General features: G+C 70.6%; 55 protein-coding genes (2 of these 55 running past the window's edge). 26 read left to right on the top strand and 29 right to left on the bottom strand.

From position 1 onward, the window contains the following. Together radA and disA are read left to right on the top strand one after the other, a co-directional pair. On the top strand, positions 1-911 hold the 3' portion of the coding sequence (radA, locus tag OHB13_RS20880; protein ID WP_266854640.1) for a DNA repair protein RadA. 487 nt of this gene lie to the left of the window's left edge; only the last 911 of its 1,398 coding nucleotides appear in the window; its start codon lies off the left edge, out of view; it ends in the stop codon at positions 909-911. A 56-nt stretch (positions 912-967) separates the two neighbouring features. After that, positions 968-2,119 (top strand): DNA integrity scanning diadenylate cyclase DisA, encoded by a 1,152-nt coding sequence (disA, locus tag OHB13_RS20875; protein WP_266854642.1) that lies wholly within the window; start codon positions 968-970, stop codon positions 2,117-2,119. Between the two features lie 122 nt (positions 2,120-2,241). Here the strand turns inward: disA and OHB13_RS20870 are convergent, their stop codons facing one another. Then, complete coding sequence (locus OHB13_RS20870; RefSeq protein ID WP_328380351.1) at positions 2,242-3,096, bottom strand: hypothetical protein; 855 nt, start codon at positions 3,094-3,096, stop codon at positions 2,242-2,244. Between the two features lie 183 nt (positions 3,097-3,279). Between OHB13_RS20870 and OHB13_RS20865 the strand changes: the two genes are divergently transcribed. From OHB13_RS20865 to cseC, 6 genes are all read left to right on the top strand, one after another. Then, the gene (locus OHB13_RS20865; protein WP_328378114.1) at positions 3,280-3,888 is read left to right on the top strand and encodes a phosphatase PAP2 family protein; all 609 of its coding nucleotides are present in this window, start codon (positions 3,280-3,282) and stop codon (positions 3,886-3,888) included. A gap of 94 nt (positions 3,889-3,982) precedes the next feature. After that, positions 3,983-4,921 (top strand): A/G-specific adenine glycosylase, encoded by a 939-nt coding sequence (locus tag OHB13_RS20860; protein ID WP_328378113.1) that lies wholly within the window; start codon positions 3,983-3,985, stop codon positions 4,919-4,921. A gap of 175 nt (positions 4,922-5,096) precedes the next feature. Continuing rightward, positions 5,097-5,648: a SigE family RNA polymerase sigma factor gene (locus OHB13_RS20855; protein ID WP_266854649.1), complete on the top strand. Its 552-nt coding sequence runs from the start codon at positions 5,097-5,099 to the stop codon at positions 5,646-5,648. After that, entirely contained in the window at positions 5,636-6,385 is a 750-nt protein-coding gene (locus OHB13_RS20850; protein WP_328378112.1) for a hypothetical protein, read from the top strand. The genes OHB13_RS20855 and OHB13_RS20850 overlap by 13 nt, the downstream gene beginning before the upstream one ends. Positions 6,386-6,397: 12 nt before the next feature. Beyond that, positions 6,398-7,096: a two-component system response regulator CseB gene (gene cseB, locus OHB13_RS20845; RefSeq protein WP_328378111.1), complete on the top strand. Its 699-nt coding sequence runs from the start codon at positions 6,398-6,400 to the stop codon at positions 7,094-7,096. Between the two features lie 112 nt (positions 7,097-7,208). Beyond that, positions 7,209-8,522, top strand: coding sequence for a two-component system sensor histidine kinase CseC (gene cseC, locus OHB13_RS20840; protein WP_266854654.1), 1,314 nt, complete (start codon positions 7,209-7,211; stop codon positions 8,520-8,522). Positions 8,523-8,621: 99 nt separating this feature from the next. On the opposite strand, the gene OHB13_RS20835 is transcribed toward cseC, so the two are convergent. Beyond that, a complete protein-coding gene (locus tag OHB13_RS20835; protein ID WP_328378110.1) occupies positions 8,622-10,172 on the bottom strand; it encodes an MDR family MFS transporter in 1,551 nt (516 codons plus the stop codon). A gap of 133 nt (positions 10,173-10,305) precedes the next feature. Between OHB13_RS20835 and OHB13_RS20830 the strand changes: the two genes are divergently transcribed. Beyond that, entirely contained in the window at positions 10,306-10,938 is a 633-nt protein-coding gene (locus OHB13_RS20830; RefSeq protein WP_328378109.1) for a TetR/AcrR family transcriptional regulator, read from the top strand. On the opposite strand, the gene OHB13_RS20825 is transcribed toward OHB13_RS20830, so the two are convergent. Then, on the bottom strand, positions 10,895-11,587 hold the full coding sequence (locus tag OHB13_RS20825) for a M23 family metallopeptidase (RefSeq protein ID WP_328378108.1): 693 nt from the start codon (positions 11,585-11,587) through the stop codon (positions 10,895-10,897). The two genes, OHB13_RS20830 and OHB13_RS20825, sit on opposite strands and share 44 nt — an antisense overlap. Positions 11,588-12,093: 506 nt before the next feature. Here OHB13_RS20825 and OHB13_RS20820 point away from each other — a divergent pair. Continuing rightward, a complete protein-coding gene (locus OHB13_RS20820) occupies positions 12,094-12,963 on the top strand; it encodes an alpha/beta fold hydrolase (RefSeq protein WP_328378107.1) in 870 nt (289 codons plus the stop codon). A gap of 123 nt (positions 12,964-13,086) precedes the next feature. Here OHB13_RS20820 and OHB13_RS20815 read toward each other — a convergent pair whose 3' ends face one another. Further along, complete coding sequence (locus OHB13_RS20815) at positions 13,087-15,612, bottom strand: ATP-dependent Clp protease ATP-binding subunit (RefSeq protein WP_164264107.1); 2,526 nt, start codon at positions 15,610-15,612, stop codon at positions 13,087-13,089. Positions 15,613-16,041: 429 nt separating this feature from the next. Between OHB13_RS20815 and OHB13_RS20810 the strand changes: the two genes are divergently transcribed. After that, positions 16,042-16,710, top strand: a complete 669-nt coding sequence (locus tag OHB13_RS20810; RefSeq protein ID WP_328378106.1) for an SCO3374 family protein — start codon at positions 16,042-16,044, stop codon at positions 16,708-16,710. Here the strand turns inward: OHB13_RS20810 and OHB13_RS20805 are convergent. From OHB13_RS20805 to OHB13_RS20760, 10 genes are all read right to left on the bottom strand, one after another. Then, positions 16,689-17,024: a histone-like nucleoid-structuring protein Lsr2 gene (locus OHB13_RS20805; RefSeq protein ID WP_266854665.1), complete on the bottom strand. Its 336-nt coding sequence runs from the start codon at positions 17,022-17,024 to the stop codon at positions 16,689-16,691. The genes OHB13_RS20810 and OHB13_RS20805 overlap by 22 nt on opposite strands. A 145-nt stretch (positions 17,025-17,169) precedes the next feature. After that, positions 17,170-17,691 (bottom strand): amino-acid N-acetyltransferase, encoded by a 522-nt coding sequence (locus OHB13_RS20800; RefSeq protein WP_164264100.1) that lies wholly within the window; start codon positions 17,689-17,691, stop codon positions 17,170-17,172. Between the two features lie 10 nt (positions 17,692-17,701). Then, positions 17,702-18,100, bottom strand: a complete 399-nt coding sequence (locus OHB13_RS20795; RefSeq protein WP_266854666.1) for a BlaI/MecI/CopY family transcriptional regulator — start codon at positions 18,098-18,100, stop codon at positions 17,702-17,704. Between the two features lie 107 nt (positions 18,101-18,207). Continuing rightward, positions 18,208-18,387 (bottom strand): hypothetical protein, encoded by a 180-nt coding sequence (locus tag OHB13_RS20790; RefSeq protein ID WP_266854668.1) that lies wholly within the window; start codon positions 18,385-18,387, stop codon positions 18,208-18,210. A 13-nt stretch (positions 18,388-18,400) separates the two neighbouring features. After that, positions 18,401-18,967, bottom strand: a complete 567-nt coding sequence (locus OHB13_RS20785; RefSeq protein WP_266860817.1) for a hypothetical protein — start codon at positions 18,965-18,967, stop codon at positions 18,401-18,403. 194 nt (positions 18,968-19,161) lie between these two features. Further along, positions 19,162-19,959, bottom strand: coding sequence for a type III pantothenate kinase (locus OHB13_RS20780; protein WP_164267894.1), 798 nt, complete (start codon positions 19,957-19,959; stop codon positions 19,162-19,164). 3 nt (positions 19,960-19,962) lie between these two features. Next, positions 19,963-20,985: a carboxylating nicotinate-nucleotide diphosphorylase gene (gene nadC / locus OHB13_RS20775; protein ID WP_328378105.1), complete on the bottom strand. Its 1,023-nt coding sequence runs from the start codon at positions 20,983-20,985 to the stop codon at positions 19,963-19,965. A gap of 2 nt (positions 20,986-20,987) precedes the next feature. Further along, the gene (locus tag OHB13_RS20770) at positions 20,988-22,883 is read right to left on the bottom strand and encodes an L-aspartate oxidase (RefSeq protein ID WP_328378104.1); all 1,896 of its coding nucleotides are present in this window, start codon (positions 22,881-22,883) and stop codon (positions 20,988-20,990) included. Beyond that, positions 22,880-23,866 (bottom strand): pantoate--beta-alanine ligase, encoded by a 987-nt coding sequence (panC, locus tag OHB13_RS20765; protein WP_328378103.1) that lies wholly within the window; start codon positions 23,864-23,866, stop codon positions 22,880-22,882. The genes OHB13_RS20770 and panC overlap by 4 nt, the downstream gene beginning before the upstream one ends. Then, on the bottom strand, positions 23,863-24,762 hold the full coding sequence (locus OHB13_RS20760; protein ID WP_266854676.1) for a Rossmann-like and DUF2520 domain-containing protein: 900 nt from the start codon (positions 24,760-24,762) through the stop codon (positions 23,863-23,865). Before OHB13_RS20760 ends, panC begins: the two co-directional genes overlap by 4 nt. Before the next feature lie 298 nt (positions 24,763-25,060). On the opposite strand from OHB13_RS20760, the gene OHB13_RS20755 reads away from it, so the two are divergent. Next, complete coding sequence (locus OHB13_RS20755; protein ID WP_328380350.1) at positions 25,061-26,158, top strand: threonine aldolase family protein; 1,098 nt, start codon at positions 25,061-25,063, stop codon at positions 26,156-26,158. Between the two features lie 48 nt (positions 26,159-26,206). Here the strand turns inward: OHB13_RS20755 and OHB13_RS20750 are convergent, their stop codons facing one another. Then, positions 26,207-26,503: a hypothetical protein gene (locus tag OHB13_RS20750; protein WP_328378102.1), complete on the bottom strand. Its 297-nt coding sequence runs from the start codon at positions 26,501-26,503 to the stop codon at positions 26,207-26,209. Between the two features lie 105 nt (positions 26,504-26,608). On the opposite strand from OHB13_RS20750, the gene OHB13_RS20745 reads away from it, so the two are divergent. After that, positions 26,609-27,721, top strand: coding sequence for a DUF5937 family protein (locus OHB13_RS20745; RefSeq protein WP_328380349.1), 1,113 nt, complete (start codon positions 26,609-26,611; stop codon positions 27,719-27,721). A gap of 92 nt (positions 27,722-27,813) precedes the next feature. On the opposite strand, the gene OHB13_RS20740 is transcribed toward OHB13_RS20745, so the two are convergent. Both OHB13_RS20740 and OHB13_RS20735 read right to left on the bottom strand, forming a co-directional pair. Then, a complete protein-coding gene (locus tag OHB13_RS20740; protein WP_266854679.1) occupies positions 27,814-28,491 on the bottom strand; it encodes a response regulator transcription factor in 678 nt (225 codons plus the stop codon). Between the two features lie 145 nt (positions 28,492-28,636). After that, positions 28,637-29,836: a sensor histidine kinase gene (locus OHB13_RS20735; protein WP_328378101.1), complete on the bottom strand. Its 1,200-nt coding sequence runs from the start codon at positions 29,834-29,836 to the stop codon at positions 28,637-28,639. A gap of 96 nt (positions 29,837-29,932) precedes the next feature. Here OHB13_RS20735 and OHB13_RS20730 point away from each other — a divergent pair, with 96 nt between their 5' ends. Further along, positions 29,933-30,889, top strand: a complete 957-nt coding sequence (locus OHB13_RS20730) for an SAM-dependent methyltransferase (protein ID WP_328378100.1) — start codon at positions 29,933-29,935, stop codon at positions 30,887-30,889. A 184-nt stretch (positions 30,890-31,073) separates the two neighbouring features. Continuing rightward, a complete protein-coding gene (locus tag OHB13_RS20725) occupies positions 31,074-32,216 on the top strand; it encodes an NADH-quinone oxidoreductase subunit D (RefSeq protein WP_266854684.1) in 1,143 nt (380 codons plus the stop codon). A gap of 94 nt (positions 32,217-32,310) precedes the next feature. On the opposite strand, the gene OHB13_RS20720 is transcribed toward OHB13_RS20725, so the two are convergent. The 4 genes from OHB13_RS20720 to OHB13_RS20705 form a co-directional block, all read right to left on the bottom strand. Beyond that, on the bottom strand, positions 32,311-33,429 hold the full coding sequence (locus OHB13_RS20720) for a hypothetical protein (protein ID WP_328378099.1): 1,119 nt from the start codon (positions 33,427-33,429) through the stop codon (positions 32,311-32,313). Positions 33,430-33,542: 113 nt separating this feature from the next. Further along, positions 33,543-34,523: an ABC transporter substrate-binding protein gene (locus OHB13_RS20715; RefSeq protein WP_328378098.1), complete on the bottom strand. Its 981-nt coding sequence runs from the start codon at positions 34,521-34,523 to the stop codon at positions 33,543-33,545. A gap of 150 nt (positions 34,524-34,673) precedes the next feature. Next, the gene (locus OHB13_RS20710) at positions 34,674-35,342 is read right to left on the bottom strand and encodes an ABC transporter permease (RefSeq protein WP_266854689.1); all 669 of its coding nucleotides are present in this window, start codon (positions 35,340-35,342) and stop codon (positions 34,674-34,676) included. A gap of 2 nt (positions 35,343-35,344) precedes the next feature. Further along, positions 35,345-36,046 carry an ABC transporter permease gene (locus OHB13_RS20705; RefSeq protein ID WP_328378097.1) on the bottom strand — a complete coding sequence of 234 codons (702 nt, stop codon included), beginning with the start codon at positions 36,044-36,046 and terminating at the stop codon, positions 35,345-35,347. A 171-nt stretch (positions 36,047-36,217) separates the two neighbouring features. Between OHB13_RS20705 and OHB13_RS20700 the strand changes: the two genes are divergently transcribed. Then, a complete protein-coding gene (locus OHB13_RS20700; RefSeq protein ID WP_328378096.1) occupies positions 36,218-37,363 on the top strand; it encodes an ABC transporter ATP-binding protein in 1,146 nt (381 codons plus the stop codon). Here the strand turns inward: OHB13_RS20700 and OHB13_RS20695 are convergent. Then, positions 37,350-38,462 carry an alpha/beta hydrolase gene (locus OHB13_RS20695; protein ID WP_266854693.1) on the bottom strand — a complete coding sequence of 371 codons (1,113 nt, stop codon included), beginning with the start codon at positions 38,460-38,462 and terminating at the stop codon, positions 37,350-37,352. The genes OHB13_RS20700 and OHB13_RS20695 overlap by 14 nt on opposite strands. 151 nt (positions 38,463-38,613) lie before the next feature. Here OHB13_RS20695 and OHB13_RS20690 point away from each other — a divergent pair, with 151 nt between their 5' ends. From OHB13_RS20690 to OHB13_RS20665, 6 genes are all read left to right on the top strand, one after another. Continuing rightward, positions 38,614-40,446, top strand: coding sequence for a phosphatidylglycerol lysyltransferase domain-containing protein (locus OHB13_RS20690; protein WP_328378095.1), 1,833 nt, complete (start codon positions 38,614-38,616; stop codon positions 40,444-40,446). 169 nt (positions 40,447-40,615) lie between these two features. Further along, on the top strand, positions 40,616-41,476 hold the full coding sequence (gene folP, locus OHB13_RS20685) for a dihydropteroate synthase (RefSeq protein WP_266854697.1): 861 nt from the start codon (positions 40,616-40,618) through the stop codon (positions 41,474-41,476). Further along, positions 41,473-41,943: a nuclear transport factor 2 family protein gene (locus tag OHB13_RS20680; protein ID WP_328378094.1), complete on the top strand. Its 471-nt coding sequence runs from the start codon at positions 41,473-41,475 to the stop codon at positions 41,941-41,943. Before folP ends, OHB13_RS20680 begins: the two co-directional genes overlap by 4 nt. A 189-nt stretch (positions 41,944-42,132) precedes the next feature. Beyond that, positions 42,133-42,492, top strand: coding sequence for a dihydroneopterin aldolase (gene folB / locus OHB13_RS20675; protein ID WP_266854700.1), 360 nt, complete (start codon positions 42,133-42,135; stop codon positions 42,490-42,492). Beyond that, entirely contained in the window at positions 42,489-43,100 is a 612-nt protein-coding gene (folK, locus tag OHB13_RS20670) for a 2-amino-4-hydroxy-6-hydroxymethyldihydropteridine diphosphokinase (RefSeq protein ID WP_266854702.1), read from the top strand. Before folB ends, folK begins: the two co-directional genes overlap by 4 nt. A gap of 100 nt (positions 43,101-43,200) precedes the next feature. Further along, positions 43,201-43,683, top strand: coding sequence for a DUF3180 domain-containing protein (locus tag OHB13_RS20665; protein ID WP_328378093.1), 483 nt, complete (start codon positions 43,201-43,203; stop codon positions 43,681-43,683). 78 nt (positions 43,684-43,761) lie between these two features. Here the strand turns inward: OHB13_RS20665 and folE are convergent, their stop codons facing one another. From folE to dacB, 6 genes are all read right to left on the bottom strand, one after another. After that, positions 43,762-44,367, bottom strand: coding sequence for a GTP cyclohydrolase I FolE (gene folE / locus OHB13_RS20660; protein ID WP_266854705.1), 606 nt, complete (start codon positions 44,365-44,367; stop codon positions 43,762-43,764). 107 nt (positions 44,368-44,474) lie between these two features. After that, a complete protein-coding gene (gene ftsH / locus OHB13_RS20655; RefSeq protein WP_328378092.1) occupies positions 44,475-46,517 on the bottom strand; it encodes an ATP-dependent zinc metalloprotease FtsH in 2,043 nt (680 codons plus the stop codon). A gap of 217 nt (positions 46,518-46,734) precedes the next feature. After that, the gene (gene hpt, locus OHB13_RS20650) at positions 46,735-47,274 is read right to left on the bottom strand and encodes a hypoxanthine phosphoribosyltransferase (protein WP_250305594.1); all 540 of its coding nucleotides are present in this window, start codon (positions 47,272-47,274) and stop codon (positions 46,735-46,737) included. A gap of 64 nt (positions 47,275-47,338) precedes the next feature. Continuing rightward, positions 47,339-48,463 (bottom strand): tRNA lysidine(34) synthetase TilS, encoded by a 1,125-nt coding sequence (tilS, locus tag OHB13_RS20645; RefSeq protein ID WP_266854709.1) that lies wholly within the window; start codon positions 48,461-48,463, stop codon positions 47,339-47,341. Positions 48,464-48,633: 170 nt separating this feature from the next. Continuing rightward, positions 48,634-49,767, bottom strand: coding sequence for a zinc-dependent metalloprotease (locus OHB13_RS20640; RefSeq protein WP_266854710.1), 1,134 nt, complete (start codon positions 49,765-49,767; stop codon positions 48,634-48,636). Positions 49,768-49,916: 149 nt separating this feature from the next. Next, complete coding sequence (gene dacB / locus OHB13_RS20635) at positions 49,917-51,467, bottom strand: D-alanyl-D-alanine carboxypeptidase/D-alanyl-D-alanine endopeptidase (RefSeq protein WP_328378091.1); 1,551 nt, start codon at positions 51,465-51,467, stop codon at positions 49,917-49,919. 108 nt (positions 51,468-51,575) lie between these two features. On the opposite strand from dacB, the gene OHB13_RS20630 reads away from it, so the two are divergent. After that, positions 51,576-52,070, top strand: a complete 495-nt coding sequence (locus tag OHB13_RS20630) for an inorganic diphosphatase (protein ID WP_164264904.1) — start codon at positions 51,576-51,578, stop codon at positions 52,068-52,070. 175 nt (positions 52,071-52,245) lie between these two features. Continuing rightward, the gene (locus OHB13_RS20625; protein WP_266854714.1) at positions 52,246-53,898 is read left to right on the top strand and encodes a threonine/serine ThrE exporter family protein; all 1,653 of its coding nucleotides are present in this window, start codon (positions 52,246-52,248) and stop codon (positions 53,896-53,898) included. A gap of 52 nt (positions 53,899-53,950) precedes the next feature. Here the strand turns inward: OHB13_RS20625 and OHB13_RS20620 are convergent, their stop codons facing one another. Then, positions 53,951-54,649 (bottom strand): DedA family protein, encoded by a 699-nt coding sequence (locus OHB13_RS20620; RefSeq protein ID WP_266854716.1) that lies wholly within the window; start codon positions 54,647-54,649, stop codon positions 53,951-53,953. Between the two features lie 158 nt (positions 54,650-54,807). Here OHB13_RS20620 and OHB13_RS20615 point away from each other — a divergent pair, with 158 nt between their 5' ends. Beyond that, positions 54,808-55,173, top strand: coding sequence for a YbjQ family protein (locus tag OHB13_RS20615; RefSeq protein WP_266854717.1), 366 nt, complete (start codon positions 54,808-54,810; stop codon positions 55,171-55,173). Between the two features lie 168 nt (positions 55,174-55,341). Next, positions 55,342-55,565, top strand: partial view of a glutamate decarboxylase gene (locus OHB13_RS20610; protein ID WP_266854719.1) — the start only. The gene runs 1,198 nt beyond the window's last position; the window shows 224 of its 1,422 coding nt (coding positions 1-224); its start codon is at positions 55,342-55,344; its stop codon lies off the right edge, out of view.

Below are 55,565 nucleotides of genomic sequence, written 5' to 3'. Positions count from 1 at the left end.
TCGACGCGGTGAAGCCGTCCCTGCTGGTCCTGGACTCCGTACAGACGGTGGCCTCATCCGAACTGGACGGTGCGCCGGGCGGTATGGCGCAGGTGCGCGAGGTGGCGGGCGCGCTGATCCGCGCATCCAAGGAGCGCGGGATGTCCACGCTGCTCGTCGGGCACGTCACGAAGGACGGCGCCATCGCCGGGCCCCGGCTCCTTGAGCACCTGGTGGACGTCGTGCTGTCCTTCGAGGGCGACCGGCACGCCCGGCTGCGGCTGGTCCGCGGCGTCAAGAACAGATACGGGGCCACCGACGAGGTCGGCTGCTTCGAGCTGCACGACGAGGGCATCACCGGGCTCGCCGACCCGAGCGGGCTGTTCCTGACGCGCCGTGACGAACCGGTGCCCGGGACCTGTCTGACGGTCACCCTGGAGGGCAAGCGCCCCCTGGTCGCCGAGGTCCAGGCGCTCACGGTCGACTCACAGATCCCCTCACCCCGGCGCACCACCTCCGGTCTTGAGACCTCCCGGGTCTCGATGATGCTCGCCGTCCTCGAACAGCGCGGCAGGATCAGCGCGCTCGGCAAGCGCGACATCTACACGGCGACGGTCGGCGGCGTGAAGCTCACCGAACCGGCCGCCGACCTGGCCGTCGCGCTCGCCCTGGCCTCCGCCGCCAGCGACGTCCCGCTCCCGAAGAACCTGGTGGCGATCGGCGAAGTGGGTCTCGCGGGCGAGGTCAGGAGGGTCACCGGCGTCCAGCGCAGGCTTGCCGAGGCCCACCGTCTCGGCTTCACCCACGCCCTCGTACCGACCGATCCGGGGAAGGTCCCCGCAGGGATGAAGGTCATCGAAGTGGCGGACATGGGGGACGCGCTGCGGGCCCTTCCGCGCCGTTCAAGGGCCCGCGCGCCCCAGGACGAGTGAGTGCGCCGGTAGACTTTGCCCTGGTCTCGCCTGTCCGTACGAGCCGGAGGAGTGCAGTGGCAGCCAATGACCGAGCAGCACCCGGGAGATCCGGCGGGAGCTCGTCCGGCAATGAAGCGCTGATGCGTGCCACGCTGAGCGCTGTCGCGCCCGGTACCGCTCTGCGCGACGGCCTGGAGCGGATCCTCCGCGGGAACACCGGCGGCCTGATCGTCCTGGGCATGGACAAGAGCGTCGAAGCGATGTGCACCGGCGGTTTCGTCATGGACGTGGAGTTCGCCGCGACCCGCCTGCGGGAGCTGTGCAAGCTCGACGGCGCGCTGATCCTCGACAAGGATCTGACCAAGATTCTCCGGGCCGGCGTCCAGCTCGTCCCGGACGCGTCGATCCCCACCGAGGAGACCGGCACCCGCCATCGCACGGCGGACCGGGTCTCCAAGCAGTGCGGCTTCCCCGTCGTCTCCGTATCGCAGTCGATGCACCTGATCGCGCTGTACGTGGACGGGGAGCGCCGGGTCCTGGAGGAGTCGGCGGCGATCCTGTCCCGCGCCAACCAGGCCCTGGCCACGCTGGAGCGGTACAAGCTCCGGCTGGACGAGGTGGCGGGCACGCTCTCCGCCCTGGAGATCGAGGACCTGGTGACGGTCCGGGACGTGACGGCTGTCGCGCAGCGTCTTGAGATGGTCCGGCGGATCGCCACCGAGATCGCCGAGTACGTGGTGGAGCTGGGCACCGACGGCCGACTGCTCTCCCTCCAGCTGGACGAGCTGATCGCGGGGGTCGAGCCGGAGCGGGAGCTGGTGGTCAGGGACTACGTGCCGGAGCCCACCTCCCCCAGAGCTGCCTCCGGGAGGGGCCCCCAGCGTTCGCGTACGGTCGCCGAGGCGCTGGTCGACCTCAACACGCTCAGCCACACGGAGCTGCTCGAACTGCCCGTGGTGGCAAGGGCGCTGGGGTACAGCGGCTCCCCGGAGACGCTCGACTCGGCGGTGTCGCCGCGCGGGTTCCGGCTGCTGGCCAAGGTGCCGAGGCTGCCGGGGGCGATCATCGAACGGCTGGTGGAGCACTTCGGCGGGCTGCAGAAGCTGCTCGCCGCCAGCGTGGATGATCTGCAGGCGGTGGACGGCGTCGGGGAGGCGCGGGCCCGTAGCGTCCGGGAAGGCCTTTCGCGGCTCGCGGAGTCGTCGATTCTGGAGCGGTACGTCTAGGCAGTGGCCCGGGGTGGGTGGGGTGCGGGCCTTTTCGGGGCTCCGCCCCCGGACCCCGCTCCTCAAGCTCCCCCAGGAGGGGGGCTTGAATTCGCCCGCCAGGACTTGATGTTTCCGGCTGGTCAGTCCTTCGTCAGGACCACCGATGTCTGCTTCACCGGCATTCCCGGGGCCTTCGCCTCGACCAGATAGGTGCCGGCCCCCGCCGTCTGCGGGCCCGGCTTCGTGCACTTCGGGGCCGACTTCTTACGGTCCCATTCCACCGTGTGCTTGATGGTGCTGTTGGCCGGGACCTGGAGGAGCACGGAACCGCCGTCCTTCGGGCAGTCCTTGGACGACCAGACGGCATGGTCGTCCGTGGTCGAGGTGATCGTGAGCACGGTGGCCTTCGGGCCGAAGTCGACCTTGCAGGCCGTCCCCGAGGTGTTCTTGGCGATCAGGTCGAACTTCAGCTTCTCACCGGGGGGATAGCTGTTCTTGGGGTTGTGCAGCGTCAACTGGACCGCTCCCGCAGTGCAGTCGGGGAGGCTGGAGCCCGCGGAGACTCGCCGGCCGTCGACGGCGCCTGCGGCGTCCGCGCCCGAACCGCCGCTTCCGGCTGTGCCGTTGGCACCGTCACCGCTGCCCGGGCCCGTACCGCCGGAGCCGCTGCCCGCCCCGCCGGAACCGCCCGAGCCAGAGCCCGAGCCCGAGCCGGAACCCGTATCCGAACCGGAGGACGAGCCCGATCCGCCGGAGCTGCCCGAACCACCGCTCCCGCCGGGCGCTTGACTGATCGCGGGGCCCGTTCCGGAGGGGCCCGGGGTGATGGAAGGGGCGGGATTGGCCCCCTTCGCGCCCGAACTGCCCTGCTTTCCGCCGCCGCCCGATGTCACCATCCATACGACCAGCAGGGCGAGCAGCGCAACCAGAGTCGCCGCTACTGCCCTCCGTCGCCAGTAGATGGAGGAGGGAAGCGGCCCGACCGGATTGCGCATAGATCCCACGGCGCAAACTGTACGAGAGATCAGACCCAACTCAGGCCCCACCCGCCGCCGTCCGTACAACTTTTACGGATCATCATTCCGCAGACCGTGCCCGGTGCCCCCGTCACGGGCCGCACAGCGTGAGCAGGATCGCTCGTGGTCACCGCTTCGGGATGATCCATACTGTCCGTCACCATGGACAGTTCTTCCGAGCTCTACCGAAATATCGTCGAATTCGCGCACTCCACGCCCTCCTGGGTGCAGCAGCTCATGGAGCTGTGGACCGAGGGCGGACTGCTGCTCTTCGCCGTGCTGTTCGTCTTCGTGTGGTGGCGGGCGCGTACGGCGTCCGCGCAGGCGATGGCTCTGGCGCTGATCGCTCCGCTGGGGACCGCCATCGCGTACGTCCTCAGCGAAGTGCTCAAGTCGGTGATCCACGAGGAGCGCCCGTGCCGGGCCGTGGCCGGGGCGATGAAACCGCTGATCGACTGCCCGGCGCCCGGCGACTGGTCCTTCCCCAGCAATCACTCGATCATCGCGGCCGCCGCGGCGGTCGGACTCTCCGTCGCCATGGTGCGGCTGGTCTGGCTGACCGTGCCGGTCGCGGTGCTGATGGCCTTCTCGCGGGTCTTCGTCGGTGTGCACTATCCGCATGACGTGATCGTCGGGCTGCTCCTCGGCGCGCTGATCGGGCTGCTCGTCATCGAGGGGCTGACCCGGCCCGTACGGTCGCTGGTGGAGACGGTGCGGTCGAGCGACATCAGCGCGGCGGCCTGGTTCGTGGGGCCGGGGGCCCCGAACTGAGAGGATCGGATGTGCCATGACTACAACCACTGAACCTTCGACGAATCCGACTAATCCCCCGAATCCGCCGACTCAGATGACCCCGACGCCTCAGATGACTCCGACGCCTCAGACGCCGACGCCTCAGACGCCCTCGGCGACTCCGGCGTCCGCTCCCGACGCCGCCGGCCTGCACTCCTCCGTCATCACCTGGTTCGGCGCCAACGCCCGCGATCTGCCCTGGCGCCGCCCCGAGGCGGGCGCCTGGGGGGTCATGGTCAGCGAGTTCATGCTCCAGCAGACCCCTGTCGTACGGGTGCTGCCGGTCTACGAACAGTGGCTGGCCCGCTGGCCGCGCCCGGCCGATCTGGCGGCCGAGGCCCCGGGTGAGGCGGTCCGGGCCTGGGGCAGGCTCGGATATCCGCGCCGCGCCCTGCGCCTGCACGGAGCGGCCCAGGCCATCACGGAGCGGCACGGCGGCGAGGTGCCGTCCGAGCACGGGCAGCTGATCTCGCTGCCCGGTATCGGCGAGTACACGGCTGCGGCGGTCGCCTCCTTCGCGTACGGCCGGCGCCATGCGGTCCTGGACACCAATGTGCGGCGGGTCTTCGCCCGTGCGGTCAGCGGCGTCGAGTACCCGCCGAACGCCACCACGGCCGCCGAACGCAGGCTGGCCCGCACCCTGCTCCCCGACGACGAGACCACCGCGGCGCGCTGGGCCGCGGCCTCCATGGAGCTGGGCGCGCTGGTCTGCACGGCCAAGAACCCCGAGTGCGGGCGCTGCCCCATCGCCGGGCAGTGCGCCTGGCGGCTGGCCGGCAAACCGGCACACGCGGGGGCGGCGCGGCGCGGACAGACGTACGCCGGTACGGACCGCCAGGTGCGCGGCAAGCTGCTCGCGGTGCTGCGGGACACGCCGGGTCCCGTACCGCAGTCGCAGCTCGACGCGGTGTGGCACGAGCCGGTGCAGCGGGCCAGGGCGCTGGACGGGCTGGTCTCCGACGGGCTGGTCGAGCCGCTGGCGGGCGGGGTCTACCGGCTGCCGCTGACCTGAACCGATCATCCGGATCTGCCCGTTCCCGTTTTAAACCTGATCGCCGTTACACAATCGATGGGCAGCCGTGCGTCTGCCGACGGCTGGTACGCACAGCTCCGTGACAACGCCTCCGTAGCTTCGTGGACAGACCACAGAGCAGTTTGAACACGGGGAACGACGGAGGCGGTTGGGTATGGCGCACGGTGAGGTGCTCGAATTCGAGGAGTATGTACGCACCAGGCAGGACGCCCTGCTGCGGAGCGCCCGCCGGCTGGTGCCCGACCCCGTCGACGCCCAGGACCTGCTGCAGACCGCGCTGGCGCGCACCTACCGCCGCTGGGAGGGCATCGCCGACAAGTCGCTGGCCGACGCCTACCTCCGCCGCGTCATGATCAACACCCGTACGGAGTGGTGGCGCGCCCGCAGGCTGGAGGAGGTCCCCACCGAGCAGCTGCCCGACGCGAGCGTCGAGGACGGCACGGAGCAGCACGCGGACCGCGCGCTGCTGATGGACATCCTGAAGGTGCTCGCTCCCAAGCAGCGCAGTGTGGTCGTCCTGCGACACTGGGAGCAGATGAGCACCGAGGAGACGGCTGCCGCACTGGGCATGTCGGCCGGTACGGTGAAGAGCACACTGCACCGGGCCCTTGCACGGCTCAGGCAGGAGCTGGAGAGCCGCGACATCGACGCGCGTGCGCTGATCCGTGGGGAACAAGAGATGGGGCGGGAGCGGTGCGCGGCCTGACAGAGGGCCCGGAGGACGGTCCGGGCGGCCCCGGAGACGACGACGGCCGGGGTGCAGTGGCCGGGTCCAGGGTGGCCAGAACCAGAAGAGGCACTCTGGCGGCGAGCGTCACGGCGGTGGCCGGGCTCGCCGTCGTCGGCCTGTTCGTGGCGGGCTGCGACTCGGGTGGTACGGGGACACGCGACGAGGGAGCGGCCCATTCGGTCCCCGCGGTCGCGCCCACCAAGGATCCGGGGTCGGCGGCCGCGACCAAGCCCGGCGAGCGGGTGAACCCGGTGGGTCTCCTGAAGCAGGACCCGATGGTCAGCCCGGCGGTCAAGCGCGACCTCAAGCCGTGCTCGGGCAGCGACTACCCGGTCGACGTCTCGTACGCGCGGCTGACCGGCGGCGACGTCGCCGATGTCGTGGTGAACGTGATGACGTGCCGCAGTGCGGTGGGGGTCGCCACGTACGTCTACCGCGCGCACGGCGGCTCGTACAAGAACGTCTTCGGCTCGGAGGCCGCGCCCGTCTACTCCGAGATCGACCGGGGCGATCTCGTGGTGACGAAGCAGCAGTACGCGAAGGGCGACTCGATGTCGTACGCGTCGAGCGAGGACGTCATCACGTACCACTGGACGAACAACAAGTTCGCGCAGACCGACGCCGTGCACACCGACTTCAGCCGGGCGGTCGGTGATGGGGACACCGACGGAGACACCGGCGGGGACACCGCCACCACCAGCCCCAGCAACTGAGAGAGCAGCGGGATGGCCGAGACCCATGTCCTCTTCGTCGAGGACGACGATGTGATCCGCGAGGCGACACAGCTCGCCCTGGAACGGGACGGTTTCCGCGTCACCGCGATGCCCGACGGGCTCTCCGGACTCGACGCGTTCCGCACCAACCAGCCCGACATCGCCCTGCTCGACGTCATGCTGCCGGGGCTTGACGGGGTCTCCCTGTGCCGCCGGATCCGTGACCAGTCGACCGTCCCGGTGATCATGCTGTCGGCCCGCGCCGACTCGATCGACGTGGTGCTGGGGCTGGAGGCCGGAGCCGACGACTACGTGACCAAGCCGTTCGACGGCGCGGTCCTGGTGGCCCGCATCCGGGCCGTTCTCCGCCGGTTCGGACATGCGAGCGGCACAGGTACGGACAGTGACGCCGAGCCGGACGAGCGCGGCGTGCTGGCCTTCGGCGACATCGAGGTCGACACGGAGGGCATGGAGGTGCGCAGGAGCGGCACCCATGTGGCGCTGACCCCGACCGAGATGCGGCTGCTCCTGGAGTTCTCTTCGGCGCCGGGCACGGTGCTCTCCCGCGACAAGCTCCTGGAGCGGGTCTGGGACTACGGCTGGGGCGGTGACACCCGGGTCGTGGACGTCCATGTGCAGCGGCTGCGGACAAAGATCGGACAGGACCGGATCGAAACGGTCCGCGGCTTCGGATACAAGCTGAAGGCATGAAGCACCTCGCCCTGCGCACCGGCGTCCGGTGGCTGCGTCCACCGGGGGACAACCCCCGGACCCCCGGCCGGAGAAGCCCCGTGGTCGGCCCGCGTCGAACAGGAACGCCGACATGAAGCACCTCGCCCTGCGCACCGGCGTCCGGTGGAAGATCAGCATCGCCATCGCCGGGGTCGGCGCGCTCATCGCTGTCGCGCTCAGCCTCGTCGTCCACAACGCGGCCCGCGTCTCCATGCTCGACAACGCACGGGACACTCAGGTCGTCCGGCTCCAGTTCGCCCTGCGGCTCTTCGAGGCGAAGAAGCAACAACAGCAGCAGCCGCAGCTCGGCTCCAAGGTCAATGACCCCAGCCTGCCCAGGGAGCTGCGGCGCCGGGCCGCCGAGAACCGGATCTCCACCCTGGTCGTCGAGCACTCCAACGGGATCCCCGACGTCTGGGCGGCCGCCCCGCTCTCCGACGGCGACGTGCTCTCACTGCACAGCCGTTACGGCAGCAGCGCCTCCGTCCTGCAGGACCTCGACCGGGCGCTGATCATCGGCTCGGTCTCGGTGGTGCTCGGGGGCAGCGCGCTGGGCGTGCTGATCGGCGGCCAGCTCTCGCGGCGGCTGCGCAAGGCGGCCGCGGCCGCGACCAAGGTGGCACAGGGCGGCACGGACGTCCGGGTGCGGGCCGCCATCGGCGGTTTCGTACGGGACGAGACGGATGAGCTGGCCCGCGCCGTGGACGCGATGACCGACACCCTGCAGGAGCGGGTGGAGGCCGAGCGCCGGGTCACGGCCGATATCGCGCACGAGCTGCGTACGCCGGTGACCGGGCTGCTGACGGCCGCGGAGCTGCTGCCGCCCGGCAGGCCGACCGAGCTGGTACGCAACCGGGCGCAGGCGCTGCGGACCCTGGTCGAGGACGTACTGGAGGTGGCCAGGCTGGACAGCGCGTCCGAGCGGGCCGAGCTCCAGGAGATCGCGCTGGGCGAGTTCGTCAGCCGCCGGGTGTCGATAGTGGCGCCGGACGCGCAGGTCCGGGTGGTGCACGAGTCCTGGGTCAACACCGATCCGCGGCGCCTGGAGCGGATCCTCGGCAATCTCCTCGGCAACGCGGCCAAGCACGGCGGGACGCCGGTGGAGGTCACGGTCGAGGGACGGGTGGTGCGGGTGCGCGACCACGGGCCCGGCTTCCCCGACACGCTGCTGCGGGACGGGCCGAGCCGCTTCCGTACGGGCAGCAGCGACCGGGCGGGTGTCGGGCACGGTCTGGGGCTGACGATCGCGGCCGGGCAGGCCAAGGTGCTCGGGGCGCGGCTGACGTTCCGCAACGCGGCACCGGAGGGGGCGAAGGAGACGGGCGGCGCCATCGCGGTGCTCTGGCTCCCGGAACACGCGCCGACCGTCACGGGAAGCTTCCGCGCCCTGACCCGGCCCTCGTGACCACATAACGGCGGCGACGGCGCCGGTATATGTACGCGTACGGAGCGGGCCCCGGATGCATCGCGCATCCGGGGCCCGCTCTCGTACACGTACTGCGGCCTACGGCTCCTGCACCGGTGCGGGGGCGTCAGGCCCGCCGCGCAGGGCGACTTCCTTGACGAAGACGGCGGCCGCGATGACCGCGAGTCCGGCGACGGCACCCAGCAGGAATCCGCCGTGGGTTCCCGCGGCGACCGCGTACTGGTACGCGTCCCGGGCCTTCTCCGGCAGCTTCGCCAGGCTCGCCGCGTCCAGCTGCGCCGAGGGGAGCGAGACGCCCTTGCCCATCCGCGCGGTCATCTCGTCCTGCACCTTGCTGGTGAAGAGCGCACCCATGATCGAGACGCCGAAGGAGGAGCCGAGCGTACGGAAGAGGGTGGTCGAGGACGAGGCGACGCCCATGTCCTTCATCTCGACGCTGTTCTGCGCGACCAGCATGGTGATCTGCATCAGGAAGCCCATACCGGCGCCGACCACGGCCATGTAGACACCGGTCGTCAGCCGGGTGGTGTGGACGTCCATCGTGGACAGCAGATACAGCCCGACGATCATCAGGGCGCCGCCCGCGATCGGGAAGACCTTGTACTTGCCGGTGTTGGTGGTGATCCGGCCCGCGACGAGCGAGACGGCCATCATCGCCAGCAGCATGGGCATCAGCAGCAGACCGGAGTTGGTCGCGGACGCGCCCTGCACCGACTGCTGGAACAGCGGCAGGAAGAGCATCGCGCCGAACATCACGAATCCGGTCAGGAAGCCGATGACCGACATCAGTGTGAAGTTGCGGCTGCGGAAGATGTGCAGCGGCACGATCGGTTCGGCGGCCTTGGTCTCCCAGAAGACGAAGCCGATCAGCGCGGCGACGCCGATGAAGATGAGCTCCATGACGATGGCCGAGCCCCAGGCGTACTGCGTACCGCCCCAGGTGGTGACCAGCACGATCGAGACGATGCCGATGGTGAGCAGCGCCGTACCGAGATAGTCGATCCGCCCCCGGGACCGCTTCTTGGGCAGGTGCAGCACGGTCGTGACCATGGCGAGCGCGACCGCGCCCAGCGGCAGGTTGATGTAGAAGGTCCAGCGCCAGCCGAGGTGGTCGGTGATGGCACCGCCGACGAGCGGCCCGCCGATCATCGCGACCGCCATGACGCCGGCCATCATGCCCTGGTACTTGCCGCGCTCACGCGGCGGAATCAGGTCGCCGATGATCGCCATGACGCCGACCATCAGGCCGCCGGCGCCGAGGCCCTGGATGGCCCGGAAACCGATGAGCTGGCTCATGTCCTGCGCCATCCCGCTCAGCGCGGAGCCGATCAGGAAGATCACGATGGAGGCGAGGAAGGCGCCCTTGCGCCCGTACATGTCGCCGACCTTGCCCCAGATGGGCGTGGAGGCCGCCGTCGCCAGTGTGTACGCGGTCACCACCCAGGACAGGTGTGCCAGCCCGCCCAACTCGCCGACGATGGTCGGCATCGCGGTGTTCACGATCATGTTGTCGAGCATCGCGAGCAACATCGCGATCATCAGCGCGAACAGCACCACCCGGACGCTGCGCGGCTGTGGCTCGGTCTTGCCCCCCGCTTCCGATCTCGCCAGTTCTGCGGTTTCCGACACGTACCCCACCACTCCCCTGAACCTGCCGGGCCTCGGTCTGTTTACTTACTTGCCGCCCGGCTAGTTTGATTACACCGAGAGAAGGTAGCCTTGTACTAGCCGGGCGTCAAGTAAGTATCGCGGGAGAGCACCAATGGGCAGCAGAGGAAACACCCGCCAGCGGATCCAGGACGTCGCGCTGGACCTCTTCGTCGAGCAGGGATACGAGAAGACCTCGCTCCGGGAGATCGCCGAGAAGCTCGATGTCACCAAGGCGGCGCTGTACTACCACTTCAAGACCAAGGAAGACATCCTCATCAGCCTCTTCCACGACCTCTCGGCACCCATCGACGAGGTCATCGCGTGGGGCCAGGGCCGGCCGCGCAGCCTGGAGACGAAGACGGAGGTCCTGCGGCGCTACAGCGAAGCGCTCAGAGGCGCGGCGCCGCTCTTCCGCTTCATGCAGGAGAACCAGGGGACGGTACGGGAGTTGAGCGTTGGCGAGAACTTCAAGAACCGGATGCTGCTCCTGCTCGACCTGGTCAGAGCGCCCGACGCGTCACTGACCGACCAGGTCCGCTGCTTCTCCGCGCTGTTCACCATGCACGCGGGATCGTTCGCCCTGAAAGACGCCGAAGGCGACCCCGAGGACAAGCGCAAGGCTGTCCTCGAAGTCGCCATCGATCTCATGACCCAGGCCCATCTGGAGGCGGGCGCGGGGCGTCAGGATCCGACCGAGCAGGTCAGAACTTCACGCCGTGGGCCTTCAGGAACGGCATCGGGTTGAAGCCCGAGCCGTAGTTCGGTCCCGTGCGGACCTCGAAGTGCAGGTGCGGGCCGGTCACGTTGCCGGTCGCACCGGACTTGGCGATGACCTCACCGGTCTTCACGGTCTGGCCTATGTGGACGTCGATCTCCGACAGGTGCGCGTACTGCGAGTACGTGTTGTCGCTGTGCTTGATCTCGATCGCGTTGCCGTACGCCGGGCCGTCGCCGCCGCCGTTGGGGCCGGCCTTCACGACGGTGCCGCCGTGCGCGGCCATGACCGCGGTGCCGGTCGGGACGACGAAGTCCTGACCCGAGTGCTTGTGGGACCACATGTGGCCGGCCTCGCCGAAGGGCTCACCGATCACGGGGTGCGCGACGGGCGAGATCCACTCGTTGGCGGCCTTCTTCGCCTGGGCGGCCTTGGCGGCCTTGGTCTCCTTCGCCGTCTTGGCGGTGTGCTGGGCGGCCTTCGCCTGGGCGCTGGCCTGGTGGGCGAGCGCGGTGGCGACGTTCGGGGTTCCTGCGGCTGCGGTGGCCGGGTGTGCGTCGGCAGCGACCGCGACCCCGGCTCCCAGCGCGACCGACACTCCGAGCCCGGCGGCTACGACCGCAGCGCGGGTGCGAAGCGGGGACCGGCGGGACACGTGGGACGTGGTGTGCTTCTGCATACGTGGGATCTCCGTACGTAAGTGGACCCAACCGAACAGGTCGGGCGGACCACTCATTGGTAACCCATTCCGCGTAGCACCCAAAACGCCCATCTACGACATTGCGTCGTAGGGCAAGCGCGGAAGAAGTCCCCTCGGATCACGGGCCCGGACCGCCCCGCATCCATGGACACCGATCCGCACGGGGACGTTTAAGCACAGATCGCCCGGGCAAGGATCGGCCCCGCGCGGTCCGTGCCCGCCGAGGGCCGAAAGTCCCGGGCGGCCCGGTCCGGAAGGCCCGGCAGCCGTCGGCACCGCACCCCCTAGGCCGGGTAGTAGGCCATAACACCCCTGTGGCCCATGTCACCGGCGAGGGACCAACGCCTGTCCGTTTCGGGACCTTCGGCGGGGCCTTCCCTGTCGGTCCTGGTGCCATTACCTCCGGCGTAATCGACCCGCGGCGGCGTCTGCAGCAGGCTCTTGGCTTGCAAGCACCGAAGCCCGGACCGACAGGGGAGGCCCCGATGCCGTACTTCACCACCACCACCGATGGCACCCGGCTGCACTACATCGACTACGGGGACCGCGAGGCGGACCGGACCCTCGTCTTCATCAACAGCGCGTACTTCGGTACGGAGATGTGGGAGCGCCAGATGCTTCCGCTGGCCGCCGACGGCTACCGCTGCGTCGGCCTGGACCGGCGCGGCCACGGCCGGTCCGACGACGTGTGGGGCGGGTTCGATCTCGACACGCTCGCCGACGACATCGGGGCGCTCCTGGACCATCTCGGCCTGACGGACGTCACGCTCGTCGGGCACTCGCTCGGCGCGGCGGAGGCCGTCCGGTATCTGACCCGGCACGGCAGCGCGCGGGTGGCACGGCTGGCACTGGTTGCGGGACTGGTGCCCGGGCTCGTCCGTACCGCCGACCATCCCGGCGGGCTGGACCCGGCGGCCGTGGAAAGAGGCAATGAGGCGATCCGCCGGGACCGGTACGCGTTCTTCGCGGACGGGGTCGATGCCTTCTTCGCTCTGCAGCTCCCCGAGAACCAGCGCCGGCTCCCCGATGGCCGGCATCCGGAGAACCGCCTCTCCGACGCGTACATGAGCCATCTGGCAGCTCGCTGCACCGGAGCGACCCTGCGTGCCACGGCTGCCATGTGCGACCTGGTCGTCACGCTGGACCTCGCCCCGGAGATGTCCGCGATCGATGTCCCGGCGCTGGTGGTCCACGGGACGCACGACGCCTCGACGCCCCTCGACCTCACCGGGCGCCGCTCGGCCGCGCTGATCCCGGAGTCCGAGCTGCGGATATACGAGAACGCCGGGCACGGCCTGTTCGCCACTCACGGGGACCGGCTCACCGCGGATCTGCGGGAGTTCGCGAAGGCGTGAGCTGCGGACGGCACCGGCCCGGGCGAGGGCAGGGCTGCCGGTGACGCGGAAAGGGCGGCCCCGGAACCGATGACCGGTTCCGGGGCCGCCCTTTCGCTGCTCGGGCCGTTCAACGCATCGGCGTCAGACGTCCTTCGTCATGTTCGGGCCGGAGCCACCGGCCGCCTGCTCAATCGGCGGGGCGTCGGGCAGAGCCGACTTCTCCTCGCCGCGGAAGGTGAACTTCTTCTCCTCACCCTCGCCCTCGACACCGACGACCACGATGTGACCGGGGCGCAGCTCACCGAAGAGGATCTTCTCGGAGAGGATGTCCTCGATCTCCCGCTGGATCGTGCGCCGCAGCGGACGCGCGCCCATGACCGGGTCGTAGCCGTGCTTGGCGAGGAGCGACTTGGCGTCCGGGCTGAGCTCCAGGCCCATGTCCCGGTCGCGCAGCCGCTCGTCGACCTTCTCGATCATGAGGTCGACGATCTGGATGATGTCTTCCTCGGTCAGCTGGTGGAAGACCACCGTGTCGTCGACACGGTTCAGGAACTCGGGGCGGAAGTGCTGCTTCAGCTCCTCGTTGACCTTGGCCTTCATCCGGTCGTATCCGGTCTTGACGTCGCCCTGGGCCGCGAAGCCCAGATTGAAGCCCTTGGAGATGTCCCGGGTCCCGAGGTTGGTCGTCATGATGATGACCGTGTTCTTGAAGTCCACGACCCGGCCCTGGGAGTCGGTCAGACGACCGTCTTCCAGAATCTGGAGCAGGGAATTGAAGATATCGGGGTGGGCCTTCTCGACCTCGTCGAAGAGAACGACCGAGAACGGCTTCCTGCGCACCTTCTCGGTGAGCTGGCCGCCCTCTTCGTAACCCACGTATCCGGGGGGAGAACCGAAGAGACGGGAAACCGTGTGCTTCTCGCTGAACTCCGACATGTCGAGGGAGATCAGTGCGTCCTCGTCGCCGAAGAGGAATTCGGCGAGCGTCTTGGAGAGCTCGGTCTTACCGACACCGGACGGGCCGGCGAAGATGAACGAGCCACCGGGGCGCTTCGGGTCCTTCAGACCCGCACGCGTACGGCGAATCGCCTGCGACAGGGCCTTGATGGCGTCCTTCTGCCCGATGACGCGCTTGTGGAGTTCGTCCTCCATGCGGAGCAGCCGCGAGGACTCCTCCTCGGTGAGCTTGAAGACCGGGATACCGGTGGCCGTGGCCAGGACCTCGGCGATCAGCTCGCCGTCGACCTCGGCGACGACGTCCATGTCGCCGGCCTTCCACTCCTTCTCCCGCTTGGTCTTCGCGGCCAGCAGCTGCTTCTCCTTGTCGCGGAGCGAAGCTGCCTTCTCGAAGTCCTGGGAGTCGATGGCCGACTCCTTGTCGCGGCGGACGTTCGCGATCTTCTCGTCGAACTCGCGGAGGTCCGGCGGCGCGGTCATCCGGCGGATGCGCATCCGGGAGCCGGCCTCGTCGATCAGGTCGATCGCCTTGTCCGGCAGGAAGCGGTCCGAGATGTACCGGTCGGCCAGGGTGGCGGCCTGGACCAGGGCCTCGTCCGTGATGGAGACACGGTGGTGGGCCTCGTAGCGGTCCCGCAGACCCTTGAGGATCTCGATGGTGTGCGGGAGGGAAGGCTCCGCCACCTGGATCGGCTGGAAGCGGCGCTCAAGGGCCGCGTCCTTCTCCAGGTGCTTGCGGTACTCGTCGAGCGTGGTGGCACCGATGGTCTGGAGCTCTCCACGGGCGAGCATCGGCTTCAGGATCGAAGCCGCGTCGATCGCGCCCTCGGCGGCGCCCGCACCCACCAGGGTGTGGAGCTCGTCGATGAACAGGATGATGTCGCCGCGGGTGCGGATCTCCTTGAGGACCTTCTTCAGCCGCTCCTCGAAGTCACCGCGGTAGCGGGAACCGGCGACGAGCGCGCCGAGGTCGAGGGTGTAGAGGTGCTTGTCCTTGAGGGTCTCGGGCACCTCACCCTTGACGATGGCCTGCGCCAGGCCCTCGACGACCGCCGTCTTGCCGACGCCGGGCTCGCCGATGAGGACCGGGTTGTTCTTGGTACGGCGCGACAGCACCTGCATGACCCGCTCGATCTCCTTCTCGCGCCCGATGACCGGGTCGAGCTTGGATTCGCGGGCGGCCTGGGTGAGGTTGCGGCCGAACTGGTCCAGGACGAGCGAGGTCGAGGGCGTGCCCTCGGCGGGACCGCCTGCGGCGGCGGTCTCCTTGCCCTGGTAACCGGAGAGCAGCTGGATGACCTGCTGCCGTACCCGGTTCAGATCGGCGCCCAGCTTCACGAGGACCTGGGCTGCGACGCCCTCGCCCTCGCGGATCAGACCGAGCAGGATGTGCTCCGTACCGATGTAGTTGTGGCCGAGCTGAAGAGCCTCCCGGAGCGACAGCTCCAGGACCTTCTTGGCACGAGGGGTGAAGGGGATGTGGCCGGACGGGGCCTGCTGCCCCTGACCGATGATCTCCTCCACCTGCTGGCGGACCGCCTCGAGCGAAATCCCGAGGCTCTCCAGGGCCTTAGCGGCGACACCCTCACCCTCATGGATAAGGCCCAGGAGAATGTGCTCGGTGCCGATGTAGTTGTGGTTGAGCATCCGGGCTTCTTCCTGAGCCAGGACGACAACCCGCCGCGCGCGGTCGGTGAACCTCTCGAACATCGTTAATCGCTCCTCAGAGCGGTCGGGCAGCGAGGGGTCGGTCCCCTCCCAGTCCTTCCGCATGCTAGTCCCGCGGGGCGGGACAGCTCATTCCAACTGCCGACACCCGTCCATGGCCTCCGGCCCGAACAGCCGACAACTGCTCCAACCCGATGGTGCGAGACGATGTTCCCGCAGGCCAGGCAGATACCCCTGTCTCCAGTACGCCGATGGCGAACGTGAGACCGCCTGAACCGCGTGTCGCCCCTCCCCACTAGGTATGTCTTACCCGCAGACACTGACAGTCCATGCGGCGCGCGACGGTTCCCCTCAGCTACGGGCGAACATCCGGGCGCTCCTGAACACATCCGCGCGCCTCTTGTTCATCAACAGAACGCAATCAAACGGAAGCACTCCGTAACCCTGGCGCATTCCGGGAGTTGCTCAGTCATGGCCTGTACCGTTCCGTCCCCCCGCGAACCGGCCGACAGCACGCGCACCATCACCGGAAGCGCCAGAACCGGAAGCGGCAGTGCCGACAGCACCCTGCACTGGTACGAGTCCCGGCTGGGCTGGGCCGCGGTGGCCGGACCGCCGGTCCGGCTGCTGACCGGGCTGCGTTTCGACGTACTCGACCTGCCGTCCGACGCCGGGTTCGCGCTGTTGCGCAGGACGCCCGTCACGGGACCGGTGGCGCTGGAGGGCTCCCGGGTGCGGCTGCTGGTGGCGGCGGGCAGCGCCGACGAGCTGCCGGGGCTGCTCGACTGGCTGGAGTGGGGCGGGATCGCACTGGATCTGACCGCCATGGGCGCGGGCGGCCTGATCGGGGCTCCCGTGCCTCCCGGACTGCGCGGCGCACAGGGGGCCGCCCGCTGGTTGCGACCCCCCGGGCCGGGGCGCGATGTGGAGCCGGCCCTGCCCGTGTTCAGCCGGTTCGGGGAGCGGGGCGGCGCTCCCGACCTGGTACGGCTCGTGGAAGCGGCGGCGACGGAATGCCACCGGGCCCGGATGGTGCGTATCGCTGCGGCTTTCCGGGGGGCGCCCCCCGGAGCCCGGACTGCGGTTGTCCGGGGTGCGAACCCCGGACCTCCCGGAAATCAGCCGTTGGCCTTCTCGTAGGCCTCACGGATGTCCGCGGGCACACGGCCGCGGTCATTCACGTTGTAACCGTTCTCCTTGGCCCACTTACGGATCTCGGCGGTGTCCTTGTTGCCGCCGACCGCGATACGGGCCTTGCCGCGGCCGCCCGCGCCACGGCCACCGGTGCGCCGGCCACCCTTGGCGTACGGCTCAAGCAGCGTGCGGAGCTTGTCCGCGTTCGCCGTGGTGAGGTCGATCTCGTAAGTCTTGCCATCCAGAGCGAACGTCACGGTCTCGTCCGCCTCGCCGCCGTCGAGGTCATCGACAAGAAGGACCTGAACCTTCTGTGCCACTGGATTTCCTTTCATCGAAAAATTCAGTACGCGGAAAGGAAACCGCTTTTCCCTGGAAAACACAAACCCCCGGCAGAGGTTCAGGAGTGCAAGAACACGGGAAACATGCGCGATTCGGACATAGGGTTCCGATGCGAAGTGCCCCTCACAGGTGCAGAAGCATCCGGCTGTTGCCCAAGGTGTTCGGCTTCACCCGTTCGAGACCGAGGAACTCGGCGACTCCCTCGTCATAGGAACGCAGCAGCTCGCTGTAGACATCTCCGTCGACAGGAGTCTCACCGATCTCGGTGAAGCCGTGCTTCGCGAAGAAGTCGACTTCGAAGGTGAGGCAGAATACCCGGCGCACCCCGATCCACCGCGCTGTCTGCAACAGCTTGTCGAGGACCTGGTGGCCCACTCCGGCACCCTTGAACTCGCGGTCCACCGCGAGAGTGCGCACTTCTGCGAGGTCTTCCCACATCACATGGAGTGCGCCGCAGCCGACGACCCTCGCGTCGTCGTCGCGTTCCGCGACCCAGAACTCCTGGATGGACTCGTAAAGCGTCACCGTCGCTTTGTCGAGCAGGATCCGCTCGCGCACGTACGCGTCCAGGAGTCCGCGCACCGCCGGGACATCGCTGGTCCTGGCTCTGCGGACGGTGAGGGCTTTTGCTCGCGTACCTGGCATGTGCAAGACGTTATCGCCCTGCGTCTCCCTCACGGTCATCGCGGTCCGCATCCCCCTGAACGATGCGCAAAGCATCACGGAGTGCATCGCGCTGCTCGGAGGACATCATGCCGAAGAAGGCGACAAGCGCGGCCGCGGAGTTGTCACTCGTGGACCAGGCTTCGTTCATCAGTGCGGCCGAGTAGGCGGCTCGGGTGGAGACCGCCGTATATCGATAGGCACGGCCGTCCACTTCCCGGCGTACCCAGCCCTTCTGATGGAGATTGTCCAATACGGTCATCACGGTGGTGTAGGCGATGGTCCGGTCGCGTTCGAGGTCTTCCAGGACTTCCCTGACAGTGACCGGACGGTTCCACTCCCAGACCCGTGACATCACGGCGTCTTCCAGCTCTCCCAATTGACGGGGCACATCTGCACCATAGTGCGAGATGTCACGAATAGCTGGTTATTAGCGCAGAAAACACAGAAAAGGGCGTACGGCATGAAATGCCGTACGCCCTTCGAGCACAGACGCGGTCAGGCGGTGCTGCCGCCTGTCGGCTGGACCGCGGCCTCGGCGCGAGCGATCGCCGCGTCCACGGCCGCGTCTTCCTTGGCCTTGTTCGGGCCGCCCTGGGTCTTCACGATCGTTCTCACGACGATCGTGAAGAACACGGCCATCACCACGGGGGGCACAAGCGCGGAAACGTAGTCCATACGGACAGAGTAGCTATCCGGTCAGTGAGTGTTGCGACGGGGGCGCCGCCGGCTTGCGGCGTGGCGGGAAGACCTCGGACGGCTTGGGGGCCGGGCGGGGCTTGACCGGGGCCTTGTCCGGTGCCGGACGCTTCGGCTGTTCGGGGTCGTCCGACGTACGGCCGCCGGGCAGTGCGAGCAGCCGGGTGCGCGGGCCGGGGGTCACGGCGCGGCCGGCGAGCCGGGCGCGTACCGACTGCTCGGCCAGGGCCCGGCAGCGCCTCAGCAGGGCCTCGCCCGACGGTGCGCCGCGCAGGGCGCGCAGTGCGGCGAGGTCCTCGGGGCGGGGGTCGTAACCGGCGGCCAGGGCGTCCTGGAGCAGCTCCGTGTAGCTGCTCGCCGTGCCGGGGAGTGCGTCGCGGTAGCGGGCGAGGTCGGCGAGGAGGAAGGCGCGCAGTCTGCCCGTCTCGGCGATGGTCTCGTCCACGGACTCGGCGAGACGCAGACAGTCCTGGACGTCCTCTTCTGCGACGGGGGTCGGGTTGAGGGCGATGGCAAGGGCGCGTCGGAGCACACGCAGCTCATCCGCGCTGAAGGCCATGCCGCCTCGGGATCCGTAGGGCGTGGGCATGGAACGACGATACGTACTAAAGGGACAATATCCGCTTAATGGACTGGTGGCGGCGCGGCGGGGGATACGGCGGGGATACGGTCGGCCCCGCGCGCCCCGGCCCGGCCCGCCCCGGCCGCCACCCGCGTCATGGACCGGGGTGGCGGCTGCGTCCGGCTACCGGTTCACAGCCGGGCGACGTTCCGCTCGTACACCAGGCGCAGCCCGATCAGCGTCAGCCACGGCTCGTGCTCGTCGATGACCGTGGCCTCGCTGAGCACCATCGGGGCGAGACCGCCGGTGGCGATGACCGTGACGTCCGCCGGGTCGTCGGCGAGTTCCCTGGCCATCCGGTTCACCACGCCGTCGACCTGTCCGGCGAAGCCGTAGATGATGCCGGACTGCATCGCCTCCACGGTGTTCTTGCCGATCACGCTGCGCGGGCGGGCCAGCTCGATCTTGCGGAGCTGGGCGCCCTTCACCCCGAGCGCCTCGACCGAGATCTCGATGCCGGGGGCGATGACACCGCCGGTGTACTCGCCGCGCGCCGACACCGCGTCGAAGGTCGTCGCCGTACCGAAGTCGACGACGACGGCAGGGCCGCCGTAGAGCTCGACGGCGGCGACCGCGTTGATGATGCGGTCCGCGCCGACCTCCTTCGGGTTGTCCACCAGGATCGGGACGCCCGTCCTGATGCCGGGCTCGACCAGGACGGCCGGGACGTCGCCGTAGTAGCGGCGGGTCACCTCGCGGAGTTCGTGCAGGACGGAGGGGACGGTCGAGCAGACCGCGATCCCCTCGATGCCGTCGCCGAGTCCGCGGCCCAGCAGCGGGTGCATACCCATCAGGCCCTGGAGGAGTACGGCGAGTTCGTCGGCGGTGCGGCGGGCGTCGGTGGAGATGCGCCAGTGCTCCACGATCTCGTCGCCGTCGAACAGGCCGAGGACGGTGTGGGTGTTGCCGACGTCGATGGTGAGCAGCATGGATTACTCCGCCTCGCGCAGGTCGAGACCGATGTCGAGGATCGGCGAGGAGTGCGTGAGCCCGCCGACCGCGAGGTGGTCGACGCCCGTCTCCGCGTAGGCGCGGGCCGACTCCAGGGTGAGCCGCCCCGAGGACTCCAGGAGGGCGCGGCCGCCGACGAGTTCGACGGCCTCCGCGGTCTGCTCCGGGGTGAAGTTGTCCAGCAGGATGAGGTCGGCGCCCGCGTCCAGGACCTCGGTGACCTGGGCGAGGGTGTCCACCTCGACCTCGATGGCGAGGTCGGGGAACTCGGCGCGTACGAGCTTGAACGCCTCGGCGACACCACCGGCCGCGACCACGTGGTTGTCCTTGACCAGAGCCGCGTCGGAGAGCGACATCCGGTGGTTGACACCGCCGCCGCAGCGCACCGCGTACTTCTCCAGGGCGCGCAGCCCCGGTGTGGTCTTGCGGGTGTCGCGGACCTTGGCCTTGGTGCCTTCCAGTACGTCGGCCCAGGCGCGGGTCGCGGTCGCGATGCCGGAGAGGCGGCACAGCAGGTTGAGCGCGCTGCGCTCGGCGGTCAGCAGGTCACGGGTGCGGGTGGTGACCGAGAGCAGCTTCTGGCCGGCGGCGACGCGCGCGCCGTCCTCGACGTGCCGCTCGACCTCGAAGGCCTCGGTGCAGACGATGGAGAGCACCGCTTCGGCGACGCGCAGGCCCGCGACCGTACCGGCCTCGCGCGCGGTGAAGTCGCCGGTGGCGACGGCGTCGGCGGGGACGGTCGCGACGCTCGTCACGTCCACGCCCCCGTCGAGGTCCTCGTCGATGGCGAGGTGCGCGATGTCCTCGACCAGCACCGGGTCGAGCCCCGAAGCGGCCAGGAGCTGGGCGAGGGCGGGGTCGAGACCGCACTCCATCGGGTCGGCATCGGCATCGGCGTCGCCGAAGCCGTCGCCGCAGGCGCACGCGTCGCCGCAGCCGCCCGCCGGCTCGGCGCTCACGGCGTCGTCGCCGATCTGGTGGAGGGGGAGGTCGGGGGTGGTCACGGTCACTGCTCCTGGGGACGGTGAGGGAGGGTCGGTGGGAAGTCGGCGCTGTCCGTGGTGTGCACGGCGAGCGAACGGTCGGGGCGCAGCCGTACGACGAGGTGGCGGCGCCAGGCGGTGTCGTCGCGGTCCGCGTGGTCCTCGCGCCAGTGGCAGCCGCGGGTCTCCTCGCGGCGCTGCGCTGCGGCGGTGAGGACGCGGGCGACACAGAGGAGGTTGGTCGCCTCCCAGGCCTCGACGCCCGGTTCGGCGGGCTTCAGGGCGACGGCGGGCAGCGCTTCGGGGGCTCCCGCCGCTGCCGCGTCCATGGCGGCGCCCGCCGCCGCTTCCGCCACTGCTTCGGCTGCGGCTTCCGCCTCCGCCTCGGCGCGGATCGCCTCCAGCCGGTCCGCCGCACCCGCGAGGCTCTCCCCGGAGCGGAGCACTCCGGCGCCCGCCGTCATGATGCGCTGGATACGGAGGCGGGCCTCGGGCGGCAGGAGCGGGAGCGTAACGGGCTCCGCCGGGAGGACGGCCGCACCGGCGCGCACGCCCGCGCCCGAGCCGGCCGCCTCCGAGCCGCCCGCGCCCGTACCGGCCGTGCCCGAGGCACCCGCACCCGTACCGGCCGTGCCCGAGGCGCCCGCACCCGTACCGGCCGCGCCTGAGCCGGCCGTGACGATGTCGTCGGCGATGCGCTCCGCGAAGACCAGGCCTTCCAGGAGGGAGTTGGACGCCAGGCGGTTCGCGCCGTGCACGCCGGTGCAGGCGACCTCACCGCAGGCGTACAGACCGGGGACGGTCGTGCGGCCGTGCAGGTCGGTGCGGACACCGCCGGAGGCGTAGTGCGCCGCCGGCGCGACCGGGACCGGCTCGGTCACCGGGTCGATGCCGTGGCTGCGGCAGGCGGCGAGGATCGTCGGGAAGCGCTGCTCCCACATCTCGGCGCCGAAGTGCCGGGCGTCGAGATACATGTGCTCGGTGCCGTGCTCCTGCATCCGGCGGGTGATGGCCTTCGCCACGATGTCGCGGGGGGCCAGCTCGGCCAGCTCGTGCTGCCCGGTCATGAAGCGGACCCCGTCGGCGTCGACGAGATGGGCGCCCTCGCCCCGTACCGCCTCGGAGACCAGCGGCTGCTGTCCCTCGGCGCCCGCGCCGAGGAAGAGCACCGTGGGGTGGAACTGGACGAATTCCAGGTCGGAGACCTCCGCGCCCGCCCGGAGCGCCAGGGCCACGCCGTCGCCGGTGGAGACGGCGGGGTTGGTGGTCGCCGAGAAGATCTGGCCCATGCCGCCGGTGGCGAGCACCACCGCGGGTGCCCGGACCGCGCCGACGCCGTCGTGCTGGCCCTCCCCCATGACATGCAGGGTGACACCCGCCGTACGGCCTTCGGTATCGGTGAGGAGGTCGAGGACCAGGGCGTTCTCCACGGTGCGCAGCGCGGCCGCGCGGACCGCGTCGACCAGGGCGCGGGAGATCTCGGCGCCGGTGGCGTCGCCGCCCGCGTGCGCGATGCGGCGCCGGTGGTGGCCGCCCTCCCGGGTGAGTGCGATCCCGCCGGTCTCGTCGGTGTCGAACTGCGCGCCGGTCGCGATCAGCCTGCGTACGGCGTCGGGGCCCTCCGTCACCAGGGTGCGGACCGCCGCCTCGTCGCAGAGCCCGGCCCCCGCGACCAGCGTGTCGTCGAGGTGCTGCTGGGGGGTGTCGCCCTCGCCGAGCGCGGCGGCGATACCGCCCTGGGCCCAGCGGGTCGAGCCGTCGTCGAGGCGGGCCTTGGTCACGACGACGGTCCGCAGCCCCGCCGCGGTGCAGCGCAGCGCGGTGGTCAGGCCGGCCACTCCGGATCCGACGATCACGACGTCCGCGTCGATCTCCCAGCCGGGGGCGGGTGCGTGCAGGCGTATTCCGGTTCCGGTCACTGTGGTTCCCCGAAGGTCAGCGGGATGTTGTCGATCAGACGCGTCGTACCGACCCGGGCGGCGACCGCGAGGATCGCTTCGCCCCGGTGGCCGTCGGTGGCCTCGGTGAAGTCGGACGGGTCGATCAGGGACAGGTAGTCCAGGGAGAGCGCCGCCCCGTCGAGGACGGCCTGCGCGGCGGCGCGCACGGCCGCGGGGGTGGCGGAGGCGGCGCCGGTGAGGGCGCCCCGGCCCGCGAACAGGGCGCGGGACAGGGCCAGCGCGGTGGCCCTGTCCCCGGTGGAGAGGAAGCGGTTACGGCTGGACATCGCCAGCCCGTCCGGCTCCCGGACCGTCGGCACGCCGACGATCCCGACCGGGAAGTTGAGGTCGCGCGCCATCCGCCGTACCAGGGCGAGCTGTTGGGCGTCCTTCTGCCCGAACAGCGCGACATCGGGGCGGGTGAGGTGCAGGAGTTTGGCGACGACGGTGAGCATCCCGTCGAAGTGGCCCGGGCGCGCCGCGCCTTCGAAGCGCTCCCCCATCGGGCCCGCCGCGACCCGGACCTGCGGCTCGCCGCCCGGGTAGACCTCGTCGGCCGAGGGAGCGAAGACGGCGTCCGCGCCCGCCAGTTCGGCGATGGCGAGGTCCGCTTCGAGGGTGCGCGGGTAGCGGTCGAGGTCTTCACCCGCGCCGAACTGCAGCGGGTTGACGAAGACCGTCACGACGACCTGCCCGGCCTCGCCCACCTGCTCCCTGGCCGCCCGGACGAGGGTCGCGTGGCCCTCGTGCAGGGCGCCCATGGTCATGACGACGGCGCGGGGGGCGGGGGGGTGCGGTGTGCGGGCTCCGTGGGCTCCGGGTGTGCCGGTGCCGGGCTCGGTCCCCGTCCCGGGCCCGGTGCCTGGCTGCGTACGCCCGGTCTCGGCAAGCCCGGTCCCGGTGCGCCCGCGCGGCAGGGCGTGCAGTTCGGCTGCCGTGTGCAGCAGCGCGGTCGTGGTCATCGCGTCTCTCCGTCCGCGAGGACTCCCAGCAGGTCCTCGGCCAGTTCCGGCTTGAGCAGCCCGTGTGCGAGGGCGCGGTCCGCCGTCGTACGGGCCATCGCGAGATAGCCGGCGACGGCCTGCGGGGCGTGCTTGCGCAACTCCTCGACGTGCGCCGCGACCGTACCCGCGTCGCCCCGGGCGACCGGCCCGGTCAGCGCGGCGTCGCCGGACCTGAGGGCGTTGTCGAGGGCGGCGCCGAGGAGCGGCCCGAGCATCCGGTCGGGGGCCGCCACCCCCGCCTTACGCAGCAGCTCCATCGACTGGGCGACCAGGGTGACCAGGTGATTCGCGCCGAGGGCGAGCGCCGCGTGGTAGAGCGGACGGGACTCCTCCGAGATCCACTCGGGTTCGCCGCCCATCTCGATGACCAGCGCCTCGGCCGCGAGCCGCAGCTCATCGGGTGCGGTCACGCCGAAGGAGCAGCCGGCCAGCCGCTGGACGTCCACGGATGTGCCGGTGAAGGTCATCGCCGGGTGCAGTGCGAGCGGCAGGGCTCCGGCGCGCAGGGCGGGGTCGAGCACGCCGGTGCCGAACCGGCCCGACGTATGGACCAGGAGCTGTCCGGGCCGGACGGCGCCGGTCTCGGCCAGGCCCTCCACCAGCGCGGGAAGCGCGTCGTCCGGCACCGTCAGCAGGACCAGCTCGGCGCGGGCCAGCACCTCGGCCGGGGTGACCAGGGGGACGTCGGGGAGCAGGACGGCGGCCCTGCGGACGGATGCGTCGGAGACACCGGACGCGGCGACCGGGCGGTGCCCGGCGAGCTGGAGCGCGGCGGCGAGCGCGGGGCCCACCCGGCCCGCTCCGACCACGCCGACGGTGAGCCGCGCGGGGCGGGATTCTGCTGATGCGTTCACGTGGGACGGCCTTCCGTTCCAGTCCGCGAGGGGTACCGGACGATTTCCCCGTCATGCTACGCCCAGGATTCGGGGGAACTCGTTGGACTGTCCACAGGCTGCGGACGAGGATCGGCGCATGACGAACGAGGCGGACATCACCGGGACCGACGGCGCCGGGCAGCACAGCAGGACCGGGCACGACAGTGGAAAGAAGCAGGCCGGCGGGGGCGAGCAGCCCCGGCGGGCCGAGCAGAACGAGCAGGCCGAACAGGCCGAACAGCCCCCGCAGGACGCTGCGCAGCGCAGGGTCGCGGCGATGCGGGGCGCGAAGCGGGTGCTGTCGAGGCCGCACGCGATCGTCACCCTGGGCGAGCAGCTGACCGCACTGGCGGCGGACGCGGGCACGGTGTACGACCTGGACGAACCGGTGGACATATACGGCGGCGGGGTCGTCGCCGCGCTGGAGGAGCGGGTCGCCGGGCTGCTCGGGTTCCCGGCAGCCGCCTTCTTCCCCACCGGCACGATGGCGCAGCAGGTCGCGCTGCGGTGCTGGGCGGGACGTACCGGCGATCCGGTGGTCGCGCTGCATCCGATGGCCCACCCCGAACTGCACGAGCGGGGCGCTTTCGGAGCCGTGAGCGGGCTGCGTACCGTCCACCCGACGTCCGCGCCCCGCCTCCCCACGGCCGCGGAAGTACGCGACTTCGAGGAGCCCTTCGGCACCCTGATGCTGGAACTCCCCCTGCGCGACGCCGGTTTCGTCCTCCCGACATGGGACGAGCTGGTGGCCGTCGCCGGGGCCGCCAGGGAACGTGATGCGGTGGTGCATCTCGACGGCGCGCGACTCTGGGAGTGCGCCCCGCACTTCGGCCGCGAGCTGGCGGAGATCGCCGGGGTCGCGGACAGCGTGTACGTCTCCCTCTACAAGTCCCTCGACGGCCTTTCGGGCGCCGTGCTCGCGGGACCGGCTTCGCTGATCGACGAGGCCAGGACCTGGCGCCACCGGTACGGGGGCGCGCTCTTCCAGCAGTACCCGGCCGCGCTGTCGGCCCTGCTGGGGCTGGAGCGGGAGCTGCCCCGGCTGCCCTCGTACGTCGCGCACGCGAAGGTCGTCGCCGCGGGGCTCACGGACGGGTTCCGGGCGGCGGGTGTGCCCTGGTTCCGGGTCAATCCCGAGGTGCCGCACACCCATCAGTTCCAGGTGTGGCTGCCGTACGAGGCGGATGTGCTGTCGGAGGCGGCGGTCGTGCAGGCGGAGGAGACGGGGGTGGCGCTGTTCCAGCGGTTCCATCCGGCTCCGGGCGGGGTGCCGGGGGTGTCGCTGGCCGAGGTGACGGTGTCGGCGCCGGGGCTGTCGTGGAGCGCGGCGGATGTGACGGGGGCGGTCGTGGAGTTCGTACGCCGGGTGAGGTGACGCAGGGGCGAGGGGGCTGAAGGGGCTGAGGGACGGAGGTGCGGAGGCTCAGCGGGGATCGGATGTGTGCTGTCCGTTGGTGGTCCGCGCCGGGGTCAGCAGCCTCCGCAGCCGGCCGTTCCGCGACAGCCAGTGCGGCCGGGCCTTCCCCCTCGCTCTCTTCTCCGTCGCCCTCTTCTCCGTCGCCCTCTTCTCCGTCCGTCTCGCGCCCGGCCGCCCCGTGCTCAGGTGGTCGCGGATCTCGCCGATGGCCTCCCAGTCGTGCCGGCCCGGCAGGGGCGGCGCCGTCTCTCCCCGCTGGGCGGCACGGTAGGCGTCGAGCATGTGCTGCTGGTTCGCGTTCATGGCCCCACCCTGGGCACCAGCCGGGGCCCAGGGCTCTCCATTTGACGAGCGCAGTCAATCGACGGCCGGACTGTCGGTGGGGGCAGGCACGATGGATCCATGAGCGTGGACATCGACATCACGGGGCTGCCACCCGGGGGGATCACTTTCGAACTGTCTCCCCTGGCGGAGCTCGGCAATGCCCTGCATGTGCTGTCCGAACCGGGACACCATCCGGGGCTGCACGGCTGGGCCACGGCGACGGCCGCCGGGCTGGAGCCGGACCTCGCCGACCGGCTGCACGAAGCGGACTTCCTGTGGCGCTCCACGTTCTCGGACATCTTCCTGCCGTTCGCTGGCGCCCGGCACGGCGGCGGCAGGCCCGGGGCGACTCTCGCCGAGGATCTGGATCTGCTCGACCTGCTGCCCGACGACGAGTTCGTGAATGTCGCGCTGGAGTTCACCTGCTCCGTCACCTACGACCTCGGCGGCCCCTCACCGCTCACGGACGCGGGGGTCCGCAACCGCGCGCTGGATCTCGCGGCGGCCCGCGGGCCCCGGCAGCTCGACTTCACCGGACATCTGCTGAACGACCCGGTCACCGTGCGGGCCTGGATCCGGCGGCTCTTCGAGGACTGCGAGCAGGCGTTCTTCGGCGACACCTGGCGCCGGGTACGGATCCAACTGGCGGCCGACGCCCGGCACAAGACCGAGATCCTGCGGCACAAGGGCCTGGCCGACGCGATGACCGCGGTCTCCGCCGCCCTGTCGCTGGACAGCACCGGGACCAGGATCAGCGCCGACAAGCTCGCGGAGGGCCGTTCGGCCGCGGTGGGCGCGCCCGCCGGGGACGGGCTCACCTTCGTACCGACCAGTTTCGGCTGGCCCCATCTGCTGGTGCTCCACCGCCCGGACTGGCGCCCGGCGATCCAGTACCCGGTCGCCGCACCCGAGTTGCCGTCCCCCGCGTCGGTCGAGCTGCTGAAGCTGCGGCTGGAGGCGCTGGCCCACCCGATGCGGATGCGGATGTGCCGGGGACTGGCCCGCTCCCCGCGCACCACGGGCGAACTGGCCGATACGCACGGCATATCCGCGCCGGAGATCTCCCGCCATCTGGCGGTCCTGAAGCGGGCCGGCCTGATCACCACCAGACGGCGCGGGCGGTATGTCCTGCACCAGCTGGACCTCACCGTGGTGGCCAGGCTCGGCAGCGACTTCCTGGAGGGGGTGCTGCGCTGACGGCCACCTCAACGGTGCCCAGCGCAACGCGCCTGCCTCCCCTGCCGGTCTCAGTACCCCGGTCTCAGTGCCCCGGCCTCACCCTGCCGGTCTCAGCGCGCCCCGGAGCCGCCTGCCCGCACCAGACCCGTTTCGTACGCCATCACGACCACCTGCACCCGGTCCCGCAGTTCCAGCTTGGTGAGGATGCGGCCCACATGCGTCTTCACCGTGGCCTCCGACAGCACCAGCAGCGCCGCGATCTCGCCGTTCGACAGGCCCTGCGCGACCAGCAGCATCACCTCGCGCTCCCGGTCCGTGAGCCGCTCGATCTCCTTCTGCTGCGGATCCGCGACCGTGCTCGGCAGCATCGGTGAGAAGCGGTCGAGCAGCCGCCGCGTGGTCGACGGCGCGACCACCGCGTCTCCGCTGTGCACGGACCGGATCGCGCCGAGCAGTTCGGCGGGGGGCACGTCCTTGAGCATGAATCCGCTGGCGCCCGCCTTCAGCCCGGAGAAGGCGTACTCGTCCAGGTCGAAGGTGGTCAGGATCAGCACCTTCGGCGCATCCGGCCGCGCACAGATCTGCCGGGTCGCCTCGACACCGTCCAGCTTCGGCATACGGACGTCCATCAGCACCACGTCGACCGCCGTCGACCGGAGGACGGCGATCGCCTCCGCGCCGTCGCCCGCCTCCGCGACGACCTCCATGTCCGGCTGGGCGGCAAGCACCATCCGGAAGCCGGTGCGCAGCAGCACCTGGTCGTCGACGAGCATCACGCGGATCGCCATCTCGTAAGGATCCCTTCTCATGGGCCGGGGGAACGGGGCCGATGGGCACCCGGGACAACGGCAGGCTGGTGGGCTGGTGGCGGGCTTGTGGCTGTGGTGGGCTAGTGGCTGTGGTGGGCTTGCCTGTGGTCCGGCCAGTGGCCGGCTAGTGGGCCGGTTTGAGCGGCAGCAGCGCGCTGATCCGGAAGCCGCCGCCCGGCCGCGGACCCGCGTCCAGCGTGCCCCCGACCATGCCGATGCGCTCCCGCATACCGATCAGACCGTGCCCCTGACCGTCCGCCCCGCCGTCCTGGTACAACTCGTGCGCCGCGCCCCGGCCGTCGTCCTCGACCAGCAGGCCGAGCCCGTCGTCGAAGTAGACGAGACGCACGCTGGCGCCCACGTCCGGTCCGCCGTGCTTCCGGGTGTTGGTGAGCGCTTCCTGCACAATGCGGTACGCGGTCAGCTCCACGCCACTGGGCAGCGGCCGCGGCGTCCCCTCGATACGGAAGTCCACGGTCAGCCCGGCGACCCTGACCTGCTCGACCAGGTCCTCGATCTGCTGCACATCGGGCTGCGGCACGTACTCACCGCTCTCCGGCGCGTCACCGGTCCGCAGCACCCCCAGCAGTCTGCGCATCTCGGCCAGCGCCTGGCGGCCGGTGGACGAGATCGTCTCCAGCGCCTGTTTGGCCTGGTCGGGCGAGGCATCCAGGACATAGGCGGCGCCGTCCGCCTGGACGACCATCACCGAGACGTTGTGCGCCACGACATCGTGCAGCTCGCGGGCGATCCGGGCACGCTCACCGGCGACCGCCACCTTCGACTGCGCCTCCCGCTCCCGCTCCAGACGGGCGGCCCGCTCCTCCAGCTGCGCGAAGTAGGCCCGGCGGGTCCGTACCGAGTCACCCAGCACCCAGGCCAGGACGAACGGAACCGTCGCCACGACCGTGAAGACCGCCTGCTGCACCCAACCGGTGACCCCCGCCTCGTGCCAGCGCAGCTGCGCGAGCGTCCCCGCGCACAGGCCGCCGATCAGGCCGAGCCGGGAGGCCCAGCGCTCCCCGTCGGCGGCGACGGTGTAGATCAACGCCAGCATGGCGAAGTCGGCGGGCCCCGTGCTGACGTCGAAGACCAGCTGCGCCACCCCCAGCACCGTCACGAGCAGCAGCATCTTCTCGGGCGCCCGGCGGCGCAGGGCGACAGCCGTACAGAGACCCAGGAAGATCGGGACGGCCTTGTAGTTCCACCCGTGCTCCATCCGGGACGCGTCCCACTGCATCGCGGAGAGCCCGAGGAGGATGACGGCCCAGAAGCCGTCGACCAGAGTCGGGTGTCTGCGGATGAAGGCGTAGAGACGCTGCACGTAACCCAGCGTAGGGAAGCCGGACAGGTGCAAGGGTCAACCGGAGGACCGATCCGGTCGCCCATGGAGTACTCCCCAAGGTGGAGACTTGACGCCGTGACTGATGAGTGGCGCGGGTGGCGTGAGGCGACGGAGGCCGCTCTGTACGGGGCGGACGGCTTCTATCTGCGGCCGGAGGGCCCCTCGGCCCACTTCCGCACCTCGGTGCACGCCTCCCCCCTGTTCGCAGCGGCCGTCGCCCGGCTGCTGACGGGGCTGGACATCGCGGAGCCGGCCCTGGTCGACATGGGGGCGGGCCGCGGTGAGCTGGTGACGGGGGTCCTGGCCGCGCTGCCCGCGGACTTCCCGGTACGGGCGTACGCCGTCGAGCGCGCGCCCCGTCCGGCCGGGCTCGACGAGCGCGTCGTCTGGTGTGCCGAACCGCCGGCCGGGGTGCGGGGGCTGCTCTTCGCGAACGAGTGGCTGGACAATGTGCCGGTCGACATCGCGGAGGTGGACCCGGCCGGGACGCCGCGCTATGTGCGGGTCAGGACGGAGGACGGCGCCGAGCGGCTGGGCGAGCCGGTGACCGGGGCGGACGCGGAGTGGCTCGACCGCTGGTGGCCGCCGGACGGCCCGGGCACCCGCGCCGAGATCGGCCGTCCGCGCGACGAGGCGTGGGCCGCGGCGGCCGGAACGCTGGAGGCGGGTCTCGCGGTGGCCGTCGACTACGCCCACCCGCGCACGGCCCGCCCGCCCTTCGGCACGCTCACCGGCTTCCGGGAGGGCCGCGAGGTGCGGCCGGTACCGGACGGGAGCTGCGACATCACCGCCCATGTGGCGCTGGACGCGTGCGCGCTGCCGGGAGCGGAACTGCGGACCCAGCGGGAGGCCCTGCGCGCCCTGGGAATCAACGGCGAACGCCCACCCCTGGCGCTGGCGTCGACGGACCCGGCGGCATACGTCAGACGCCTGGCGACGGCGGGCGAAGCCGCGGAACTGGTGGCGCGGGGCGGGCTGGGGGACTTCGGGTGGCTGATGCAACGGGTGGGCGGGCCCGGCCAGGGGCGGTGACGCGGAGAGGCCGGGGCACGGGCAGGAGACGCGGGCAGAAGCCGGGACACGGGCGGCAGCCGGGCAGGGCACCGGACACCGGCGGCAGCCGGGGCGCGCGCATGAGCCGGCACCGGCGCACCGGCAGGGCACCGCGCGCGGGCCCCGGTGAGGCCGCAGCCGTCCGCCGGGGATACTGGCCCGTATGACGGAGACGACGGTCGGCATCGGCGGTGCCGCGGAGAGCACCGACATGGTGCTCAACATCGGCCCCCAGCACCCTTCCACCCACGGAGTGCTCCGCCTCCGCCTGATCCTGGACGGCGAACGCATCCAGCAGGCCGAGCCGGTCATCGGCTATATGCACCGGGGCGCCGAGAAGCTCTTCGAGGCCCGCGACTACCGCCAGATCATCATGCTCGCCAACCGCCACGACTGGCTCTCCGCCTTCTCCAACGAGCTGGGCGTCGTGATGGCCGTCGAGCGGATGCTCGGCATGGAGGTCCCCGAGCGCGCGGTCTGGACCCGTACGCTCCTCGCCGAGCTGAACCGGGTGCTCAACCACCTGATGTTCCTCGGCTCGTACCCTCTCGAACTCGGCGGTATCACCCCGGTGTTCCACGCCTTCCGGGAACGCGAGGTGATCCAGGCGGTCATGGAGGAGGTCTCCGGCGGCCGGATGCACTACATGTTCAACCGGGTCGGCGGCCTCAAGGAGGACCTTCCGGCGGGCTGGCTCGGCCGGGCGCGGGACGCCGTCGCCGATGTCCGGTCGCGCATGGACGTGTACGACGACCTCGTCCTCGGCAACGAGATCTTCCGGGGCCGCACCCGGGGCGTGGGGGCCCTCTCCGCCGCCGCCGTGCACGCGTACGGGGTGAGCGGCCCGATCGCGCGCGGCTCGGGCGTCGACTTCGATCTGCGCCGCGACGAGCCGTATCTCGCGTACGGCGATCTCCAGGACACCCTGAAGGTCGTCACCCGCGAGGAGGGCGACTGCCTGGCGCGCTTCGAGGTGCTGCTGGGCCAGACGCACAACTCGCTGGACCTGGCAGACGCTTGTCTGGACCGGCTGGCCGCGCTGGCTCCCGGACCGGTCAACCAGCGGCTTCCGAAGGTGCTGAAGGCCCCGGAGGGCGAGACGTACGCCTGGACCGAGAACCCGCTCGGCATCAACGGCTACTACCTGGTGTCCAAGGGCGAGAAGACCCCGTACCGGCTCAAGCTCCGCTCGGCGTCGTTCAACAACATCCAGGCGCTGACCGAGCTGCTGCCCGGCACCCTGGTCGCCGACATGGTGGCGATCCTGGGCTCGCTCTTCTTCGTGGTCGGCGACATCGACAAGTAGGCCGGCTGCCGGCGGGACAGCTACCGCAAGCGGTCCGGACGCAGAGCGGCCCGGACCCCGCCGGGGGTCCGGGCCGCACACGATCGGTCCGCCGCTACGAGATCGCGGTGCGCAGCACGCCCACGTCGATCTGCTCCGTCTCGTCGTGCTCGGTCAGGTCGATGACCTGGCCCACCCCGCGGTCGGTCTCGTTCCCGAAGCTGTCATCTGCGCTGTCGTCCGCACTGTCCGCCGGGCCCGACCCGGCCGCGGAGACCGCCGCCGCGGCGTTGTGTGCCGCGATGGCCTCCGCACCCACCACGTCCGCGAGGTCCTCGTTCTGTACCGAGGCCAGCTGCGCGGGCTCCAGGGCCGAGGCGGACGTCCTGTCCTTCTGCGTGTTCTGCATGTTCTGCGTGTTCTGCATACCGAAGAAGTCGAAGCCGCCCACGGGCCGGGGCGCGCGGCCCTGCTGCGGGGTGTACGGGGTGATGGCGCTCGCCGGAACGCGACGCGGAGCAGGGAGAGCCGACGGCGGGCGCGTGTGCTCGGCGGCGGCCGCCGCCGGCTTCCCCTCCGGATCGGCCGTCTCCCGCTGTTCGCGCTGCTGCCGCTGCTCCCGGTGCTCGCCGTGGTCCCGGCCCTCGCGCTGTTCGCGCTGGGCCGCCGCGTTACGGCTCAGCGCACCGAGTGCCTGGGCGGCCTTCGCGTACGCGGCCGGAGTGGGGGTGGAGCGCGCGGCCGGCAGCGCGGCCCGGGTCGGGGCCGGGGCCGGGGCCGCGGCCTCGATCGCCAGGAGCCTGCGGCCCTCCAGCGCACCGGCCCGCGCGGTCTCGGCGGTCGCGTACCGGCGCAGCAGCGCGGCGTGCTCCCCGCGCAGCCCGGCCAGCTCGGCCCGCTTGGCCCGCAGCTTCGTCTCCAGCTTGACGCGCAGGGCGCGCGACTCCTCCAGATCGCCTTCCAGTTCGGCGGTGCGCTCCTCGGCCCGCCACTCCTCGGCGGCCCGTGAACGGGTCAGTTCGGCGACCCTGCGACCGGCCACCCGGTCCCAGTTGCGCATCAGGACCGCGCCGGTCACCGCGGCGGCGGCCGCTGCCGCTGCCAGACAGCGGAGGACCAGGGGATCCGCGAACAGCCAGGCGCCGGCGGCGAAGAGAAGCGAAGCACCGGCAACGGCCGAAGGCTGGAGAAGCCGGTGCAGGGGTGGGGAATGGCGGTGGCGTCCACGTGGCATGGCCCGAAATTTACCGTGCGGGTGAGCCGAATGGATGACCGCACCGGGATTTGTTCCCCAGCGGTTACCTCGAACGGTTACCCCGGTGCTCCCGCCATTCCCCCGGGAACCCGCTAGTTGATCAAGCTCTTCGACTTCAGATAGTCCTTCGCGACATCGTCGGGCTTCGCACGCTCGGAGTCGACCTTGCGGTTCAGCTGGACCAGATCGGCGGTCGTCAGCGCGGACGTGAGCTTGGCGAGAGCGGCCGCGATGTCGGGGCTGCCCGCGTGCTCGGCATTCACGACCGGCAGGACATTGTCCGCGTTCTGGAGCTTCTTGTCGTCCTGGAGCAGCACCAGTCCGTAGGTGTCCAGCGTCGCGTCGGTCGTGGTGGTCAGCACCAGCTGGTCGGTGCCGTCCTTGACCGCCTGCTTGGACTGCGGGGTGCCGACGCCCTTGGGGTCGATGCCGGTGACATCAATGCCGTACTTCGACTTCAGGCCCGGTGCGCAGAACGGCCGGACCGTGCATTCGTCACCCGCGGCGATCTTGACCTTCACCTTCGACTTCCCCAGATCCGAAAGGGTCTTGAGCTTGTTCTTGGCGGCGAATTCCTTGGTCACGGCGAAGGCGTTCTGGTCGACCGCAGCGCCGGCCGGAAGCACCTTCAGCCCGCGCGGCCCGGCGAGCTTCTTCAGGGCTGCCACGGTCGCCGCGGCATCACCGGAGGCGACGGGCTTCTTCTCGGCCTGCTTGGCGCCGTTCGTCTTGGCGTTGAGGAATTCGGCGAGGGTGGCCGCGTATTCCGGTACGACGTCGATCTGCCCCTTCTCCAGCGAGGGTTCGTACAGTTCGCGGTTGTTCACCGAGGTGACCGAGGTCTTGTATCCGGCGTTGGCCAGCACCTGGCTGTACAGCGCGGCGAGGACCTTCGACTCGGTGAAGCCGGCCGCGCCGATGACGAGCGAGCCCTTCTTGCCCGAACCGGCCGCGGCACTCGACCCGCCGCCGTCCTTGCCCTTCTCCAGGCTGTCGCCGCCGCACGCCGCGAGGGAGCCCGTCAGAGCCACCACGCCGAGCACCGCGCCCGCTATTCGCGAGGTCTTGATCATGAGGTCCACTCCAAGTGACAGGTGATTGAAGAACGTTTCGAGAAATTCAGCGTAGGAAAGCGTAGGAAGCAGAGAAGGCAGAAGCAGCAGCTTGAGCAGAAGCACCAGCGCCGGCAGACGCAGCAGCAACGCAGCGGACGCGGGCCGCCCTCAGGCCGCCCTGCGCCGCGGGTCGAGCAGCCGGTCCGCCACCACCAGCAGCCCCTCGACGACGAGCGCCAGCGCGGCGACGAGCAGCGCGCCCGCCACCACCTGCGCGGTGTCGTACGTGTTGAACCCGGCGGTGATGATCCGGCCGAGGCCCCCGCCGCCGGTCATCGCGGCCAGCGTCGCCGTGGCGATCACCTGGACCGCGGCCGACCTGAGCCCGGTCATGATCAGCGGATAGGCGAGCGGCAGCTCGACCCGCAGGAACAGCTGACGCCCCGACATCCCCATCCCCCGGGCCGCCTCCACCACCGACCGGTCCACCTCACGCATCCCGGTGTACGCGTTGGTCAGCAACGGCGGCACCGCGAACAGAACCAGGGCGATCACCGTCGGCAGATCGCCGTGCGAGCGCAGCGGGGTCAGCAGCAGCAGCGCGAGCACCGCGAACGTCGGTATCGCGCGCCCGGCGTTGGAGATGTTCACGGCCAGCGCGCCGCCCCGGCCGATGTGCCCGAGCCGGAGCGCGACCGGCAGCGCGATGAGGCACGCCAGCGCGAACGCGATCCCGCTGACCGTCAGATGCTCGGCGAGCCGGTGCTCCGCACCGCTCTCCCCCGACCAGTTGGACCCCGTCGTCAGCCAGGTCCAGGCATCGGTCAACTCACCCATGATCAGCCCGCCTCAGCCGTACGGACCGCTCGCGGCGTCCGTATTCGGGTCCAGGGCGTGAGCAGCCGCTGCACGCCGAGCAGCATCAGATCGGCCAGGACGGCCAGCAGTACGCAGAGCACGGACGCGGTCAGCACCTGCGCCTTGAAGAGGGTCGGCAGCGCGTCCGAGATGAGATTGCCGAGCCCGCCCTTGCCGACGATCGAGCCGACCGTCGTCAGCGCGACCGTGGAGACCGTGGCGATCCGCAGACCGGCGAACAACGCGGGCAGCGCCAGCGGCAGTTCGACCTCCCAGAGCAGCCTGACCGGTCCGTACCCCATCCCCCGCGCCGCCTCCCGCGCGTCCTCGGGGACCGCGGCGAGACCGGCCATGATGTTCCGTACGAGGATGGTCAGCGAGTAGAGCACCAGGCCGGTGACGACCAGGGCGGCCGACAGGCCGAACCACGGCAGCAGCAGCGAGAACATCGCCAGCGACGGCACCGTGTAGAGCACGGTCGTCAGCCCGAGCACCGGCCCCGCGAACACCCGTCCGCGGCGCGCAAGCAACGCCAGCGGCAGGGCCACCACCAGCCCTATCGCCACCGACACCGCGGTGATCCAGATGTGCTGGACGGTCGCGTCGGTCAGCTCCTGGCTGCGGGATGTGACGTAGTCCCAGCAGAGCCAGTCGTTCCTCACCATGCAGTTCTGCCCGCTCATCGCGCCCCGCCTCCCGGCCCCCGCCGCGCTCCGGCCCGACAGGACCCGTCGTCCGGCCCCCATCGGTTTCCTCAACTCAGTGGCGACCCTATCCCCGGCCACTGACAATGCCGGGATCCGTCGCACTGCAGCAACATGGCCTTCACAACCGGCCCGTCACAATGGGGAATCATGATCCGATTCGAAAACGTCACCAAGCGGTACGCCGACGGCACGACCGCCGTCGACAACCTCTCCTTCGAGGTCGCCGAAGGTGAACTGGTCACGCTCGTCGGCCCGTCCGGCTGCGGGAAGACCACCACGATGAAGATGGTCAACCGGCTCATCGAGCCGACCGGCGGCCGGATATTCGTCGACGGGGACGACATATCCGCCACCAACCCCGTCGAACTCCGCCGCCGTATCGGCTATGTGATCCAGCAGGTCGGCCTCTTCCCGCACAAGACGGTGCTGGACAACACCGCGACGGTCCCGCACCTGCTGGGCATCAAGCGCTCCGCCGCCCGCGCCAGGGCCGCCGAACTCCTCGAACTGGTGGGTCTCGACCCGTCCGTCCACGGCGGCCGCTACCCCGAGCAGCTCTCCGGCGGCCAGCGCCAGCGGGTGGGCGTGGCGAGGGCGCTGGCGGCCGACCCGCCCGTACTGCTGATGGACGAGCCGTTCGGCGCGGTCGACCCGGTCGTGCGCGAACACCTCCAGAACGAGTTCCTCGCGCTCCAGAAGTCCGTCCGCAAGACCGTCCTCTTCGTCACCCATGACATCGAGGAGGCGGTCCGGCTCGGCGACCGCATCGCGGTGTACGGGCAGGGCACGATCGAGCAGTTCGACGCCCCGGCCGCCGTACTCGGCGCCCCCGCCACCCCCTACGTGGCGGACTTCGTCGGCGCCGACCGCGGCCTCAAGCGGCTCTCCGTCACCCCGATCGAGCCCGGCGACCTGGAACAGCCCCCGGTGGTACACCTCGACGATCCGCTGCCCGCCACGCTCCCGGGCTGGGCGGTCGTCCTGGACCGGGACGAGAATCTGCACGGCTGGATCTCCGCGGGGCAGGCCGCCACCGCCAGGGGGACGGTGCGCGAACACGCCCGCCGCATGGAGGCCCGGCTGCCCGTCGGGGCCTCGCTCAAGCAGGCGTTCGCCACGATGCTCCAGCACGACGCCGGGTGGATCGCGGTGATCGACGAGGCCGGCGCCGGCCGCTTCCTGGGCGTGCTGACCCCGGCCCGGCTGCACGAGGCGCTGCGCCGCTCCACCGCGGCCGACGCCCGGGACATCCCGCGCGACGAAGTGGAGCTGGACACCGTCAGCGGCCGGTGAGCCGCTGGCTCAGCCACACCATGCCCGCGGGGATCTCGCGGCGCCAGGTGTTGAAGTTGTGCCCACCGCTGGTCAGGGTGATCGACGAGAGCCGGGTGGGCGGCTTCACCTTGTCCATGAACCGCATCGTGCTGCGGTAGTTCCCCTCGCCCTTCTTGCTGGTGGTCACCAGGAGCGAGGTGGCCGGGGCAGGCCGGTGCTCCAGGCTCCACGTCAGATCCGCGCGCCGCCGCTCAAGGCCGTTGCCCTGGAAGAGGTCGCCCGTCGTCGGGTCCTCGGCCGCGCGGTAGTACGCGGAGAGCCCGGCCCCCGCCCCGTACACACCCGGGTGGTGGACCGCCAGTTTCAGGGCGCAGTAACCGCCCGTCGAGTCCCCTATGGAGCCCCAGTTCCCGGGCCCGGGCCCGACCCGGTACGCGGCCCTGACGGCGCCCGGCAGGTCCTTCGCGAAGAACGTCTCGCTCTGCGGTCCGCCCTTTATGTCCACGCACTCGGTGTCCCGCGGCGGGGCGACCGTCGGCCGCAGCATCACCAGCACCATCGGCCGCATCTTCCCGGCCTTCAGCTGGTCGAACTCCGTCCTCGGGTAGTGCAGACCGTGGATCAGGTTCTCCGCCGTGCCCGGGTAACCGGTGAGCACCACGGCCGCCGGGAAAGTTCGCTTCATGTACGCCCGCTGGAAATACTGCGGCGGCAGATAGACGTAGGCGGAGCTGGCTATCTTCGACGTACGGCCCTGGATCACGACCTTCTGTATCTGCCCGGCGAGCTCCGGCTTGGTGCCGCCGGGGACGTCCAGGCCCTTCCTCGCCACGACCCGGACGTCACGGCTGCCCGCGTCGTGGTCGACGACCACGCCCGGCGTCTGCTCCTGGCCGAAGAGGTCGGCCCACGACCCGTAGAAGAGGAAGGAGTTGTTGGCGATGAGCCCGACCGTGACGAAGACCGCCAGCTGGGTGGCGAGGAACAGGCCGACCCGTCCGGCCACCGCGCGGCCGCTGCGCCGCGCGAGCCGTGGCCAGAGCCAGATCGTCGCGGCGAACAGGGCGATGGCCAGCAGTGCGGCGAGCGCCAGAACCTTGTGGCTGGTGAGACCCATGAGGAGCCGAGCTTTCTGGGGAGAGATTTTTCCGGGTGACGGATGAACCCGCGCCCCGTAATTGCCGTCCTAGAGGACACAAAATGTCCGGATGCTGCGCCGACTTCGGCGATCGGCGGACACAGAACCTCTTGTGGAGCCGTGGGAAGCGATGTCTGTGCCGGTAGATGGGGAAAAGTCGGTAATGGTTCCGAAGAGTGTCCGACGGATCTTCCGGGGCCCCCGCCCCGAGACCGTCCCCTCCCTGGTCGGGACGGCCTGTGCGGTCGTCGGCCTGCTCGACATCGCCGGCGGGGCGTTCCCCCGGTTCCGGCACAGCCGGATGCATACCGTCGCGGAGGTGCTGCCCGGTGCGCTGGGGCCGTTCACCGCGGCGCTCGCGCTCTGCGTGGGGGTGCTCCTGCTGCTCCTCGCCCATGGCCTCAAACGCCGTAAACGCAGGGCCTGGCGGGCAGCCGTGGTGCTGCTTCCGATCGGCGCCGTGGCGGAGTTCGGCTACCGGCACTCGATCGTCGGGGTGCTGATCTCGCTGGTGCTGCTGACCCTGGTCGTACGCCACCGCTCCGAGTTCGAGGCGCTGCCCGACCCGCGCAGCCGGTGGAAGGCGCTCGCCAACTTCGTGCTGCTCGGCGCGGGATCGCTGGGCCTCGGCCTGGTCATCGTCAGCGTCCACCCCGGCCGGGTCGTCGGCAGCCCCAGCATCGCCGACCGCCTCCAGCACGTGCTGTTCGGGCTGTTCGGCTTCGAGGGCCCGGTCGAGTACCAGGGCAACACCTCCTGGACGGTCGCCTACTCGCTCGGCTCCCTGGGGCTGCTCACCGCCGTCACCACCATCTATCTGGCCTTCCGGCCCGAACACCCGGCGGCGCGCCTCACCGACGAGGACGAGAAGCAGCTGCGGGCCCTGCTGGCGAAACACGGCGGACGCGACTCGCTCGGCCACTTCGCGCTCCGCCGCGACAAGGGCGTCGTCTTCTCCCCGAGCGGCAAGGCGGCCGTCTGCTACCGGGTCGTCTCCGGGGTGATGCTCGCCAGCGGTGACCCCATCGGCGACGTCGAGGCGTGGCCCGGTGCGATCGAACGCTTCATGGACGAGGCCAAGCTGCACTCCTGGACCCCCGCGGTGATGGGGTGCAGCGAGACCGGCGGTGAGGTCTGGACCCGTGAGACCGGTCTTGACGCGCTGGAACTCGGGGACGAGGCGGTGGTGGATGTCGTGGATTTCTCCCTCGCCGGGCGGGCGATGCGCAACGTACGCCAGATGGTGAAGCGCATCGAGCGCGGTGGCTACGAGACGCGGGTCCGGCGCGTCCGTGACGTGGGCGAGGTCGAGCTGGAGCGGATCAGGGCGGCCGCGGCGGCCTGGCGCGGTACGGACACCGAACGCGGCTTCTCGATGGCGCTCGGCCGGATCGGCGATCCCGGCGACGGGGACTGCGTCATCGCGACCGCCCACAAGGCCGACGGGCCCGAGTCCCCGTTCGGCGACCTGAAGGCGATCATCCACTTCGTGCCGTGGGGCAAGGACGGCATGTCTCTGGAGCTGATGCGCCGCGACCGCGCCGCCGACCCCGGCATGAACGAGCTGCTGATCGTCGCGGCCCTGGAGGCATCCCCCGGGCTCGGCGTCGAGCGGGTCTCGCTCAACTTCGCGATGTTCCGCTCTGCGCTGGCCCGCGGCGAGAAGATCGGTGCGGGTCCGGTCCTGCGGGGCTGGCGGGGGCTGCTGGTCTTCCTCTCCCGCTGGTTCCAGATCGAGTCGCTGTACAAGTTCAACGCGAAGTTCCAGCCGCGCTGGGAGCCGCGCTTCGTGGTCTTCCGCAACACCGGCGACCTGCCGCGCATCGGTTTCGCGGCGATGCAGGCCGAGGGCTTCGTCAATCTGGGCCTGCCGTGGCCGTTCGCACGGCGCGGACGGGTGGCGGACCGTCCGTGCACCCACCTCAAGGGCGCGAACGGCGAGAGCGGGGCCCGGGCGGCGTAACGCGGCCCGGGGCCCGCGGCCACCCCCGCGATCACCCGCCCGGAGGCACGCGGCCCGGCCCACCGCCTCGCCCCGGCCCCGCCCCGGTCCCGCAGTCCGCCTCCCCGCCCGTACGGCATCCGGCGTCCAGGCCAGATCTGAGCCGCAAAAAAGGCCCTAGGCTGGGGGTATGAGTACGTTGCACGGGCGGGGCCGGGTGGCAGGGCTGCCGGAGTGGGACCGCTGCGCGGTCATGGGTGTCGTCAATGTGACGCCCGACTCCTTCTCCGACGGCGGTCGCTGGTTCGACACCAACGCCGCCGTCAAGCACGGCCTCGACCTGGTGGCGCAGGGCGCCGACCTGGTCGACGTGGGCGGTGAGTCCACCCGCCCGGGCGCCAGCCGTGTCGACGCCGGTGAAGAGCTGCGCCGGGTCGTCCCGGTCGTACGGGGGCTGGTCTCCGAGGGCGTCACCGTCTCCGTCGACACCATGCGCGCCGCCGTCGCCGAGCAGGCGGTCGAGGCCGGTGCCGTCCTGGTCAACGACGTCAGCGGCGGGCTCGCCGACCCCGCCATGGTCCCGGTGGTCGCCGCGGCCGGAGCGCCGTTCGTGGTGATGCACTGGCGCGGGTTCAGCGAGTCGATGGCCGGACGCGCCGTCTACGCGGACGTGGTCGCCGAGGTCGTCGCCGAGGTGCGCGCCCGGGTGGACGCGGCGGTCGCCGGAGGCATCGCACCCGAGAGGATCGTGGTCGACCCCGGCCTCGGCTTCGCCAAGGACGCCGAGCACGACCTGGCGCTCGTGGCCCACCTGGCGGAGCTCCGCGCGCTCGGCCACCCGCTGCTGGTCGCCGCCTCCCGCAAACGTTTCCTCGGCCGGGTACTGGCCCGGGAGGGCGCGGCCCCGCCGCCCGCCCGCGAGCGGGACGCCGCCACCGCCGCGGTCTCCGCGCTCGCCGCTCACGCCGGTGCCTGGGCCGTCCGGGTCCATGAGGTACGGGCCACGGCCGACGCGGTCCGCGTGGCCCGCGCCATCGAGGGTGCCGCATGACGGCGGCCACCGACGTGGAAGAGGTCGAGCTCGCCAACACGGCCTTCTACGAGACGATGGAGCGGGGCGACTTCGACGTCCTTTCCACGCTCTGGCTGGAGGACGAGATCTCCTGCGTCCACCCGGGCTGGCCGGTGCTCTCGGGGCGCGGTGACGTGCTCAGGTCGTACGCGCTGATCATGGCGAACACCGAGTACATCCAGTTCTTCCTGACCGATGTGGTGGTCAACGTCGCCGACGACACCGCCCTGGTCACCTGCACCGAGAACATCCTCAGCGGCGGTCCGGCCGAGGAGGCCGGTGAGCTGGGCCCGCTGGTCGGACAGCTCGTGGTCGCCACCAACACCTTTCGCAGGACGCCCGACGGCTGGAAGCTCTGGTCCCACCACGGCTCGCCCGTGCTCGCCGATACGGGCGAGGGCGAAGGTGGCGAGGGTACGTCCGAGGGCGACGAGGCACCCGCCTGAGTGGGTTGTGCCCTCCGCAGGGTTCATTCCCGCAGTCGGGGGTAGGGGCGAATATCACCCACCCGGAACCATGACCACAGCCCCCGTGGCGGGGTGCTGTCGGTAGCCGCAGGTAGATTCGAATATGTGGGCCGCGCCGACCGCATTCGGCGCCGGCCCGCCTACCGACGAACAGCAGGAGTGATTCGCGTGGATCGTGTCGCGCTGCGCGGCCTCAAGGCCCGTGGGAACCATGGCGTCTTCCCGAAGGAACGCGCGGAGGGCCAGACCTTCATCGTGGATCTGGTGCTCGGCCTCGACACCCGGCCCGCGGCGGCTGACGACGACCTGACGAAGACCGTGCACTACGGGGTGGTGGCGGAGGAGGTCGTCGACGTCGTCCGGGGTGAACCGGTCGATCTGATCGAGACCCTGGCGGAGCGGATCGCCCAGCAGTGCCTCAAGCACGAAGGCGTCGAGGAGGTCGAGGTGATCGTGCACAAGCCGGATGCCCCGATCACCGTCCCCTTCGACGACGTGACCATCACCATCATCCGGAGCCGAGTATGACCGTGTATCCCAGCGAGCCGCAGAGCGACCCGACCGTACAGCCGGTACCGGCCTCCGTGGTCGCCCAGGTCGATGCGGCCGATGTGACGCTGTCCAATCCGAAACGGGCCGTGATCTCCCTCGGCGCCAACCTCGGCAACCGCCTGGAGACCCTCCAGGGCGCCATCGACGCCCTGGAGGACACCCCGGGTCTGCGGGTCAAGGCTGTCTCCCCGGTGTACGAGACGGAGCCCTGGGGCGTCGACCCCGGCTCGCAGCCCTCGTACTTCAACGCGGTGGTCGTCGTGAAGACGACGCTGCCCCCCGACTCGCTCCTGGAGCGCGGCCAGGCCATCGAGGAGGCCTTCGACCGGGTGCGCGACGAGCGCTGGGGCCCCCGCACCATCGACGTGGACATCCTGTCGTACGCGGACGTGGTCTCCGACGACCCGGTGCTGACGCTCCCGCACCCCCGCGCGCACCAGCGGGCCTTCGTCCTGGTGCCGTGGCACGACGTGGATCCGGCGGCCGAGGTGCCGGGCCGCGGTCCGGTCGCCGAACTGCTGGCGGCGGTCGGCAGCGAAGGTGTGCTGCCCCGCGCCGATCTGGAACTCTGCCTGCCCGAGTAGCCGTTAGCCTCTGGGGGATCGCTCCGGGTGTCCGGCGCGGCAGAGGGACGGGCCCACGGGCAGGGCAGACAAGGAACAGCAGAGTGAAGAGCAGAATCACGTGAAGCAACTACGGCTCGGGGTACTGGCCGGCCTGTTCGTCGTCGCCGGAGTGCTCTCCTGGGCGGGCGCGCGGCTCTGGAACTCGGTGGGCACCCTGCCGAGCGTGCCGCTCGCCGCGCCCATCGTGCTGGGCGCCATCGCGGTGGTGCTGCTCGCCACGGCGCTCTCGCTCCGTGCCCGGCTGCGGGCCCAGCGGGAGCGCCGGCCCGGCGCGAAGGGCGTGGACCCGCTGATGGCGGCCCGCGCGGTGGTCTTCGCGCAGGCCAGTGCGCTGGTGGCGTCGCTGGTCTGCGGGATGTACGGCGGCACGGGCGTCTATCTGCTCAGCCACCTTGACGACCCGGCCCGCCGGGACCAGGCCATCTATGCCGGCTTCTCACTGGTGGCGGGGGTCGCGGTGGTCGCGGCTGCGTTCTTCCTGGAGCGGGTGTGCAAGCTCCCGGACGACGATGACCACAACGGCCGGGACGCAGCCGTCTGACCCGGGGCGCGGCCGAGCCGCCCGAACCAGGGATCTGCTCCGGCTCACCAGGCCTTACCGCTCGTCGGGCTCCACGGCTCAGCGGGCCATGATCAGGCTCATCGCTTCGGCGCGGGTCGCCGCGTCGCGCAGCTGGCCGCGGACCGCCGATGTGATCGTCTTCGCCCCCGGCTTCCGGACCCCGCGCATCGTCATGCACATGTGCTCGCACTCGATGACCACGATCACCCCGCGCGGCTCCAGTATGTCCATCAGCGACTCCGCGACCTGCGTGGTCAGCCGCTCCTGGACCTGGGGGCGCCGGGCGAAGACGTCGACGAGCCGGGCGAGTTTCGACAGGCCGGTGATCTTCCCGTCGGATGACGGGATGTAGCCGACGTGGGCGACCCCGGTGAACGGCACGAGGTGGTGCTCGCAGTGGCTCTGCACCTCGATGTCCTTGACCAGGACCATCTCGTCGTGGCCGAGGTCGAACGTCGTCGTCAGTACGTCCTCGGGCTTCTGCCGCAGACCGGCGAAGATCTCCTTGTACGCGCGCGCCACCCGGGCCGGTGTCTCCAGCAGCCCCTCTCGGTCCGGGTCCTCCCCGACGGCGATGAGCAGCTCCCGTACGGCGTCCTCGGCCCGCTTCTCGTCGAACTCGCGGATCTGGCTCGCGCCGTCCAGCGTTATCGGGTCGGTCATCTGTTCCTCGTTCCTCGTTCTCCAAGAAAAACGCCGCGTCCCCCAGGCTAGAACCTGGGGGACGCGGCATACATTCCGGGGCCTGCCCGGTAGGGAAGGGCTCCGGGTCAGCTCTCCGGCCGGTCCTCGGGGACGGCCTCGATGCCGCCGCCTTCCGAGGGGGTCGTGCCGTTGGCACCCGCGGTGACCGCACCAACGGCGCCGTTGGTGAGCGCCAGCTCCCTCGGGGAGAGCACCGGCGGGCGCGTCGAGGGCGTACGCCGGTTGGAGCCGGTCCACGCGGGGCGGGCCGGACGCTTCACAATGCCGGAGAAGACCTCAGCGATCTGCTCCTTGTTCAGCGTCTCCTTCTCCAGGAGCTGGAGGACCAGGTTGTCGAGAACGTCGCGGTTCTCGACGAGGATCTCCCAGGCCTCGTTGTGCGCGGTCTCGATGAGCTTCTTGACCTCTTCGTCGACCAGCGCCGCGACCTCTTCCGAGTAGTCGCGCTGATGACCCATCTCCCGGCCGACGAACGGCTCGGTGTTGTCGCCACCGAACTTGATCGCGCCCAGGCGCTCGGTCATGCCGTACTGCGTGACCATCGCGCGAGCGGTGGCCGTGGCCTTCTCGATGTCGTTCGCCGCGCCCGTGGTCGGGTCGTGGAAAACGAGCTCCTCGGCCGCGCGCCCGCCCAGCATGTAAGCCAGCTGGTCGAGCATTTCGTTGCGCGTGGTCGAGTACTTGTCCTCGTCGGGCAGGACCATCGTGTAGCCGAGAGCACGGCCTCTGGAGAGGATCGTGATCTTGTGGACCGGGTCCGAGTTGGGAGAAGCTGCCGCGACCAGGGCGTGTCCGCCCTCGTGGTACGCGGTGATCTTCTTCTCCTTGTCGGACATGATCCGGGTCCGCTTCTGCGGGCCCGCCACGACACGGTCGATCGCCTCGTCCAGCGCCTCGTTGTCCACGAGCTTCTGGTTGCCGCGCGCCGTGAGGAGCGCCGCTTCGTTCAGCACGTTGGCCAGGTCGGCACCGGTGAAGCCGGGCGTACGACGGGCAACGGCGCCCAGATCGACGTCCGGGGCGACCGGCTTGCCCTTCTGGTGAACCTTGAGGATCTCAAGGCGGCCCTGCATGTCCGGACGGTCGACCGCGATCTGCCGGTCGAAACGGCCGGGACGCAGCAGCGCCGGGTCCAGGATGTCCGGCCGGTTGGTGGCGGCGATCAGGATGACCCCGCCCTTCACGTCGAAGCCGTCCATCTCGACGAGCAGCTGGTTCAGCGTCTGCTCGCGCTCGTCGTGGCCACCGCCGAGGCCCGCACCGCGGTGCCGGCCGACGGCGTCGATCTCGTCGACGAAGACGATCGCCGGAGCGTTCGCCTTGGCCTGCTCGAAGAGGTCACGCACTCGGGAGGCACCGACACCGACGAACATCTCGACGAAGTCGGAACCTGAGATCGAGTAGAACGGCACGCCGGCCTCGCCCGCGACGGCGCGCGCGAGCAGCGTCTTGCCCGTTCCGGGCGGCCCGTACAGCAGGACGCCCTTGGGGATCTTGGCGCCGACGGCCTGGAACTTCGCCGGCTCCTGCAGGAACTCCTTGATCTCATGGAGCTCTTCGACAGCCTCGTCGGACCCCGCCACATCGGAGAAGGTCGTCTTGGGGGTGTCCTTGGTGATCAGCTTGGCCTTTGACTTGCCGAACTGCATGACCTTGGAGCCGCCGCCCTGCATCTGATTCATCAGAAACAGGAAGACCACGACGATGAGTACGAAGGGCAGCAGCGAGAGCAGGATCCCGACGAAGGGGTTCTGCTTCGACGGCGAGACCGTGTAGCCCTTCGCGATGTCGCCGCTGTCGACCTTGCTCTGCAGCTTGGCGGCGAGGGCAGTGCCCTGTGCGTCGCCGATGTAGTTCGCCTGGAACTTGCCGCCCGACTCGCCGCCCAGCTTCTGGCCGTTCTTCAGCTCGATCTTGATGACGTTCTCGTCACCAGTCGTGACCTTGGCCTGCTCGACCTGGTTCTTGTCGATCGCCTGGACGACCTTGGAGGTGTCCACTGACTTGTAGCCGCCCGACGAGCCGACGACCTGCATCAACACGACCACGGCGAGGACGGCCAGCACGATCCACATGACCGGCCCACGGAAGTATCGCTTCACGTCCATCCATACGGGGCGGAACTACGCCCCGTCCCTCCTGCCCGTAGGTAAATGCTGCTGTGAGTAAAGAGTGTTCTTCGGACGGTACCCCAGCATTGCCGCCCGCGACCTCACGGGAGTGCCGACGAACCTGCCTTCCCCTGCTCCAACGGCGGGAAATAGGTGAGGGTTCCCGTTCGGCTCACGGCTGAATGCGGGTCGCCCGGCAGAGCCGGACGGGGAGTCAGCCGCCGTACACGTGCGGAGCCAGCGTGCCGACAAACGGGAGATTGCGGTACTTCTCCGCGTAGTCGAGTCCGTATCCGACGACGAACTCATTCGGAATATCGAACCCGGCCCACTTCACATCGAGGGAGACCTTGGCGGCATCCGGCTTACGGAGCAGCGTGCAGACCTCCAGCGAGGCGGGCTCGCGGGATCCGAGGTTCGACAGCAGCCAGGAGAGAGTCAGACCCGAGTCGATGATGTCCTCGACGATCAGGACGTGCTTGCCCTTGATGTCGGTGTCCAGGTCCTTGAGGATCCGGACGACACCCGACGACTGCGTACCGGCGCCGTACGACGACACCGCCATCCAGTCCATGGTGACCGACGTGGACAGCGCACGGGCCAGGTCGGCCATCACCATCACAGCGCCCTTGAGAACACCGACGAGCAGCAGATCCTTGCCCGCGTACTCCGCGTCGATCTTCGCGGCCAGCTCCGCGAGCTTGGCGTCGATCTCTTCCTTGGTGATGAGCACCGACGCGAGGTCGGTGCCCATGTCTTTCTCGTTCACCCGGGCCACTTTCAGTTGCTTGTGCTTCGGCTTGCGGCGCAGCTTCGCGTCAGCCTTGCCGGATAACCAGTCTGCCACCCTGCCGCTGAGCCTCGACGCGGCCCGGGAGGTTGATGGCACCCTGCCCGCGCCAGCCGGTGATCAGCCGGTCGATCTCCTCGATGTGGCGGGCGAAGAGGGATCCGGCGGGCGAGCCGGCGGCGATGGCGGAGCGGCGCAGCACCCGGCTGCGGACGGCGGGCGGCAGGGCGTAGAGCTTGGCGCACTCCAGCTGCCCTGCCTCGTCCCTGGATGCCTCCTCGGCGTTCGCCGCCCAGGCGTCCAGGGCGTCGGCGTCGTCGCGGGAGAGGCGTGCGGTGCGGGCCAGCGCCTCCACGACCCCTTTGCCGAGTGACTTCTCCAGGGCGGGCAGCCCTTCGTGGCGCAGCCGGGAGCGGGTGTACGAGGGGTCCGTGTTGTGCGGATCGTCCCAGACCGGGAGGTGCTGGACGAGACAGGCCTTGCGGGCCGTCTGGCGGTCGAGCTGGAGGAAGGGCCTGCGGTACCGGCCGGCCGCCCCCGAGACGGCCGCCATACCGGACAGGGAGCGGATCCCGGAGCCCCGTGCGAGGCCGAGGAGGACGGTCTCCGCCTGGTCGTCCCTGGTGTGGCCCAGGAGGACGGCCGCGGCGCCGTGGCGCTCCGCCACGGCGTCGAGCGCGGCGTACCGGGCGTCCCTTGCGGCGGCCTCGGGCCCGCCGGCCCGGCCGACCGTCACGGCGACGGATTCCACGGGGCCGAGTCCGAGGCCCCTGAGCCGGGAGACGACTTCGTCGGCGCGGGAGTCCGAGCCGTCCTGGAGACCGTGGTCGATGGTGACGCCGCCTGCGCGGATGTCGAGTTTGCGGGCCTCGAAGGCCAGGGCCGATGCGAGCGCCATGGAGTCGGCGCCACCGGAGCACGCGACCAGCACCAGTGGCCGGTGCTGCTCGGACGGGGTGCCTCCGGGGCGCGCACCCGGGGAGTGCGGGGCCGCGGGGTGTCCGGGCCCTTCGCCGGGGGCCGGGCGCCCGGCCGGGGTTCCGTCACTGGCCGTGCGACCGCTGAGGTCGATGGCCGTCTGTTCGTTGAGTACGTCGTGGAGTACGCGGCGGACCGCCAGGCGTATCGCTGCGACCGCAGGATGGGGACCCATATCCGGTGCCCTTCGGTGGAGTTGGGGGGGTGCCTCGGAGGACGGCTGCGTCACACAGAGTGCATAGATGGTGACAGAACCAGGCCGTTACCCGAGCATCGCACGCCAACTCCTCGCCGACGGTCCCTCGGATGGGTGATTACCACGGCGTACTTCTGCCGTGGGCCGGGTCAGAGCGCCTTGTCGCCCTTACCGTGCACCCGCGCGATCCAGTCCGCCGGTTTGGCGATCTCCGCCTTGGTGGGCAGCGTGTTCGGCGAAGTCCAGACGCGGTTGAAGCCGTCCATGCCGACCTCTTCGACCACCGCCCGTACGAAGCGCTCGCCGTCGCGGTACTGGCGGAGTTTGGCGTCAAGACCGAGCAGCTTGCGAAGGGCCTGGTCGAGGCGGCCCGCACCCTGTGCCCTGCGCTTCTGGAACTTCTCGCGGATGTCGTCGACCGACGGCACCACCTGGGGGCCGACGCCGTCCATCACGTAGTCCGCGTGCCCTTCGAGGAGCGACATCACCGCGGTGAGCCGGCCGAGGATGTCCCGCTGGGCGGGCGTCTGGACCAGTTCGACCAGTGAGCTGCCGCCGTCGCCCTCGTCGGCCGGACGGTTGCCCGCGAAGGACTGGGCGGCCTCGCGCAGCCGCTCCAGGACGGTCATCGGGTCGACCTCGGTCTCCTCCAGGAACGACTGGATTTCGCCCTCCAGATGGTCGCGGAGCCAGGGCACACCGGTGAACTGGGTGCGGTGGGTCTCCTCGTGCAGGCAGACCCAGAGGCGGAAGTCGTGCGGGTCGACGTCCAGCTCGCGCTCCACATGGACGATGTTCGGCGCGACCAGGAGCAGCCGGCCGCCGCTGCCCGCCCCCGCGGGCAGGTCACGTCCGGCGGGGGCGAACGTCTCGTACTGCCCCAGCACCCGTGAGGAGAGGAACGACAGCAGCATCCCCAGCTCGACACCGGTGACCTTGCCGCCCACGGCGCCGAGCACGGCCCCGCCCGGCGAGTTGCCGCGCCGGTCCTGCATCTTCTCCAGCAGGGGTTTCAGGACCTCACGGAATCCGGCGACGTTGGCCTTGACCCACCCCGCGCGGTCCACCACGAGGACCGGGGTGTCCTCCAGGTCCGTGCCCTCGGGGATCATCCGGGTGAAGGCGCGGACGTGCTCCTCGGCGGACTTGGCGTGCCTGCGCAACTCCGCCACCACCGCTCGGGCCTCGTCCCTGCTGACGTCCGGACCCTGCTTCGCGAAGCGGGTCGCAGTCGCCGTGGCGAGGTTCCAGTCGACCATCTCGGCACCACCGATGCGCGTCATGCGTCAACCGTACGTTCTCGGATCCGCGGACGGTGAGGTGTTGCACCGGCTGCTCACGGCTCACGGGCGGTGCACACGCGGCGCCGTACGGACGGGGGGTGGGCCACCGAAGCCTCCCGGGGGAGCTCCGGGCGGGCTCCCGGAGGGCTTCAGCCGGTGCAGCCGCAGGCCGCCACGGCCGTGCCCAGGCGGTCGAGGGCCGACTGGGCCGCCGTCGGGGACGCGGTGTCCGACGCCATGAACGCGAAGGCCAGCAGCCTGCCCCGGGTGTCCACCACCGTCCCGGCCAGGGTGTTCACCCCGGTCAGGGTGCCGGTCTTGGCGTGGATGAGACCGGCACCCCGCCCGGCGCCCGACGGGTCCGTGAAGCGTCCGTCGAGTGTGCCGGTGAATCCGGCGATCGGCAGCCCGGTGAGGATCGGGCGCAGTTCGGGGTGGGCCGGGTCGCCCGCCCGGGTGAGGAGGGTGGCGAGCAGCGTCGGCGAGACCTTGTCCTGCCTGTTCAGCCCGCTGCCGTCGGCGAAGTGGGCCCCGCCCAGGGGCAGGCCGAGCTTCTTCAGCCGGTCCCGGACCGCCCGGCCCGCGCCCGCGAAGCTCGCTGGTTCGTGCGCGGCGAGCGCGGTCTGCCGGGCGACGGCCTCGGCGATGTCGTTGTCGCTGTTGGTGAGGGCCCGCTCGACCAGCGCCGAGAGCGGCGCCGAGTACGTGCTGGCCACCGTCTTCGCGCCCTTGGGGGACTTGCCGGGCGACGGCGCGCCCTTGCTGTGGACGGACCGGTCGGCCAGCATCGATGCGAACGTACGGGCGGTGTCGCCCGCCGGGTCGCCGGAGCGCGGGGCCGGTCCGTGGTCCCCTTCCTCCGGGGAGCCGGCCGAGCCGCCGGAGGAACTGGAGCCACTGGAGTCACTGGAGTCGCTGGGGTCCCCGGAGCCGCCGGAATCCCCGGAGCCGCCGCCCAGCCGCCCCTCGTCCGTCATGAGGGCGCTGACCGGGGCGAGGTTGTCGTTGGGGCCGATGGGGTGCAGCACGGGTCCCGAGTAGAGCGAGGTGTCGTACGAGATACGGACGGAGCTGACGCCCCGGTCGCGCAGCACCTTGGCCGTCGCGTCGGCGAGCGCCCGCAGCCCGTCCCGGTCCAGGGTCGGGTCACCGCCGCCCCTGAGGGTCACCCGCTTCCCGTCGGGGGTCGCGGTGACGGTGGTGGCGATGCGGTGGCCGGGACCGAGCGCGGAGAGCCCGGCGGCCATCGTCGCCAGCTTCACCGTGGAGGCGGGGGTCATCGGCCGGCCAGCGTCCGATCCGTACAGGGTCCGGCCGGTGACGGTGTCGATCACCACGCCGCCCGCGGTGGGGCCCAGCGCCGGGTCGTCCATCAGGTGGCCGAGCGCATCGCCGAGCCCTTTGCCGGTCGGTGCGGCGCTGCTGCCGAGTGCGGCCAGCACGCCGGGCGCATGGGGCGCGGGCGCCGGACCGGCCGGCCTGCCGGGGTGCGCCGGGCTCCCGTGATGTGCGCCACCTGTCCGGTCCCGGGCAGCGGCCCAGTCCCGCTCGGCCTTACGCTGACCTGAGTCCCAGGGTCCGGACGCCGCGATCAGCCCGGCCGCGAGCGCGAGACCGATCACGGCGGAGCCCGCCGAGAGTTGCCACGTCGTCACCTTCGGCACCGGCACCTCGGAGCAGCCCCTTTCGCGATCACACATCGTCGTGGGGGACACTTAACCACTGCGTTTGCCGTGCGCGCGGCATCCGGCCGGTCCGGCAGGACGCAGCACCACCCGAAGTTCGTGTTGATCATGGAGGAGCCACCCGTGGAGTTCGACGTCACCATCGAGATTCCGAAGGGTTCGCGGAACAAGTACGAGGTGGACCACGAGACCGGCCGGATCCGTCTGGACCGTCGGCTCTTCACCTCGACCAGCTACCCCGCGGACTACGGATTCGTCGAGAACACCCTCGGCGAGGACGGCGACCCGCTGGACGCCCTTGTCCTGCTGGACGAGCCGACCTTCCCCGGCTGTGTCATCAAGTGCCGCGCGATCGGCATGTTCCGGATGACCGACGAGGCCGGCGGCGACGACAAGCTGCTCTGCGTCCCGGCCTCCGACCCCCGGGTGGAGCACCTGCGCGACATCCACCACGTGTCGGAGTTCGACCGCCTGGAGATCCAGCACTTCTTCGAGGTCTACAAGGACCTGGAGCCCGGCAAGTCCGTCGAGGGCGCCGACTGGGTCGGCCGTGCCGACGCCGAGGCCGAGGTCGAGAACTCGTACAAGCGCCTCCAGGCGCAGGGCGGGTCGCACTGAGCCACGGCTGATGCGGTGCCGGCCGCACAGCCCGGCCCGTGCCGAGACTGCTCCTGCGGGCGGTGTGTCCCTCCGGGGCGCACCGCCCGCAGTGCGTCCGGAGGCGGTACAGGCGGTATCCGTGCGCATACTGGGCAGGCGCTGATCAGGTACGGGAGAGGTGGGAGCGGAGCGAGTGGCTGAGACCGACGGTCCCGAGGACCGCAAGCCGCAGTCGGACGAGGTACGGAGCGCCTTCGTACCGCCGACGGGCACGGGGACCCCGGCCCCCGAGGACTCCTCCACCACCTCGGAGTTCGCCGTGCCGCCCGGGCTGGCCGCCGAGACGCCTTCCGAACCCGAGGGTTCCGCCTTCACCACCCCGCAGACGTACAGCGCCCAGAACTCGCCGCCCGCCTTCACCCCGGCCCATGGCTTCCCCATGATCAAGCTGGCCAAGGAGGCGCCCTGGCAGGACCGGATGCGCACGATGCTGCGGATGCCGGTCCATGAGCGGCCGACGGTGGAAGCGGCGCAGAAGCAGGACGACGAGTCGGGTCCCGCCGTACCGCGCGTGCTCGACCTGACGCTGCGTATCGGCGAGCTGCTGCTCGCGGGCGGCGAGGGCGCCGAGGACGTCGAGGCGGCGATGTTCGGCGTCACCCAGGCGTACGGGCTCGAACGCTGCGAGCCGACCGTCACCTTCACCCTGCTGTCGATCTCGCACCAGCCGTCGCTGGTGGACGACCCGGTGACCGCGAGCCGTACCGTACGCCGCCGCGGCACCGACTACACCCGTCTGGCGGCGGTCTACCACCTCATCGACGACATCACGTCCGAGGACGTCGACGTCTCGCTGGAGGAGGCGTACCGCGGCCTCGCCGGGATCCGCCGTAACCGCCACCCCTATCCGGGCTGGGCGCTGACGACCGCCAACGGGCTGCTGGCCGGTGCGGCCTCCGTGCTCGTCGGCGGTGGCGCGCTGGTCTTCATCGCGGCGATGGTGGGTGCGATGCTCGGCGACCGGCTTGCCTGGTTCCTCGCCGGGCGCGGGCTGCCGGAGTTCTACCAGTTCTCGGTGGCGGCGATGCCGCCGGCCGCGGTGGGGGTGCTGCTCACGATCCTGGACGTGCCCGGCCTGCGCGCCTCAGCGGTGATCACCGGTGGGCTCTTCGCCCTGCTGCCGGGACGGGCGCTCGTCGCGGGCGTCCAGGACGGTCTGACCGGTTACTACATCACCGCGTCCGCGCGGCTCCTCGAAGTCGTCTACTTCTTCATCTCGATCGTCATCGGCGTGCTGATCGTGATCTCGGCGGGGCTCCAGCTCGGCGCCGGCGGGCTCAACGCGGAGGCGGCGCTGCTGAGCGTCAACAGGCCCGTCGTCCAGATCATCGCCGCGATGGTGCTGACCTTCGCCTTCGCGATCCTGCTCCAGCAGGACCGCTCGACGGTGCTGATGGTGACGCTGAACGGCGGGGTGGCCTGGATCGTCTACGGGGCGCTGCACTACGCGGGACGCATCTCGGCGGTGCCGTCCACCGCCATCGCGGCCGGACTCGTGGGTCTGTTCGGGCAGTTGTTCTCGCGCTACCGGTACGCATCGGCGCTGCCGTACGTCACGGCGGCGATCGGGCCGCTGCTGCCCGGTTCCGCGACGTACTTCGGGATGCTGTACTTCGCACACAGCGACGTGAACAAGGGGCTGGCCTCGCTGACCAAGGCGGCCGCCCTGGCGCTGGCCATCGCGGTCGGGGTGAACCTCGGCGGTGAGATCTCCCGGCTCTTCATGCGGGCGCCCGGCGTGGTCGGCGGCCAGCGCCGGGCGGCGAAGCGGACGCGCGGGTTCTAGTAAGCGGACGCGCGGCATCTGAGCCGTAGCCGTGTGGGGAAATTCCCCGCCGCTACCGCTTGGCGTGCCGGCGGCGCTGTGTGCCGGACCCCTGGCCCTCCGGTGCGTCGCCGCCCGGCGTGCCCTCCCGGGCGGCCTTTCCGCGTGAGCGCAGGTACTCGATCACGATCGGCACCACCGACACCAGCACGATGGCGACGAGGATCAGCTCGATGTGCGCGTTGACGAACGCGACCTTGCCGAGCCCCGCGCCGAGCAGGGTGACGCCCACGCCCCAGAGCGTGCCGCCGATGAGGTTGAAGATCACGAACGAGCGGTAGTTCATCCGGCTCACGCCCGCGATGATCGGCGTGAACGTCCGCACGATGGGCACGAAGCGGGCCAGTACCAGGGACTTCGGGCCGTACTTCTCGAAGAAGTCGTGCGCCTTCTCGACGTTCTCCTGCTTGAAGAGCTTGGAGTCGGGGCGCCGGAAGAGCGAAGGTCCGACCTTGCGGCCGAACAGATAGCCCACCTGGTCGCCCGCGACGGCGGCGAGCGCGACCAGCACGCAGAGCAGCCAGAGCGGAGTACCGAGCTTGCCGGTGGTGACGAGCAGACCGCTGGTGAACAGCAGGGAGTCGCCCGGCAGGAAGAAACCGATCAGCAGCCCGGACTCGGCGAAGATGATCACCAGCAGACCGGCCACCCCGAAGGTGCTGATCAGGTAGTCCGGGTCCATCCAGCTCGGTCCGAGCGCGAGAGTAGTCACGGGTTCCGGGCTCCTGGGGTCAGTCGGCATGGGTGCCATGCGGGTAATGGCTGGCCAAAGTTATCAACGCCCGCGCGGGGTTACTGGTTCCATCGCCTCGCCACGGGTGCGAGGTGACCGGGTTTTCGGGCAAGGTGATCACCAGGAGGTGATGCCGGATGAGCATCGCGGATTACGGCGGCGGCCAGTCGCCCCAGGCCGACGTACTGGTCGTCACGACGAACGACGTCCCCGGGTACACGGTGCAGCAGGTCGTCGGCGAGGTGTTCGGGCTCACAGTCCGCTCCCGCCATCTGGGCAGCCAGATCGGCGCCGGCCTGAAGTCGATGATCGGCGGCGAGCTCAAGGGGCTGACGAAGACCCTGGTGGAGACCCGCAACCAGGCGATGGAGCGACTGATCGAGCAGGCCCGCGCGCGCGGCGCCAACGGTGTGCTCGCGATGCGGTTCGACGTCACCGAGGCGGCCGACATCGGCACCGAGGTGTGCGCGTACGGCACGGCGGTCGTGATCGCCAAGCAGTGACGGCGGGGCGGTACGGGTACGGGCGCCCCGCCCAGCACCCGTACCGTCTCCCCCGCCGCCCCCGCCTGCCCCACCTCGCACACCGGCACGGCCGGGCGCACCACCCGCACCATTTGTCCGCATCGTCGCGACAGGAGAGCGCGGCTCAGAGGAAGGCGAACGCGAACCATGCCACTGCACCGAGGCGCGAACGGGTCCGACGACTCCGGGAAACCGTCCACCATCGCCGTGAACCCCTTCTTCGGCGACGCGAACCCCGTCGGCGGCATGGACACCGCCCCGCCCAAGCACCGGCTCCCCGATGGCCCGCTGCCGCCGATGAGCGCGTACCAGCTGGTCCATGACGAGCTGATGCTGGACGGCAACTCGCGGCTCAATCTCGCCACGTTCGT

The organism is Streptomyces sp. NBC_00440, assembly GCF_036014215.1.
GTDB lineage: Bacteria > Actinomycetota > Actinomycetes > Streptomycetales > Streptomycetaceae > Streptomyces.
The sequence above is the reverse complement of the archived record's forward strand: the minus strand, read 5'-3'. Positions and strand labels throughout refer to the sequence as shown.

What these genes read in the sequence shown, in the direction of transcription:
- OHB13_RS20870 (WP_328380351.1), bottom strand. Translation starts at nt 3,096, where the DNA reads ATGCGCAATCCGGTCGGGCCGCTTCCCTCCTCCATCTACTGGCGACGG.
- OHB13_RS20865 (WP_328378114.1), top strand. Translation starts at nt 3,280, where the DNA reads ATGGACAGTTCTTCCGAGCTCTACCGAAATATCGTCGAATTCGCGCAC.
- OHB13_RS20860 (WP_328378113.1), top strand. Translation starts at nt 3,983, where the DNA reads ATGACTCCGACGCCTCAGACGCCGACGCCTCAGACGCCCTCGGCGACT.
- OHB13_RS20855 (WP_266854649.1), top strand. Translation starts at nt 5,097, where the DNA reads ATGGCGCACGGTGAGGTGCTCGAATTCGAGGAGTATGTACGCACCAGG.
- cseB (WP_328378111.1), top strand. Translation starts at nt 6,398, where the DNA reads ATGGCCGAGACCCATGTCCTCTTCGTCGAGGACGACGATGTGATCCGC.
- cseC (WP_266854654.1), top strand. Translation starts at nt 7,209, where the DNA reads ATGAAGCACCTCGCCCTGCGCACCGGCGTCCGGTGGAAGATCAGCATC.
- OHB13_RS20830 (WP_328378109.1), top strand. Translation starts at nt 10,306, where the DNA reads ATGGGCAGCAGAGGAAACACCCGCCAGCGGATCCAGGACGTCGCGCTG.
- OHB13_RS20825 (WP_328378108.1), bottom strand. Translation starts at nt 11,587, where the DNA reads ATGCAGAAGCACACCACGTCCCACGTGTCCCGCCGGTCCCCGCTTCGC.
- OHB13_RS20820 (WP_328378107.1), top strand. Translation starts at nt 12,094, where the DNA reads ATGCCGTACTTCACCACCACCACCGATGGCACCCGGCTGCACTACATC.
- OHB13_RS20815 (WP_164264107.1), bottom strand. Translation starts at nt 15,612, where the DNA reads ATGTTCGAGAGGTTCACCGACCGCGCGCGGCGGGTTGTCGTCCTGGCT.
- OHB13_RS20810 (WP_328378106.1), top strand. Translation starts at nt 16,042, where the DNA reads ATGGCCTGTACCGTTCCGTCCCCCCGCGAACCGGCCGACAGCACGCGC.
- OHB13_RS20800 (WP_164264100.1), bottom strand. Translation starts at nt 17,691, where the DNA reads ATGCCAGGTACGCGAGCAAAAGCCCTCACCGTCCGCAGAGCCAGGACC.
- OHB13_RS20790 (WP_266854668.1), bottom strand. Translation starts at nt 18,387, where the DNA reads ATGGACTACGTTTCCGCGCTTGTGCCCCCCGTGGTGATGGCCGTGTTC.
- OHB13_RS20785 (WP_266860817.1), bottom strand. Translation starts at nt 18,967, where the DNA reads ATGGCCTTCAGCGCGGATGAGCTGCGTGTGCTCCGACGCGCCCTTGCC.
- OHB13_RS20780 (WP_164267894.1), bottom strand. Translation starts at nt 19,959, where the DNA reads ATGCTGCTCACCATCGACGTCGGCAACACCCACACCGTCCTCGGCCTG.
- panC (WP_328378103.1), bottom strand. Translation starts at nt 23,866, where the DNA reads ATGACCACGACCGCGCTGCTGCACACGGCAGCCGAACTGCACGCCCTG.
- OHB13_RS20755 (WP_328380350.1), top strand. Translation starts at nt 25,061, where the DNA reads ATGCGGGGCGCGAAGCGGGTGCTGTCGAGGCCGCACGCGATCGTCACC.
- OHB13_RS20750 (WP_328378102.1), bottom strand. Translation starts at nt 26,503, where the DNA reads ATGAACGCGAACCAGCAGCACATGCTCGACGCCTACCGTGCCGCCCAG.
- OHB13_RS20740 (WP_266854679.1), bottom strand. Translation starts at nt 28,491, where the DNA reads ATGGCGATCCGCGTGATGCTCGTCGACGACCAGGTGCTGCTGCGCACC.
- OHB13_RS20725 (WP_266854684.1), top strand. Translation starts at nt 31,074, where the DNA reads ATGACGGAGACGACGGTCGGCATCGGCGGTGCCGCGGAGAGCACCGAC.
- OHB13_RS20720 (WP_328378099.1), bottom strand. Translation starts at nt 33,429, where the DNA reads ATGCCACGTGGACGCCACCGCCATTCCCCACCCCTGCACCGGCTTCTC.
- OHB13_RS20715 (WP_328378098.1), bottom strand. Translation starts at nt 34,523, where the DNA reads ATGATCAAGACCTCGCGAATAGCGGGCGCGGTGCTCGGCGTGGTGGCT.
- OHB13_RS20710 (WP_266854689.1), bottom strand. Translation starts at nt 35,342, where the DNA reads ATGGGTGAGTTGACCGATGCCTGGACCTGGCTGACGACGGGGTCCAAC.
- OHB13_RS20705 (WP_328378097.1), bottom strand. Translation starts at nt 36,046, where the DNA reads ATGAGCGGGCAGAACTGCATGGTGAGGAACGACTGGCTCTGCTGGGAC.
- OHB13_RS20700 (WP_328378096.1), top strand. Translation starts at nt 36,218, where the DNA reads ATGATCCGATTCGAAAACGTCACCAAGCGGTACGCCGACGGCACGACC.
- OHB13_RS20695 (WP_266854693.1), bottom strand. Translation starts at nt 38,462, where the DNA reads ATGGGTCTCACCAGCCACAAGGTTCTGGCGCTCGCCGCACTGCTGGCC.
- OHB13_RS20690 (WP_328378095.1), top strand. Translation starts at nt 38,614, where the DNA reads ATGTCTGTGCCGGTAGATGGGGAAAAGTCGGTAATGGTTCCGAAGAGT.
- folP (WP_266854697.1), top strand. Translation starts at nt 40,616, where the DNA reads ATGAGTACGTTGCACGGGCGGGGCCGGGTGGCAGGGCTGCCGGAGTGG.
- OHB13_RS20680 (WP_328378094.1), top strand. Translation starts at nt 41,473, where the DNA reads ATGACGGCGGCCACCGACGTGGAAGAGGTCGAGCTCGCCAACACGGCC.
- folK (WP_266854702.1), top strand. Translation starts at nt 42,489, where the DNA reads ATGACCGTGTATCCCAGCGAGCCGCAGAGCGACCCGACCGTACAGCCG.
- folE (WP_266854705.1), bottom strand. Translation starts at nt 44,367, where the DNA reads ATGACCGACCCGATAACGCTGGACGGCGCGAGCCAGATCCGCGAGTTC.
- ftsH (WP_328378092.1), bottom strand. Translation starts at nt 46,517, where the DNA reads ATGGACGTGAAGCGATACTTCCGTGGGCCGGTCATGTGGATCGTGCTG.
- hpt (WP_250305594.1), bottom strand. Translation starts at nt 47,274, where the DNA reads ATGGGCACCGACCTCGCGTCGGTGCTCATCACCAAGGAAGAGATCGAC.
- tilS (WP_266854709.1), bottom strand. Translation starts at nt 48,463, where the DNA reads ATGGGTCCCCATCCTGCGGTCGCAGCGATACGCCTGGCGGTCCGCCGC.
- OHB13_RS20640 (WP_266854710.1), bottom strand. Translation starts at nt 49,767, where the DNA reads ATGACGCGCATCGGTGGTGCCGAGATGGTCGACTGGAACCTCGCCACG.
- dacB (WP_328378091.1), bottom strand. Translation starts at nt 51,467, where the DNA reads ATGTGTGATCGCGAAAGGGGCTGCTCCGAGGTGCCGGTGCCGAAGGTG.
- OHB13_RS20615 (WP_266854717.1), top strand. Translation starts at nt 54,808, where the DNA reads ATGAGCATCGCGGATTACGGCGGCGGCCAGTCGCCCCAGGCCGACGTA.